Source organism: Neisseria montereyensis, assembly GCF_024834045.1.
Classification (GTDB): domain Bacteria; phylum Pseudomonadota; class Gammaproteobacteria; order Burkholderiales; family Neisseriaceae; genus Neisseria; species Neisseria montereyensis.
In genome coordinates, this window is sequence record NZ_JANUXW010000002.1 from 345,572 (window position 1) to 403,242 (window position 57,671).

53 protein-coding genes (1 of these 53 cut by a window edge) are annotated in these 57,671 nt (G+C 43.4%); 38 read left to right on the top strand and 15 right to left on the bottom strand.

Going from position 1 to position 57,671, the window contains the following annotated elements:
* Nucleotides 1–41 precede the first annotated feature (41 nt).
* From pilV to NXS09_RS10850, 5 genes are all read left to right on the top strand, one after another.
* Complete coding sequence (gene pilV / locus NXS09_RS03930) at nucleotides 42–761, top strand: type IV pilus modification protein PilV (protein WP_259291244.1); 720 nt, start codon at nucleotides 42–44, stop codon at nucleotides 759–761.
* A gap of 2 nt (nucleotides 762–763) precedes the next feature.
* Nucleotides 764–1,759, top strand: coding sequence for a PilW family protein (locus NXS09_RS03935; protein ID WP_259291245.1), 996 nt, complete (start codon nucleotides 764–766; stop codon nucleotides 1,757–1,759).
* Nucleotides 1,738–2,289 (top strand): pilus assembly PilX family protein, encoded by a 552-nt coding sequence (locus NXS09_RS03940; protein WP_259291246.1) that lies wholly within the window; start codon nucleotides 1,738–1,740, stop codon nucleotides 2,287–2,289. The genes NXS09_RS03935 and NXS09_RS03940 overlap by 22 nt, the downstream gene beginning before the upstream one ends.
* 12 nt (nucleotides 2,290–2,301) lie before the next feature.
* Nucleotides 2,302–2,760, top strand: coding sequence for a PilX family type IV pilin (locus tag NXS09_RS03950; protein WP_289623063.1), 459 nt, complete (start codon nucleotides 2,302–2,304; stop codon nucleotides 2,758–2,760).
* Nucleotides 2,761–2,906: 146 nt separating this feature from the next.
* Nucleotides 2,907–3,380, top strand: a complete 474-nt coding sequence (locus NXS09_RS10850) for an IS3 family transposase (RefSeq protein WP_434803003.1) — start codon at nucleotides 2,907–2,909, stop codon at nucleotides 3,378–3,380.
* Nucleotides 3,381–3,563: 183 nt separating this feature from the next.
* On the opposite strand, the gene NXS09_RS03965 is transcribed toward NXS09_RS10850, so the two are convergent.
* Both NXS09_RS03965 and NXS09_RS03970 read right to left on the bottom strand, forming a co-directional pair.
* Entirely contained in the window at nucleotides 3,564–4,220 is a 657-nt protein-coding gene (locus tag NXS09_RS03965; RefSeq protein ID WP_259291247.1) for a response regulator, read from the bottom strand.
* The gene (locus NXS09_RS03970) at nucleotides 4,217–6,040 is read right to left on the bottom strand and encodes a type IV pili methyl-accepting chemotaxis transducer N-terminal domain-containing protein (protein WP_259291248.1); all 1,824 of its coding nucleotides are present in this window, start codon (nucleotides 6,038–6,040) and stop codon (nucleotides 4,217–4,219) included. The genes NXS09_RS03965 and NXS09_RS03970 overlap by 4 nt, the downstream gene beginning before the upstream one ends.
* A 494-nt stretch (nucleotides 6,041–6,534) precedes the next feature.
* Between NXS09_RS03970 and queC the strand changes: the two genes are divergently transcribed.
* The 13 genes from queC (at nucleotide 6,535) to azu (ending at nucleotide 18,483) form a co-directional block, all read left to right on the top strand.
* A complete protein-coding gene (gene queC, locus NXS09_RS03975) occupies nucleotides 6,535–7,200 on the top strand; it encodes a 7-cyano-7-deazaguanine synthase QueC (RefSeq protein ID WP_259291249.1) in 666 nt (221 codons plus the stop codon).
* 136 nt (nucleotides 7,201–7,336) lie between these two features.
* Nucleotides 7,337–7,765, top strand: a complete 429-nt coding sequence (gene queD / locus NXS09_RS03980) for a 6-carboxytetrahydropterin synthase QueD (protein ID WP_259291250.1) — start codon at nucleotides 7,337–7,339, stop codon at nucleotides 7,763–7,765.
* Nucleotides 7,766–7,886: 121 nt separating this feature from the next.
* On the top strand, nucleotides 7,887–9,059 hold the full coding sequence (gene zapE, locus NXS09_RS03985; RefSeq protein WP_434803004.1) for a cell division protein ZapE: 1,173 nt from the start codon (nucleotides 7,887–7,889) through the stop codon (nucleotides 9,057–9,059).
* Nucleotides 9,060–9,134: 75 nt separating this feature from the next.
* On the top strand, nucleotides 9,135–9,560 hold the full coding sequence (ndk, locus tag NXS09_RS03990; RefSeq protein WP_259291251.1) for a nucleoside-diphosphate kinase: 426 nt from the start codon (nucleotides 9,135–9,137) through the stop codon (nucleotides 9,558–9,560).
* Between the two features lie 126 nt (nucleotides 9,561–9,686).
* The gene (rlmN, locus tag NXS09_RS03995; RefSeq protein ID WP_259291252.1) at nucleotides 9,687–10,787 is read left to right on the top strand and encodes a dual-specificity RNA methyltransferase RlmN; all 1,101 of its coding nucleotides are present in this window, start codon (nucleotides 9,687–9,689) and stop codon (nucleotides 10,785–10,787) included.
* Nucleotides 10,784–11,551 carry a type IV pilus biogenesis/stability protein PilW gene (gene pilW, locus NXS09_RS04000; RefSeq protein WP_259291253.1) on the top strand — a complete coding sequence of 256 codons (768 nt, stop codon included), beginning with the start codon at nucleotides 10,784–10,786 and terminating at the stop codon, nucleotides 11,549–11,551. Before rlmN ends, pilW begins: the two co-directional genes overlap by 4 nt.
* Nucleotides 11,551–12,444 (top strand): RodZ domain-containing protein, encoded by an 894-nt coding sequence (locus tag NXS09_RS04005; protein WP_259291254.1) that lies wholly within the window; start codon nucleotides 11,551–11,553, stop codon nucleotides 12,442–12,444. Before pilW ends, NXS09_RS04005 begins: the two co-directional genes overlap by 1 nt.
* The gene (ispG, locus tag NXS09_RS04010) at nucleotides 12,444–13,715 is read left to right on the top strand and encodes a flavodoxin-dependent (E)-4-hydroxy-3-methylbut-2-enyl-diphosphate synthase (protein ID WP_259291255.1); all 1,272 of its coding nucleotides are present in this window, start codon (nucleotides 12,444–12,446) and stop codon (nucleotides 13,713–13,715) included. The genes NXS09_RS04005 and ispG overlap by 1 nt, the downstream gene beginning before the upstream one ends.
* An 88-nt stretch (nucleotides 13,716–13,803) precedes the next feature.
* Nucleotides 13,804–14,205 carry a hypothetical protein gene (locus NXS09_RS04015; RefSeq protein WP_259291256.1) on the top strand — a complete coding sequence of 134 codons (402 nt, stop codon included), beginning with the start codon at nucleotides 13,804–13,806 and terminating at the stop codon, nucleotides 14,203–14,205.
* A 33-nt stretch (nucleotides 14,206–14,238) separates the two neighbouring features.
* Nucleotides 14,239–15,534, top strand: coding sequence for a histidine--tRNA ligase (hisS, locus tag NXS09_RS04020; protein WP_259291257.1), 1,296 nt, complete (start codon nucleotides 14,239–14,241; stop codon nucleotides 15,532–15,534).
* Nucleotides 15,535–16,161: a YfgM family protein gene (locus NXS09_RS04025; protein WP_259291258.1), complete on the top strand. Its 627-nt coding sequence runs from the start codon at nucleotides 15,535–15,537 to the stop codon at nucleotides 16,159–16,161.
* A 102-nt stretch (nucleotides 16,162–16,263) separates the two neighbouring features.
* Nucleotides 16,264–17,721 carry a ribosome biogenesis GTPase Der gene (gene der / locus NXS09_RS04030; protein ID WP_259291259.1) on the top strand — a complete coding sequence of 486 codons (1,458 nt, stop codon included), beginning with the start codon at nucleotides 16,264–16,266 and terminating at the stop codon, nucleotides 17,719–17,721.
* Nucleotides 17,722–17,922: 201 nt separating this feature from the next.
* Complete coding sequence (gene azu, locus NXS09_RS04035; RefSeq protein ID WP_259291260.1) at nucleotides 17,923–18,483, top strand: azurin; 561 nt, start codon at nucleotides 17,923–17,925, stop codon at nucleotides 18,481–18,483.
* Between the two features lie 73 nt (nucleotides 18,484–18,556).
* Here azu and NXS09_RS04040 read toward each other — a convergent pair whose 3' ends face one another.
* The 3 genes from NXS09_RS04040 to ppsR form a co-directional block, all read right to left on the bottom strand.
* Nucleotides 18,557–20,833 carry an NADP-dependent malic enzyme gene (locus NXS09_RS04040; protein WP_259291261.1) on the bottom strand — a complete coding sequence of 759 codons (2,277 nt, stop codon included), beginning with the start codon at nucleotides 20,831–20,833 and terminating at the stop codon, nucleotides 18,557–18,559.
* Between the two features lie 329 nt (nucleotides 20,834–21,162).
* Nucleotides 21,163–21,960: a basic amino acid ABC transporter substrate-binding protein gene (locus NXS09_RS04045; protein ID WP_259291262.1), complete on the bottom strand. Its 798-nt coding sequence runs from the start codon at nucleotides 21,958–21,960 to the stop codon at nucleotides 21,163–21,165.
* 152 nt (nucleotides 21,961–22,112) lie between these two features.
* Complete coding sequence (ppsR, locus tag NXS09_RS04050; RefSeq protein WP_259291263.1) at nucleotides 22,113–22,931, bottom strand: posphoenolpyruvate synthetase regulatory kinase/phosphorylase PpsR; 819 nt, start codon at nucleotides 22,929–22,931, stop codon at nucleotides 22,113–22,115.
* A gap of 620 nt (nucleotides 22,932–23,551) precedes the next feature.
* On the opposite strand from ppsR, the gene ppsA reads away from it, so the two are divergent.
* The gene (ppsA, locus tag NXS09_RS04055; protein ID WP_259291264.1) at nucleotides 23,552–25,939 is read left to right on the top strand and encodes a phosphoenolpyruvate synthase; all 2,388 of its coding nucleotides are present in this window, start codon (nucleotides 23,552–23,554) and stop codon (nucleotides 25,937–25,939) included.
* 194 nt (nucleotides 25,940–26,133) lie between these two features.
* Here the strand turns inward: ppsA and NXS09_RS04060 are convergent, their stop codons facing one another.
* From NXS09_RS04060 to NXS09_RS04075, 4 genes are all read right to left on the bottom strand, one after another.
* On the bottom strand, nucleotides 26,134–26,646 hold the full coding sequence (locus NXS09_RS04060) for a TPM domain-containing protein (RefSeq protein ID WP_259291265.1): 513 nt from the start codon (nucleotides 26,644–26,646) through the stop codon (nucleotides 26,134–26,136).
* A gap of 5 nt (nucleotides 26,647–26,651) precedes the next feature.
* Complete coding sequence (locus NXS09_RS04065; RefSeq protein WP_259291266.1) at nucleotides 26,652–27,527, bottom strand: TPM domain-containing protein; 876 nt, start codon at nucleotides 27,525–27,527, stop codon at nucleotides 26,652–26,654.
* A gap of 91 nt (nucleotides 27,528–27,618) precedes the next feature.
* On the bottom strand, nucleotides 27,619–27,942 hold the full coding sequence (locus tag NXS09_RS04070) for a YnfA family protein (RefSeq protein ID WP_259291267.1): 324 nt from the start codon (nucleotides 27,940–27,942) through the stop codon (nucleotides 27,619–27,621).
* A gap of 72 nt (nucleotides 27,943–28,014) precedes the next feature.
* The gene (locus NXS09_RS04075) at nucleotides 28,015–28,608 is read right to left on the bottom strand and encodes a LemA family protein (protein ID WP_259291268.1); all 594 of its coding nucleotides are present in this window, start codon (nucleotides 28,606–28,608) and stop codon (nucleotides 28,015–28,017) included.
* 333 nt (nucleotides 28,609–28,941) lie between these two features.
* Between NXS09_RS04075 and rfbD the strand changes: the two genes are divergently transcribed.
* The 5 genes from rfbD to leuD all read left to right on the top strand — a co-directional run bounded on the left by rfbD (nucleotide 28,942) and on the right by leuD (nucleotide 32,913).
* Nucleotides 28,942–29,811 (top strand): dTDP-4-dehydrorhamnose reductase, encoded by an 870-nt coding sequence (gene rfbD / locus NXS09_RS04080; RefSeq protein ID WP_259291269.1) that lies wholly within the window; start codon nucleotides 28,942–28,944, stop codon nucleotides 29,809–29,811.
* A 417-nt stretch (nucleotides 29,812–30,228) separates the two neighbouring features.
* Nucleotides 30,229–31,635 carry a 3-isopropylmalate dehydratase large subunit gene (gene leuC / locus NXS09_RS04085; protein WP_259291270.1) on the top strand — a complete coding sequence of 469 codons (1,407 nt, stop codon included), beginning with the start codon at nucleotides 30,229–30,231 and terminating at the stop codon, nucleotides 31,633–31,635.
* 130 nt (nucleotides 31,636–31,765) lie between these two features.
* The gene (locus tag NXS09_RS04090) at nucleotides 31,766–31,903 is read left to right on the top strand and encodes an entericidin A/B family lipoprotein (RefSeq protein ID WP_259291271.1); all 138 of its coding nucleotides are present in this window, start codon (nucleotides 31,766–31,768) and stop codon (nucleotides 31,901–31,903) included.
* A gap of 61 nt (nucleotides 31,904–31,964) precedes the next feature.
* Complete coding sequence (locus NXS09_RS04095; RefSeq protein ID WP_151051001.1) at nucleotides 31,965–32,102, top strand: entericidin A/B family lipoprotein; 138 nt, start codon at nucleotides 31,965–31,967, stop codon at nucleotides 32,100–32,102.
* Nucleotides 32,103–32,271: 169 nt separating this feature from the next.
* Complete coding sequence (leuD, locus tag NXS09_RS04100) at nucleotides 32,272–32,913, top strand: 3-isopropylmalate dehydratase small subunit (RefSeq protein WP_259291272.1); 642 nt, start codon at nucleotides 32,272–32,274, stop codon at nucleotides 32,911–32,913.
* A 71-nt stretch (nucleotides 32,914–32,984) separates the two neighbouring features.
* Here leuD and NXS09_RS04105 read toward each other — a convergent pair whose 3' ends face one another.
* Nucleotides 32,985–33,965 carry a tRNA dihydrouridine synthase gene (locus tag NXS09_RS04105; RefSeq protein ID WP_259291273.1) on the bottom strand — a complete coding sequence of 327 codons (981 nt, stop codon included), beginning with the start codon at nucleotides 33,963–33,965 and terminating at the stop codon, nucleotides 32,985–32,987.
* A 321-nt stretch (nucleotides 33,966–34,286) separates the two neighbouring features.
* Between NXS09_RS04105 and NXS09_RS04110 the strand changes: the two genes are divergently transcribed.
* From NXS09_RS04110 to NXS09_RS04170, 13 genes are all read left to right on the top strand, one after another.
* Entirely contained in the window at nucleotides 34,287–35,651 is a 1,365-nt protein-coding gene (locus NXS09_RS04110) for a cytochrome ubiquinol oxidase subunit I (protein WP_259291274.1), read from the top strand.
* Nucleotide 35,652: 1 nt separating this feature from the next.
* Entirely contained in the window at nucleotides 35,653–36,648 is a 996-nt protein-coding gene (locus NXS09_RS04115) for a cytochrome d ubiquinol oxidase subunit II (protein ID WP_259291275.1), read from the top strand.
* 312 nt (nucleotides 36,649–36,960) lie between these two features.
* Complete coding sequence (locus tag NXS09_RS04120; protein WP_259291276.1) at nucleotides 36,961–39,057, top strand: calcium-binding protein; 2,097 nt, start codon at nucleotides 36,961–36,963, stop codon at nucleotides 39,055–39,057.
* A 412-nt stretch (nucleotides 39,058–39,469) separates the two neighbouring features.
* Entirely contained in the window at nucleotides 39,470–40,084 is a 615-nt protein-coding gene (locus NXS09_RS04125) for a cupin domain-containing protein (RefSeq protein WP_259291277.1), read from the top strand.
* Nucleotides 40,085–40,105: 21 nt separating this feature from the next.
* A complete protein-coding gene (locus tag NXS09_RS04130) occupies nucleotides 40,106–41,110 on the top strand; it encodes a hypothetical protein (RefSeq protein ID WP_259291278.1) in 1,005 nt (334 codons plus the stop codon).
* 181 nt (nucleotides 41,111–41,291) lie between these two features.
* Nucleotides 41,292–42,758 carry an aldehyde dehydrogenase family protein gene (locus tag NXS09_RS04135; protein WP_259291279.1) on the top strand — a complete coding sequence of 489 codons (1,467 nt, stop codon included), beginning with the start codon at nucleotides 41,292–41,294 and terminating at the stop codon, nucleotides 42,756–42,758.
* 119 nt (nucleotides 42,759–42,877) lie between these two features.
* A complete protein-coding gene (locus tag NXS09_RS04140) occupies nucleotides 42,878–43,951 on the top strand; it encodes a maleylacetate reductase (RefSeq protein ID WP_259291280.1) in 1,074 nt (357 codons plus the stop codon).
* Between the two features lie 106 nt (nucleotides 43,952–44,057).
* Nucleotides 44,058–44,915 (top strand): dioxygenase family protein, encoded by an 858-nt coding sequence (locus tag NXS09_RS04145; RefSeq protein ID WP_259291281.1) that lies wholly within the window; start codon nucleotides 44,058–44,060, stop codon nucleotides 44,913–44,915.
* A complete protein-coding gene (locus tag NXS09_RS04150) occupies nucleotides 44,912–45,247 on the top strand; it encodes a Rieske (2Fe-2S) protein (RefSeq protein ID WP_259291282.1) in 336 nt (111 codons plus the stop codon). The genes NXS09_RS04145 and NXS09_RS04150 overlap by 4 nt, the downstream gene beginning before the upstream one ends.
* Nucleotides 45,248–45,312: 65 nt before the next feature.
* Nucleotides 45,313–47,052 carry an arylsulfatase gene (locus NXS09_RS04155; RefSeq protein WP_259291283.1) on the top strand — a complete coding sequence of 580 codons (1,740 nt, stop codon included), beginning with the start codon at nucleotides 45,313–45,315 and terminating at the stop codon, nucleotides 47,050–47,052.
* A 102-nt stretch (nucleotides 47,053–47,154) separates the two neighbouring features.
* Nucleotides 47,155–48,876, top strand: a complete 1,722-nt coding sequence (locus tag NXS09_RS04160; RefSeq protein WP_259291284.1) for an arylsulfatase — start codon at nucleotides 47,155–47,157, stop codon at nucleotides 48,874–48,876.
* Nucleotides 48,877–48,992: 116 nt separating this feature from the next.
* Entirely contained in the window at nucleotides 48,993–50,732 is a 1,740-nt protein-coding gene (locus NXS09_RS04165) for an arylsulfatase (RefSeq protein ID WP_259291285.1), read from the top strand.
* 109 nt (nucleotides 50,733–50,841) lie between these two features.
* A complete protein-coding gene (locus tag NXS09_RS04170; RefSeq protein WP_259291286.1) occupies nucleotides 50,842–51,891 on the top strand; it encodes a formylglycine-generating enzyme family protein in 1,050 nt (349 codons plus the stop codon).
* A 121-nt stretch (nucleotides 51,892–52,012) separates the two neighbouring features.
* On the opposite strand, the gene NXS09_RS04175 is transcribed toward NXS09_RS04170, so the two are convergent.
* The 5 genes from NXS09_RS04175 to NXS09_RS04195 all read right to left on the bottom strand — a co-directional run bounded on the left by NXS09_RS04175 (nucleotide 52,013) and on the right by NXS09_RS04195 (nucleotide 56,642).
* Nucleotides 52,013–52,645, bottom strand: coding sequence for a glutathione S-transferase family protein (locus NXS09_RS04175; RefSeq protein WP_259291287.1), 633 nt, complete (start codon nucleotides 52,643–52,645; stop codon nucleotides 52,013–52,015).
* 322 nt (nucleotides 52,646–52,967) lie between these two features.
* Nucleotides 52,968–54,581 (bottom strand): serine/threonine-protein kinase, encoded by a 1,614-nt coding sequence (locus NXS09_RS04180; protein ID WP_259291288.1) that lies wholly within the window; start codon nucleotides 54,579–54,581, stop codon nucleotides 52,968–52,970.
* Between the two features lie 197 nt (nucleotides 54,582–54,778).
* Entirely contained in the window at nucleotides 54,779–55,753 is a 975-nt protein-coding gene (gene lipA / locus NXS09_RS04185; RefSeq protein ID WP_259291289.1) for a lipoyl synthase, read from the bottom strand.
* Nucleotides 55,750–56,370, bottom strand: a complete 621-nt coding sequence (gene lipB, locus NXS09_RS04190) for a lipoyl(octanoyl) transferase LipB (RefSeq protein WP_259291290.1) — start codon at nucleotides 56,368–56,370, stop codon at nucleotides 55,750–55,752. Before lipB ends, lipA begins: the two co-directional genes overlap by 4 nt.
* A 2-nt stretch (nucleotides 56,371–56,372) precedes the next feature.
* Entirely contained in the window at nucleotides 56,373–56,642 is a 270-nt protein-coding gene (locus tag NXS09_RS04195) for an HP0495 family protein (protein ID WP_289623064.1), read from the bottom strand.
* Between the two features lie 200 nt (nucleotides 56,643–56,842).
* Between NXS09_RS04195 and lon the strand changes: the two genes are divergently transcribed.
* Nucleotides 56,843–57,671, top strand: partial view of an endopeptidase La gene (gene lon / locus NXS09_RS04200; protein ID WP_434803006.1) — the 5' end (the start) only. It continues 1,628 nt past the right edge of the window; 829 of the gene's 2,457 nt are visible here — the first part of the coding sequence; its start codon is at nucleotides 56,843–56,845; its stop codon lies off the right edge, out of view.

The following is a 57,671-nucleotide window of genomic DNA, read 5'->3' on the forward strand; positions in this document are numbered from 1 at the left end:
AACTTCTTGATTAACTAATAAAAAAGATTAAAGAAATGAAGATGTGTAACTATAAAATAATTCATAACAGTCGGGGCGGTTTGAAAATAAAACAAAGTGGTATGACTTTATTGGAAGTATTGGTCGCCATGTTTGTTTTGGCTGTAGGGGTGTTGGCTTTATTGGCAACACAACTCAGAACCGTATCTAGTGTTCGCGAAGCAGAAAGTCAAACCATTGTTGCTCAAGCAGTTCAGAATTTAACAGAGGGGATGATGATCAATCCGACTTTATGTAGCAAAGATGATAAAGACAGAAAAGAGTGTGCAGGTATAGTAAACGACGATACGCCCGAAGGATGGGTGATTAAAAGTTATGATAATAACAATATTATAGTGGATAAAGCCGTTAGCTATTTTTTTTCTAATCCCACAAAAGTAGGTAATGGTGGAATTAAAAATTGGTCAAGATCAGATAGTGATGGAACTATATTGAATAAACGGGATATATTGGAAGACCAATTAGGCAGATTTGAAAATACCTTATTGGCTGCATTGCCGAATACCGATATTTATTACATTATTTGTGTGGATAATACTGGGAATGATATGACAACTACTAATGGCAATTGTTCAGGTACTAGGGGAAAGGATCCGATGGTGATTAAAGTGATTTGGGAAACGGATGTTGAAAAAGCAGAAGAAAATACTTCTTCTTTACAAACCAATCAGCAAAATAACAAGAAAATTACCTATACCTATCAAGCGCAGTTGACGGAATAATAATGAAAACAAATAACAATAATTTTTACATTACGGCGGCATCAAAACCTAAAGGTTTCAGCCTGATAGAATTTGCAGTAGCCAGCCTGTTAAGTATGATTGTATTAATGGCAGTGAGTAAAGGTTATTTTACTGCACGACAATTGAATACGGCGGCGAGCGAGCGGCTTATTGTACAACAAGATTTGCGCAATGCTGCCAATATGATTGTTCGCGATGCCCGTATGGCTGGAAATTTTGGCTGCTTTAATATGATGGCCGAAACAGAGATAGTTCCAAAAACAGTCGGCGGGAAAAGTATGGCAACCGTCCAAGCCAAAGTAGGAGGGCGGAGGATTATAGATAATAATGCTACAACTGCCGCCTCAGATGCATTTAAGTTGATTAACGATAGTAATAATCTGCTTGCCATCCGTTCTATTTCCCGTAGCAATTTTAGTCCTTCAGGCTTCAATCCCGGATCTGATGCTTTGATTTTTATGTATGGTACGGGTAATGGGCGTATCGGTGGATTGGATAATGAAGTCGATGATGGTGCACCTTTGATTTTTAGTTCTTGCGATGCTTTGGTTCGGCCGGCTGATGACACAATGCCGACGGATAATACGGTTAGAAATGCTTTAGGTGCCTCTGCTGATGACAGTGAAATTACAGTAATGAATTATATTGTTAATGCTTATGTTACCGGCAACATCAACGGGCAGCAGGGTTTATATCGCTTTCAATTAACAAATGATAATAATTGGGGAAATCCCCAGCTTTTGGTAAAAGATATTACTGATGCGAGATTGAAGTATCTCTATATTGATAACTGTCCCGAAGAAGTGGTGCCAGAGAGTGCTGATAGCTTTGAGAAGTTCGAATATTCCGATAGTTTATCCAGAATGCCAGCATTAGTGCGTATGACTTTTAGCGGTGGTGTTCAAGATGCAAACCAAATTTATACTATTGATGCTGCTGTCAGGGGAGGCAATACATGCGCAAACCGTACCCTATAAATTTTATGCATAAATCATCTCAAAAAGGTTTCTCACTTTTTATCGTGTTGATGGTAATGATTGTGGTGGCTTTTTTTGTGGTGAGTGTTACACAATCTTATAATACCGAGCAGCGTATCAGTACCAATGACGCCGACCGTAAATTTGCTTCCGCGCTGGCTGAAGCGGCATTGCGTCAAGGTGAGCGTAGAATTGCTGGTTTTTACGGAAAAATCATTACGTTTAGCCAAAATTGCCAAGATGGGCTTTGCTCTTCGGCGGGGGATGAACCAAAGAATATTGGTGATATTCGTATAGAAGCAGACACTTCGGGAGAGGTTGCTTGGCAACGGTCTTGTGGTTCGCAAACCTGTTTGGAATTGAATGGTGGTGAGTTGAGTAATTCTGGGGTTAGAAGAAATCCTCGTTATATTATCGAATATATCAGTACGCAGGAAGATAGTTCGTTGATATACCGGGTAACAGCCAAGGCTTGGGGTAAAAACGCCAATACGACTGTAACACTTCAATCTTATGTGGCGGCAAACTGAGAGGGTACTTTAATGAAAATATCTTTAAAGCAAAGAGGCTTCTCTCTAATAGAAATGATGATTGTGGTGGCCATTATCGGTATTTTGGCAACTATTGCATATCCTTCTTATATGGATTACATCGAGCGAGGACGTTTAATGAATGCACATGCCGAACTGGTGGATATCAATAATGCAATAAAAGTAAAACGTATTAAAGAGCCTTCAAAATTACGAAATGAGACTGAATTAAAGGGGTTTCTTACAGCATTTTCCGTTGACCAGGATGTTTTATCAAAATATGATGTTTCCATCGCTATGCCGGATGCTAAAAGTAGTATCGGATATAATTTAGTCGCGGTACCTAAATCATCATCAGGTTATACAATGGCAGTCTGGATGGAAAGTACGGGTGATGCTTATAAATGTGAGGACGTCGCTTCTGCTAAAAGATTTAGCATTAATGGTAAATGTAAAAAAATCGGCACATAAAATTTACTGTTGAACTAACATAAATAGGTTTTATTTTTTTATATAAAAAAGATATTAATATTTTATCAAATTAAAAAGGCCGTTTGAATAATTGAATTGCACCCCAAAAGTTGGCCCCCTCCAACCCATTAAGGTGCAGTTTTCTTATGCGCAAATATACATTAGACTTTAAATACCAAGCCGTACAATATTACCGGCGCGTACGCAGCCAACAGCGTACTGCCGATCACTTTAATATTTCCCGTACCTATTTACGCTGCTGGATAGCCGCATACAACCAAGGCGGCATCCGCGCACTGGAACATCCGCAGGCCATTGTGACCGTCAAACGCAAAAATCCCTTTATCGTCGATAAACCCGACCACGAAAAAACACAAGCGGAACTGATCGAAGAGTTACGCTATATGCGGGCAGAGAACGACTATCTAAATACACCGATGAAAAGCTTCTTTGCGATACTGAAGACGGAATGCTTTTACCAAGAAGGCAGACTTTCGACAACAGAGCCGATGCAGACAATAGACGACTATATCCGGTACTACAATCATGATAGATGTAGTTTGAAATTGAAAAAGCTGAGTCCTGTGGCATACAGAACCCAGCTCGAAAAGGCAGCCTGAAAAGGCTTTTATGTTTGTCCAAGATTTGGGGGACAGTTCAAAATTCAGACGGCCTTTTTAATTTTATTGCAAGATATAAGGTTATTCTAAAAATATTTTTAATTATATGAAATAGCTATTTATATTTTAACAATAGTTATATAACATCACGAATTTCAATTTATAACAAATTTATATCAACTGTTATTGAGGTTGGGGTACATTGTGCTGTACTGCATACACGGCTGCTTGAACGCGGCTGGTTAGTTCAAGTTTCCTTAAGATGCTTTGTACATGAACTTTTATTGTAGATTCAGCCAAATCAAGTTTACGGGCAATAATTTTATTGCTATGTCCTGCTGCCAAATGTCCGAGAATTTCCATTTCACGAGGGGTAAGTGTGTCTAATGTATTTGTTACGGGTGGTTTGTTGGGATGGATTAATGATTGTACTAACCGGGCAGTCATTTCAGGCGAGAAAACATTATCACCGTTAGCCGCTTTTTTAATGGCATCTACTAAAAATTCGGCATTAATATTTTTTAGTAAGAAACCGCGCGCACCTAATCGCATACATTCGGTTAAATCTTCACCATCTTCGGATACGGTAAGCATAATGACAATCTGTTCGGGATTGCTGCTAAAAATCTGTTCTAATGCTTCGCGTCCATCCATCGTCGGCATATCCAAATCCAGAAGTACAACATTAGGATGTAATTGCTCAACTAGCTTTACGCCGCTCAGTCCGTCTGCAGCTTCGCCGATTACCTCAAATTCATTTTGACGTGCCAGAAGGGCTTTTATGCCGCTTCTGAATAAGGTGTGGTCATCTATCAATACGATACTGATTTTATCATTCATATTAAAATTCTCTCTTGTTTAGGAAGGATTAGGGATATTTTGGTGTATTGATTTGGTTGGGAATCTAATTTTAATTGTGCATGAATACGCCGTGCCCGCTCTTGCATAATCTGGAGTCCGACATGATTTTCGGGTAATGCTTTTAGTGAAATGGTATCAAATCCCTTGCCATTATCGGTAATGGCCATGATAAAGTCGTTTCGGTTGTCAAAAGTTAAGCAAACTTTGGTGGCCTGTGCATGTTTGCGGATGTTGGATAGGCTTTCTTGTAGGATAAAAATAAATTGAAGCTGCTGCTCACTGCTTAAGTTTGGACCGTCTCCATGCCATTCTATCTGCACGCTGGTTTGTGTTTGTTGCTCGAAACGTTCTACTAAAATATGTACCGCATCGGCAAATTCTTTTCGGCTGATTTTGGTGCGGAAGTTGAGTAGTAATTCTCTAACATCTTCATAACATTCTTGTACGCCGCTTTTAATAAATTGAAGGTTTTCGGATATCTGTTCCTGATTTTGGGTAGTTAATGCACTTTCCAGCATTTGAACCTGTAGATTTAAAAATGTGAGCGTTTGGGCGATACTGTCGTGTAGCCCTTGTGCGATAAGGTTACGCTCTTGTAAAACCGCTAGTTGGCGGCTTTCATCAGCCAGACGAATATTAGTCAGTACCAGACCTAATAAGTTGCATAAAGCGCTCATTAAACCGGTGGTGTTGGTTGTGAACGTATATTCCTGATTGAAATACAAAGTCATGACACCTAGATCTTGTTGGTTGTATCGTATTTTAAAGATTTCCAGATAATGAAAACCTGATTTTTCGCATTCGGTAACAGGGTGTGGCGGTTTACCTTCATTGCTGAGGTAAATCGGCTGCCAGTTGTTCTGTTTTACACGCTGGCCACAAAAACAATCTTCTAATTTTTGACAGGCCTCGGCATTTTGCAGGTTGTCCGGTAAACCGTGGTGGGCGATTAAATCTATACGGCGGCGTTTGGTGTCAATCAGGCGTATGCTGCCGGCTTGTGCCGGTATCAGCCGCATAATTCTTTCTAGAAACATATTGCCTGCTTCTGCTGCTGTTTGTGTTTGGTTCAGTAAGCGTGAAAAGGAATAAAGTGTTTTTAATGTATAGTTTTTTTCAGCTAAATCATGAGTTTTTTTAATAACTTCGTCTTCGAGATTGGAATAAAGTTGTTGTAAACGGCTGCTCATCTGGTTGAAACCGCGATCCAGTTGGGCAAATTCCGTTAATTTATTGATGGGCACCTGTATGCCGAGTTTACCGTCATGAATATTCTGTACCCCCTCTTGTAGTTCGTCTAAAGGGCGGATGATCCACAGATACAGTAAAACCACCATCACGCTGGCTCCGATGAGCACCATAGCGATCAGACCACTTTGGAAAAGGCGTAGCCAGTATGTGTAGCGGGTATTAACAGCCTCTATTGCTAAAACTAAACTATCAATCGATGTAACAAAATTTTGTAGGTGTGTTTCATCAAAAGTTGTTTGTTGTTGAAGGGATATTTGCAGTGCCGGTTTGATTTGTTGGTGCCAATGATATTTTAATTCGGCCATCTGCTGTAGTACTTCAGGGGTGCCGGGTAGAAATAAAGGTCTTGCAGGGTCACCTATTTCCAGGTTGTTTAATGTGGTATCGAATTCTTGGATTTTATGTGCTACTTCCTCTTCGGGGTAGTGCCTGCTCAATAATAGCCCCAGCCGGTAGCTTTGCATTCGCAAGCTGCCTGCATCATTGATAGCTGCGCCGCCACCTTCTAATCGCCATGACAATAATAGGGTAAAAATAATAGAAGCCATTGCTATCGTTACCCATAGTATGGTGAGAAATTTTAGTCGTGATGATAAGCTTTTAGGAAATAATTTAGGCAATAGAAATACTCCTTACCAAAATAGAGAATAAAGCACAATGGTCATACCTATTTATTACTATGAAACATTTTAATTGAATATGGAATAAACAAAGTGAATTATCTAACTAATACTTTATAAGTATAGATTTGATTTCATAATGATTTATAAGTTTAAAAAACATAGGGAATATCAAATTAAAAATATTAGGCCGTCTGAAAAATTCAGGCACTCTTTAATTTAACGATGAATAAATTATTCAAAAATAGAAAGGCAAAGCAAGGAAAATTTATTTCTAAGTGGACGTCTAATTCCGCATATTAAAATCAAAGGTGTTTCAACCGGAAACTTATTGTGTGTAGAAAATAAGTTATAATCCGTATCTTTATTTGTCATTCACCGCGGTTCGAAATCCTCCCGCGATATCAAAACTAGGAACATAAATGTTATCTCAAAAAGCACTGGTCATTTTTTCAGGTGGCCAAGATTCTACGACTTGCCTACTTCAGGCGATTCATACTTATGGGCGTGAAAACGTTCAAACTATTACATTCGAATACGGACAGCGTCATGCTATTGAATTAGAACGTGCACGTTGGATTGCGGCAGATTTGGGTGTGCCGCAAACAGTATTAAATTTGAATCTGATCCAACATATTACACACAATGCACTAATGGACAATGCTGCTGATATTCAGACGGCCGCAGACGGTATGCCGAATACTTTTGTAGACGGGCGTAATGCATTGTTTTTACTTTATGCGGCTATTTATGCCAGAAGCCAAAATATTAAAAATATTATTATTGGTGTTTGTGAAACCGATTTTTCAGGCTATCCCGATTGTCGGGATATCTTTATTAAATCGATGAATGTCACTTTGAATTTGGCGATGAACGATTCATTTCAAATCCATACGCCTTTGATGTATCTGACCAAAGCGCAAACATGGGCGCTTGCCGATGAGATGGGCTATTTAGACTATATCCGTGAAAAAACCCATACCTGTTACTATGGTGTTGAAGGCGGTTGTGGCGAATGCCCGAGCTGTATATTGCGGGAGCGTGGATTGGCTGAATATTTGGCAAGCAAAAACCATATTTCTGTCTAATGATGCCTTATCGGGTAATAAGCTGTTTTATGATATAAATCATTGTAATTTATGATTAAAATATTCAGACGGCCTTTGAAATATAGATGGTTGGTATCAAACCAATCAGAAGCACTTACACACTACTAAGAAAAATATGAAAATTACCAAAATATTCACATTTGATTCATCCCATATGCTTGACGGGCACGACGGAAAATGTAAAAACCTGCACGGGCATACTTATAAACTCGAAGTCACAGTTTCAGACGGCCTGATAAGCGGTGGGGCTAAAGATGGTATGGTGATGGATTTTTCTGATTTAAAAACCATTGTTAAACAAGAAATTATTGATCCGTTTGACCATGCGTTTATTTATCACGGCGGTAATGAACGTGAAAGTAAAATTGCCTCGTTGCTGGAAAGTTGGCAAATGAAAACCATGAGATTGGATATCCGTACGACAGCGGAAAATATGGCGATGTATATGTATGGCCGTCTGAAAGTAGCAGGATTGCCGGTATCCGGTATTAAATTATGGGAAACACCCACATCATGCGCCGAGTTTGAAATATCGGTATCATAGTGCACGAATGGTATCCTGATAAATCCATATGTGCTTGATTTATGTATACAGTATGATTAACTGGGCTGCGATTTGGTTCTTAAATTGATTAACGATATAATGGCAACCTTATTTTACTCAAATGGTTATGATGAATAATAATACAGAAAACCGGTTTGTTCCGCCTGATTTCAGCAATCACAGTCCGCTCACTTGGTATCAGGCAGCAGCAGAGCAGCCTGCATTTATCCGCGACCCGGCACAAGCCAAAGCTATTGAATACCTTGATAGGCTTTGGACCGAGTTGATGATGTTTAAGCGTAAACGTAACCGTTTTTTAGGCCGTAGTTTGCGTTCCCCCCAGTTGCCGAAAGGCTTGTATTTTTATGGCGGTGTCGGAAGGGGCAAAAGCTTTTTGATGGATGTTTTTTACGGTTGTTTGCCTTACCGACGCAAACGCCGTGTCCATTTCCATGCGTTTATGGCAGAAGTGCATCAGCGGATGAAAGCCTTGAAAAGCGAACCGAATCCTTTAAAAGCAGTAGCAGCCGAAATAGCACAAGAAACACGGGTTTTGTGTTTTGATGAGTTTCATGTGAGCGATATTGCCGATGCTATGATTTTAGGCCGTTTGTTGGAAAATCTGTTTGATGCCGGTGTGGTTTTGGTGGCAACGTCCAACTATGCACCTTCCGAATTGTATCCGCAGGGGCAAAATCGCAGCAGCTTTCTACCAACCATTGCTTTAATTGAGGAAAAGTTAACAGTCTTAAATGTAGATGGCGGTGAAGATTATCGGTTAAGAACCTTAAATCATGCCGAAGTTTTTTATGTGCCGAACGATGAGGCAAACGAGCAAAAGCTGGCTGCATTATTTGCCCGTGTCGCGCATGATAAAAAACGTAATCCGCAACCGATCACCATTAATGGGCGTGAGATATTGTGTAATGCCCACGATGATAAGGCTATTTGGTTTGATTTTCGTGCCTTATGCTTCGGGCCGCGTTCGCAGGCAGATTATCTTTATTTGGCCGAGCATTATCAGATGGTTTTTGTGTCGGGTATTGAGAAATTAAGCGAAGCGGAAAGGGCGGAGGCCCGTCGGTTAACTTGGCTGATAGATGTTCTTTATGATTATCGTGTGAAGTTTTGTGCGACTAGCCAGGTACCCGCCGAAGATATTTATTTGGAAGGTGATTTTGCCAATGAATTTGTCCGTACAGTTAGCCGTATGGTAGAAATGCAGTCGGAAGAATATTTGGCGCTACCACATCTTACCTTGGGTGAAAATAATAAAAAAAATGACGGTATTTAACAAAATATTCAGGGTTTTTGTTAGAATGTATGCCCCTGATTTTATAAATCAATAAAAAATTAAAGGAAACTATTTATGGCTATCGAACGCACTATTTCTATTATCAAACCCGATGCGGTTGCAAAAAATGTTATCGGTCAGATTTATACCCGTTTTGAAAATAACGGATTACGCATTATTGCTGCTAAAATGAAACATCTGACTACAGAAGAAGCGCAGGGTTTTTATGCTGTGCACAAAGAGCGTCCTTTCTTTGCCGATTTGGTTTCTTTTATGACCAGCGGACCGGTTATGATTCAAGTATTGGAAGGCGAGAATGCCGTAGCCAAAAACCGTGAGTTAATGGGTGCAACCAACCCGAAAGAAGCCGCTGCCGGTACAATTCGTGCCGACTTTGCAGATTCTATCGATGCCAATGCCGTACATGGTTCGGATAGTTTGGAAAATGCAGAAAAAGAAATTGCTTTCTTCTTTGATAACAGTGAAATTTGCGCCCGCTAATAAGCATATGGCATTGTTCTTCGGGCTGTCTGAACATTCAGACGGCCTGAAGGTTTTTAAATGACAGCTTTTGTTTAAAAGCTGAATAAATATATAAAGCTTTCATTTAAAAGCTTTCGAGAGAACATGAAAACGAATCTACTGAATTTTGATTTAAACGGTTTAACCGAACATTTTGCACAAATGGGCGAAAAGCCTTTCCGTGCCAAACAAGTGATGCGGTGGATGCATCAGTCGGGTGCGGCCGGTTTTGACGAAATGACCGACTTGGCCAAATCTTTGCGGGCAAAGTTAAATAACCAGGCCGTAGTAGCCGTGCCTGATTTATTGGTTTCGCAAGAGTCTTCGGACGGTACGCGTAAATGGTTGTTGGATGTCGGTACGGGTAATGGTGTGGAAACCGTGTTTATCCCTGAATCCGAACGGGGTACGTTGTGTATTTCTTCACAAGTGGGTTGTGCACTGGAATGCACGTTTTGCTCAACCGGCAGACAAGGGTTTAACCGCAACCTGACTGCGGCGGAAATTATCGGCCAGCTTTGGTGGGCCAATAAAGCTATGGGTGTGACGCCTAAAAACGAGCGGGTGATTTCCAATGTAGTGATGATGGGTATGGGTGAGCCGTTGGCTAACTTTGATAATGTGGTGACCGCATTAAGTATTATGTTGGATGATCATGGTTATGGGTTGTCGCGCCGTCGTGTAACGGTATCTACTTCAGGTATGGTTCCGCAAATGGATAGATTGAAAGAAGTGATGCCGGTGGCTTTGGCCGTATCGTTACACGCTTCAAATGATGCTGTGCGTGATCAAATTGTGCCGTTAAATAAAAAATATCCATTGAAAGAATTGATGGCGGCATGTCGTCGTTATTTGGAAAAAGCACCAAGGGATTTTGTTACATTTGAATATGTGATGCTTGATGGTGTTAATGATAAACTACAACATGCGCGGGAATTGGTAGAGTTGGTGCGTGATGTGCCGTGTAAGTTTAATTTAATTCCTTTTAATCCGTTTCCGAATTCCGGTTATAACCGTTCGCGTAATGAAAATATCCGTATATTCCGCGATGTTTTGCAACAGGCCGGCTTTGTCGTAACCGTTCGTAAAACCCGTGGTGATGATATCGATGCAGCTTGCGGTCAATTGGCCGGACAGGTTAAAGATAAAACACGCAGGCAGCAGAAATGGCAGCAAATTGTTTTGGAGCAAAGGGGGAATCTGTGAAATTAAAAACATTAGGTTTGGTATTGTCTTCAGCATTGGTGTTAAGTGCATGTGCCGGAGCGGGAGGAGCTCGCTCAAGTGCGCATGATAAAGCTGATCAGATTGCCAATATTAAAACGCAATTGGCTTTGGAATATATGAAAGCCAAAGATTACCGTCAGGCCGTCAATAGTATTGATGAAGCATTGGCGGCAAATTCAAAGAATGAAAATGCTTGGCTAATTCGTGCACAAATTTATCAATATCTGAAAGTTGCCGATAAAGCCGAGGAAAGTTTCCAAAGAGCATTGGCTATTCAGCCCGATAGTGCGGAAATCAATAATAATTACGGTTGGTTTTTGTGTAGCGTTCAGAATAGGCCGAATGAATCGATTCGGTATTTTGATAAGGCACTTTCCGACCCTACTTACCCTTCACCTTATATTGCTAATTTGAATAAAGGGATATGTAGTGCGAAGATGGGGCAGTATTCGCTATCCGAAGCATATTTTGAACGTGCATTGGCCGCGCAACCGCAGTTTTTCCCGGCATTAAAAGAAATGGCGCGAACAAAAATGTTGGCAGGCAATCTAAGTGATGCCGATTATTACTTCAGGCAGTATCAAAGTAAAATCGACTCATTGAGTGCCGATGATTTATTGTTGGGATGGCAGCTCTATAATGCTTTGGGTGATACGCAGGCTGCGTATGAGTATGAAGCTCAGCTGAGAGCTAATTATCCTTATTCCGAAGAATTGCAAACGATTACAACAGGACGCCTGTAATGACTGACAATCAAGCAACTGAACAACACACACAAAATAATGCTGCGATAGAGTTGGGAGAGAAATTAAGGAAAGAACGGGAGCGAAAAAAACATTCGATTGGCGAGGTGGCCGAGCGTTTGAAGCTTTCTGCACGCCAAATTGAAGGTTTGGAGAGTGGTAATTATGAAGATATGCCGGAATTAGTTTTTGTGCGTGGTTTTTTACGTACCTATGGCCGGTTTTTAGGTATAGACGATGAAGAAATGTCGTCCTATCTAGATAGAATAGTCCCTCAAAATCGTAGTAATGTTTATGCTGTCGATCGAAATGGCGGTTCATCATTTAATTATCAGCAAACCGAAGTCAAAAAATCATTTCCAAAGTGGATTTTCGGTGTATTAGTCTTGGTATTGATTGGCGGCGGCGTATATATTTGGCAAAGTAAATCTAATTTAGAATATGCCAAGCAAAATGATTCGACACCATCTGCCCAGTTAGAAAATGCATCGAATGCAGATTTGCAAGCAGGTAATATTTCCGTTGTGGCGATGAGTAGCGATGCCGTAGCGTCTGCCATTCTTAATCCTGATTCTACTCAAAATGCCTCAGGTGCTGCTTCGGCTGTGGCTCAAACTGCTTCGGCACCTGCCGAGGGTTCCGCGCCGGTTGCCGGCGAGTTGGTTGTTAAAGTTCGCTACCGTTCCAAATTGGTTATTAGAGATAAAGATGAGCAATTGGTGATTAATGAGATTGTTCCGGCTGGCAGCGAGCACCGCTTCCAAGGTGGAGCTCCTTATAATGTATGGATAGGTTACGCATTAGGTGCAACAGCTAATTATGGCGGGCAGGAAGTTGCCGTCCGGAAAAATATGGTGGGTAAAACCACTTCGTCATTTATTGTAGGTCAGTAATGAGTCATTCTACCCTGAAGCGCCGTCAAACCCATCAAGTACAGGTTGGCCATGTTATGGTCGGTTCCGAATCGCCCGTTGTGGTTCAATCTATGACCAATACCGATACGGCCGATGCCGTAGGTACGGCAGAACAAATCAAGGCGTTGAGTGATGCCGGTTCGGAAATTGTACGGATTACAGTCAACAGCCCCGAAGCGGCTTCTAAAGTTTCGGAAATCAGAAGTCGCTTAGATGATATGGGATGTTTGACGCCGCTTGTGGGCGATTTCCATTTTAATGGCGAAAAACTATTGAAAGAGTTTCCCGATTGTGCCAAAGCATTGGCAAAGTATCGTATTAATCCGGGTAATGTCGGTAAAGGTGTTAAGGGGGATGAAAAATTTGCCTATATGATTCGTACGGCGGCAGAGCATGATAAAGCAGTCCGTATCGGCGTGAACTGGGGATCTTTAGATCAAAGTTTGGCCAAGCGTATGATGGACGCCAATTTAACTTCCGCCAATCCTAAAGCGCCTGAAGAAGTGATGAAAGAGGCGTTGATTGTCTCGGCATTGGAGTCGGCTCAAAAAGCGGTAGACTTAGGATTGCCTGAAAATAAAATTATTTTGTCTTGTAAAGTGAGTTCGGTACAGGATTTGATTCAGGTATATCGTGATTTGGGCAGCCGTTGCCAATATCCCTTGCATCTTGGATTGACTGAGGCGGGTATGGGTAGTAAAGGCATTGTGGCTTCTACAGCGGCATTATCTGTTTTATTGCAAGAAGGTATCGGCGATACTATCCGTATTTCACTGACACCCGAACCGGGAAGCCCGAGAACTCAAGAAGTGGTGGTTGCCCAAGAAATTTTGCAGACTATGGGATTGCGTTCTTTTACGCCCTTAGTGACTGCATGTCCGGGCTGTGGTCGTACAACCAGCACGGTTTTTCAAGAATTGGCTAGAGATATTCAACATTATCTGCGCGATAAGATGATTGTATGGCGCACACAATATCCTGGTGTGGAATCTTTAAATGTGGCCGTGATGGGCTGTGTGGTGAATGGACCGGGTGAAAGTAAACTGGCCGATATCGGCATCAGCCTACCGGGTACGGGTGAGACGCCTGTCGCGCCGGTTTATGTGGATGGCGAGCGGAAAGTTACCCTGAAAGGGGATAATATGGCTACTGAATTCTTAGCTATTGTACAAGAGTATGTTGAAGCGAATTATGGTGCGGGTGGTAAGAAACGTAACGAGGCCAAAGTGATTCCGATTAGGTCTGCCTAACTGACTTTTTATCTACTGAAGTATTTCAGACGGCATAATGCCGATATATTGAGAAAAGACATTTTAAAGATAAAAGAAAAGGCAGAATATGGTTTCTGATTTGCGTGATTTATTGTTGCGTCTTTATCTGATAAATAATATTCAGGTGGAACATAAAGTCTTTATTTATACCTATCTGGGGGTGAGTGATATTGCGGCCAATCCGTTTCAGTTTGTTAGTGCGGATTTACTGGAACATGTTAAAAAAAGCGTGATTTTGCAAAATCTACCTTCGGGTGAAATGATTCAGGCTTTTATTTATCCGGTCGGACATTTGGGTCGTAAGCATGATTGGGCTGTTGAAAATATTATGCTGTATGGTAATAAAAACGGTGTATTGATATCAATTGATTTGGATAAAGAAAGTATCAGCCAGTCGGATAAATACAAACAATTTATCGGATTAACCACCAGCATGTTAAGACAGTTTATCAATGGCGGTATGATATAAACAGGCCGTCTGAAAAATTAAAGAACAATATATATGGGAACAAAAATCCAAGCCGTTAAAGGCATGAATGATTTGCTGCCGGTAGAGCAAAAAGATTTCAAATTAACAGCGTCTTTTTGGCAGGCATTTGAAGATACGGTCAGCCGTTGGGCGGGTCGCTTCGGTTATCAGCAAATTCGTACACCGATTGTCGAGCAAACCGGATTATTCGTGCGTTCAATTGGTGAAGAAACCGATGTGGTCGGCAAAGAAATGTATACCTTTGCCGATTCCAATGATAAGTTGAGTTTAAGTTTGCGCCCTGAAGGAACTGCATCTTGTTTGCGAGCGGTGGTCGAACATAATCTGCTTTATAACAATCCGCAAAAATTATGGTATATGGGGCCGATGTTCCGCCGTGAACGGCCGCAAAAAGGCCGTTATCGCCAATTTCATCAAGTCGGTATCGAAGCCTTAGGATTTGAAGGGCCGGATATTGATGCGGAAATTATTGCCATGTCGGCAGATTTATGGAAAGAATTGGGCATTCGTGATTATCTGACGCTCGAAATCAACAGCTTAGGTAACCGTGAGGAGCGTGCTGCACACCGTGCTGCATTGGTGGCTTATCTTAGCCGTTATGAGGATAAATTAGATGAAGACAGTAAACGCCGCCTTCATACCAACCCTTTGCGTGTATTAGACAGTAAAAACCCGGATTTGCAGGAAATTTGTAATGCCGCACCGCATTTAACTGATTATTTGGGTGAGGCATCCCGCGCACATTATCAGCAGTTCAAAGCCATGTTGGATGGCTTGAATATTGATTATATTGAGAACCCACGGTTGGTTCGCGGATTGGACTACTACAACCAAACCGTATTCGAATGGACGACAGATAAACTCGGCGCACAAGCAACGGTTTGCGGTGGCGGGCGGTATGACGGACTAATTGAAGAGCTAGGTGGAAAACCTGCACCATCAATCGGTTTTGCCATGGGTGTAGAGCGCTTGCTGTTGTTGGTGCGTGAGTACGGTAAATTGGCTTTTCAGACGGCCCCTGATATTTATGCCGTTCATCAGGGAGAGGGCGCGGCTTTGCAAGTGATGAAGTATGCGCAAGCACTCCGTTCAGATGGATGGCGGGTATTGCAACATTCGGGTTATCAAAGTTTGAAAACACAAATGAAAAAAGCCGATGCTAGTGGAGCACGCTTTGCATTAATTGTTGCACAAAGCGAGCTTTCAGACGGCACGGTTACATTAAAAGATATGTCGGGGCGGCATGCTCAGGTGACTGTTGATGCCGCTTTATTAAGTGATACTTTAGAACAATGGAAGAATAATTAAATGGCAGCACATATTGAAGAACAAGAAGAACTTGAGAACTTCAAATACTTTTGGAATAAATGGGGTCGTTGGCTGTTCGGTATATTGTTATTGGCGGCATTAGGCTATCTTGGTTATGTTTTCTACCAATCGCAACAGAATAAGCAAAATCAGGAAGCTGCTGGCGTATTGATTCAAATGGTAGAGAAAGAGCAGCAGTCAAAGAATGCCAATATCAATGCCGATTTACAAAATTTACAGCAAAACTATCCCGATAGTATTGCTGCAGCTCAGGCCACGTTAATGGCTGCTACCAAAGAATTTGATAATGGTAAATACGATATAGCGGCAGGCCATCTGAATTGGGTATTGAAAAATCAAAAATCCCCACCGGTTCAGGCTTTGGCCGTACAACGGTTGGCCGTTGTAAAACTGCAGCAAAATAAATTTGATGAAGCTTTAGCGGTTTTAGGAACCAAAGTTGATAAGGCATTCGAACCTTTATTGTTGGAAACCAAAGGTGATGTTTATGCTGCACAAGGTAAAAATAAAGAGGCCGTGCAAGCTTATGAGCAGGCTTTGGCACAAATGCCGGATGATGCTTTTAATCGGGAAAACATACAATTTAAAGCCGATCAATTGCAATAAGGCCGTCTGAATGATATCGAATACAGGCTTGCGGAAGAATCTTCTGCAAGCCCGTTGTATTTTAAGCGTACAATGCAGTAATTATATGAATAGAGTTATATTATGAAACCCACCATTGCCCTTGTTGGCCGTCCTAATGTCGGTAAGTCTACGTTATTTAACCGATTAACCCGTACCAAAGATGCTTTGGTTGCAGATTTACCCGGCTTGACTCGGGATCGCCATTACGGACAAGGTAAAGTCGGCAGTAAACCTTATTTGGTTGTAGATACAGGTGGTTTTGAGCCTGTTGTCGACAGCGGTATTCTACATGAGATGGCCAAGCATACTTTGCAGGCGATTGATGAAGCAGATGCCGTTGTGTTTTTAGTGGATGGTCGTAACGGTTTGACGCCGCAAGATAAAATTATTGCTGATAGACTTCGCCAAAGCCCAAGACCGGTTTATTTGGCTGTTAATAAAGGTGAGGGTGGCAATCGTGCGGTATTGGCAGCAGAATTTTATGAGTTGGCTTTGGGTGAGCCCCATGTGATTTCAGGTGCGCATGGCGATGGTGTATATTATCTTATTGAAGAAGTCTTAGAGAATTTTCCCAATGCTGAAGACGATGAAGAACAACCCAAACATCCGGTTTTTTCCGTTATCGGGCGGCCGAATGTAGGGAAATCCACTCTGGTTAACGCTATTCTCGGAGAAGACCGTGTGATTGCCTTTGATATGGCCGGAACTACTCGAGATAGTATTCATATTGATTTCGAGCGTGATGGCAAGCCGTTTACGATCATTGATACTGCGGGGGTACGCCGTCGCGGTAAAGTGGAAGAAGCAGTAGAAAAGTTTTCGGTGATTAAAGCCATGCAAGCAGTTGAAGCATCTAATGTGGCTGTTTTGGTGTTGGATGCACAACAAGATATTGCAGATCAAGATGCGACTATTGCAGGTTTTGCGCTTGAAGCCGGTCGAGCTTTGGTGATTGCTGTCAATAAATGGGACGGTATCAGCGAAGAAAGACGTGAGCAAGTAAAACAGGATATTGCCCGTAAGTTGTATTTCCTTGATTTTGCTAAGTTCCATTATATTTCTGCGTTAAAAGAAAAAGGTATTGACGGTCTATTTGACAGTATTCAGGCCGCTTATGATGCAGCTATGATTAAAATGCCTACGCCTAAAATCACTCGTGTTTTACAGTCTGCAATAGAACGTCAGGCACCACCGCGCTCCGGATTGGTTAGGCCTAAAATGCGTTATGCCCATCAGGGTGGAATGAATCCGCCGGTGATTGTGATACATGGTAATTCATTGGGTGCAATTTCAGACAGTTATACCCGATATCTGACACAAACATTCCGTAAAGCATTTCATCTTCAAGGTACACCTTTGCGTATTCAATATAATGTTTCGGAAAATCCTTATGAGAAATCAACAGATAAACCGACTAAAAAACCGTTGCGTCGGGTGGCATTGAGCAATCGTATTGAAAAGCGGGAAGGAAGAAAAGAAGAAAAAAGCCGTTTTAAAAAGAAAACCAAGGTTAGTGTAAAAAAAATGCACAATAAATAGTGTTAATGTTTAGCTTAGCATAGATTTTACTGGCTGAATTACTAGTAGATAAAAACATCATGGCTATCTAAAATAGTCAAGATTGACATAATACAAATCTTTGTTCTAAAAAATACCTAATAGTGTATGGTGGCTTTAAAATATTACATTACTAAAGTATTTGGTTAAAAATTTTAAACAACCTGTATTCAGGAGTTATATATGAAAACTTATTTAGCCTTACTTTCTGCTGCTGTTTTAAGCTTGTCTGCATGCTCCCAAGAGTCTCCGGCGCCTTCTGAACAGCCTGCTGAAACTGCTGTTGAAGCATCTGCTGCTGTTGAAACAGATGATGTATCTTCTGCGCCGACACCTTCTGCGGATGCTCAAGATGTTGTATGTAATATGGTTGTTGAATCTGATGATGCAATGAGGTTTAATACCGATGAAATCAATATCAGTAAAGCATGTCAAGAGTATACGATTACTTTAAAACATGTTGGTAAAATACCCAAGGCCGCAATGGGGCACAATCTTGTAATTGCCAAAACCGAAGATGTTGATGGTATTGTGAAAGATGGTGCTGCCGCACAAATTGATAATGGTTATTTAAAAGTGGGAGATGAGCGTATTATTGCGGCAACTGAATTAATTGGTGGTGGTGAAGAAACAACTGTTACCGTTGATACCAGTAAATTAGCAAATGGTGAGAAATATGAATTTTTCTGTTCATTTCCAGGCCATATTGGCTTAATGCGTGGTACGGTTAATTTGGTAGATTAAAGATTTTAAAAGTGTGGATATAAAGAAGCGGATACACCAAGTGATGTATCCGCTTTATTATTGCTGCTGTTTATTAGCGTTGGGCATCAACTGCAGCCAAAGCAATCATATTCACAATACGGCGTACAGTAGAAATCGGCGTCACAATGTGTACAGGTTTGTTCATACCCATGAGGATAGGGCCGACAGTAATACCGTTAGTGGCGTTTACACGCAATAGGTTATAGCTGATATTGGCAGCTTCTACATTAGGCATTACCAATAAGTTAGCCGAACCTGTAAGCGTCGTTTCCGGATAAATGCTTTTACGCATTGTTTCATCCATGGCCACATCAGCTTGCATTTCACCATCAATTTCTAATGTCGGATCCAATTCACGGATGAGTTCCAATGCCTTTTGCATTTTTAACGCATCTTTGTCATCACGGGAACCATAGGTTGAGTTGGATATCAATGCGGCTTTCGGTTTGATACCGAAGCGTTTAATCTCTTTGGCGCACATTAAAGTACCTTTAGCCAGTTGCTCGGCGTTAGGATCTTCATTGATATAAGTATCTGCGATAAAGAAATTACCTTTATTGGAAATTAAGGCATTCATAGCGAAAGCATGGTTTTCGGGGTTGTTGTAACCAATGACTTCTTCAAAAATATTAAAGTGATCATAGAACCGTCCCATAGTTCCGCAAAGCATACCGTCTGCGTGGCCGAGTCGAACCATTAATGCACCAATCAATGTGCTGTTGGCACGAACGCGACGGCGCGCCATTTCTTCAGTTACACCTTTACGTTTGCGCAATTGATAATATTCTTTCCAGCTTTCTTCAAAATGCGGATTGTTGTCGATGTCGATTAACTCAAAGTCTTTACCTTGTTGAATGGTTAAACCTTGTGCGTGTAGCCGCTCTTCAATTACTTTACGTTGGCCGACTAAAATCGGGAAGGCCAATTTATGAGTGGCTACATGTTGTGCAGCATGTAATACACGTTCGTCTTCACCTTCGGTTAATACGATACGTTTTATTTGTTTGCGTGCCTGATTGAAAACAGGGCGCATAAACAGGCTGGTTTTGTAAACGAACTCATTCAGTTTTTCGACATAAGCGCCCATGTCTGTAATCGGGCGTGTTGCAACACCGGAATCCATAGCAGCTTTTGCAACGGCTGGAGCGATGGTGGCGCTTAAGCGTGGATCAAATGGTTTCGGAATCAGGTATTCAGGGCCGAAAATCAGTTCTGCATCTTCATAAGCACCCGCTACTTCGGCACTGGATTCAGCCATGGCCAAATCGGCAATCGCACGCACACAAGCCAGTTTCATCTCTTCGTTGATAGTGGTCGCACCAACGTCCAATGCACCACGGAAGATGAATGGGAAGCACAATACATTATTGATTTGATTTGGGAAATCTGAGCGTCCTGTGCCGATAATCACATCAGGACGGGCTTCTTTGGCTTCAGGCGGCCAGATTTCGGGAGCAGGGTTTGCCAAAGCAAAAACAATAGGTGATTCATTCATGGTTTTGAGCATTTCAGGGCTCAAAACATTAGGGCCTGATAAACCTAAGAAAATATCTTTACCTTTGACCGCATCGCCTAGAGTGCGTTGTCCATTATCTTGAATGGCATAATGAACTTTAGATTCATCCATGCGTTCGCGGTCTTCCCTTGTAGTATAGATAACGCCTTTTGAGTCGCAAACGGTAATGTTTTCACGTTTCATACCCAATGCAACCAGTAAGTTTAGGCAGGAAATCGCAGCAGCACCGGCACCGGAACATACTAATGTGACATCTTCAATATTTTTTCCGGTAATGCGTAAGGCGTTTAGAGCGGCGGCGGCAGTAATAATGGCTGTGCCGTGTTGGTCGTCATGGAAAACAGGGATATTGCAGCGTTCGCGTAATTTTTTTTCAATATAAAAACATTCCGGTGCTTTGATATCTTCAAGATTGATACCACCGAAACTTGGTTCGAGAGACGCAATAATATCAACAAGTTTGGCCGGATCGGTTTCATTGATTTCAATATCGAATACATCAATACCGGCAAATTTTTTGAATAGAACCCCTTTGCCCTCCATAACGGGTTTACTAGCTAAAGCACCGATATTGCCTAAACCTAATACGGCGGTACCATTGGAAATAACGGCAACCAGATTGCCACGGGCAGTATATTTGTATGCTGCCAGCGGATCATTGTAGATTTCCATACATGGTGCGGCTACACCGGGGGAATAGGCCAATGATAAATCGTATTGTGTTGCGAGAGGTTTTGTGGGAGCAACTTGAATTTTACCCGGAGTCGGGTATTCGTGAAAATTAAGAGCAGCTTCTTTAATTAATTCATCCATAGTGTCATCCTGACTGTTGGCGTTTTAGGCCGTCTGAAAGAATTAAACCGCGTTTCAGACGGCCTGTTGGAAGAAATCGGAAGCTATATGTTATCATGTGTAATAGGCGGTGCATACCGATACAGGCGGTTGGCCGACACAATTATGCTAAATAAACCCAATATATCATTTGTGTGATGTGTGATCTGATTTGGGATTTTTTAAAATATGTATATTTGATGTGTTTCAGTGCATTGATTTGTATATGATAATTTTTTATTTATATAATGTGGAACAGCCAAAGAAAAAGCCCGATATTTTATCGGGCTTTTCGTGTAAAGGTGATTTGATTATTTACTAAAATATTGGTCGGAAATTTGATCGTATTCACCGTTTTCATGTACTTTTTTCAAAGCGTCGTTCAGCATATTGAGCAGTTCGGTATTGTTTTTAGCGACTGCCATGCCGTAATGCTCCACTTCGAAATCAGGAACGGCAACCATAGTAAAGCCTTTATCGCTATTGTTTTTAATATAGTTTCCAACAACAGCACTATCGGATACAACAGCATCTAAACCGCCGTTTTCAAGCTCTTTGATAACAAGCGGCAGGCTTTTGAAGCGCGCGATTTTAGGGCTATCGTTACCTAAAATTTTAGAAGCGGCAAAGTCGCCGGTTTGTCCGGTTACCACGCCGACTTTTTCAGCTTGTTTTAGATCTTCCACCGATTTAATACTTTTACCTTTTTGTACCAAGATAACTTGCGAAATTTCAAAGTACGGATCAGTAAAATCCATCGTTTGTTTACGTTCGTCGGTAATGGTAATCGCAGAAAGCAGGATATCGGCATCGCCGTTGGTGAGAGCAGGGAAAATACTGTCCCACGGCTGGTGTTTGTATTCCACTTTAAAATTGCCGGCTTTAGCCATGGCATTTAACAAATCAATATCAAAACCGTTAATTTTATTTTCGGCATCCATAGATTCGAAAGGGGCGAATTCGGCATTAGTGGCGACACGGTAAACTTTTTCCGTAGCGGTTCCGTTAGAGGCAGTAGCCTCCTGATTGTCTGTACTTTGGCCGCCGCAAGCGCTCAATGCTAATACCGAGCAGGCAATAGCGGTAGACATCCATTTTTTGATATTCATTGAATACATTCCTGATAAGGTTAAAAAATATTTAAGATTTAGGTGTGAATTAACAAAAATACACTTATTTTATCCCTTTGGTCAAGGATGCCGTCTGAAAAAATATCGAATGAATGGGTTTCAGACGGCCATGTTTATGGTGGGCATGAATATTAGAAACGCCGTTTTAAGTGGCATGCCTGCATAATATTGACTGCCAACTCTTCCACGGATTTGTCGGTGGTATTGGTAAATGGCACACCATGTGCACGGAACATGGTTTGTGCATCGGAAACTTCACGGCGGCAGGTGGCGAGTTGTGAATAATTTGAATTCGGGCGGCGCTCATGACGAATGGCTTGTAAGCGCTCCGGCATAATGGTTAGACCGAACAGTTTATGTTTATAAGGTTTGACCATGCGCGGTAAATCCGTACTTTCCAAGTCTTCCGGGGTTAGTGGGTAGTTTGCTGCGCGGATGCCGTATTGTAGGGCGAGATAAAGACAAGTTGGCGTTTTACCTGAGCGGGATACCCCCATTAGAATCACATCGGCATCTTTAAGGTCTTTACCGCTAATGCCGTCATCATGGTTGAGCGTAAAATTAACGGCTTCCATTCGTGCATCATAGCGTTCGGTATCGCCGATGCCGTGGGTGCGTCCTACCGCATGCCGTGCCGTTAAGCCGAGTTCGCGTTCGATTTTATTCAAAAACGCATCAAAAAAGCTCAAATGCAGACCTTCACAATTTTTAATAATATCGCGAATTTCATCATTGATAATACTGGTAAAAACCAAAGGGCGTAACCCGCTGTCTGCTGCCGCTGCATTAATAATCTGTACCATGGCACGGGCTTTTTCAGGTGTGTCGACAAAGGGATAGGTGGCACGCTTGAAATGAACCCCTTCGAATTGGTCGAGCAAAGCTTCACCCATGCTCTCGGAAGTAATACCGGTGCGGTCGGAGATAAAGAAAGCGGAACGGCGTGCCATAGTGATTCCTTTTAGTTAGTTGGGTTATGTTGGTTGTGGGTAATGAAGCAGATCATAAAATCCCGATATGATACAAGAGTGTCGTGATAGCGTCACCATCGTTAATTTATTTTATATCTGATGAGAACCGATAACTTATGGGAGCAGGGAGCCTTATGATTACATAGTTAGTATGAGTGCTGAAAATTTGCGGGTTATGGCTGCAACCATTTTTAAAATCTTTGGTCTATGATGCAGCCTATAACGATATGCATAAAAAGCTTGACTCATCACAAAATATCCTTTGTTACACGGTGCTACAATAAAATACAAATTTTTAAAATAGGCAATATTATTTTAAGTTAAAAAGCAAATATGATATTTTATTTTAATATAGGTTGTTATTGGATGCCGAGTAAAAGTTTTGATTATATTGCAAACTCTATATTTAACAATGGCTAATAAAAAATATAAAAAATCTTGCCATATTATTTCATCAGATTACATATTGCTTTTGCCGCAATTTTCAGACGGCTTAAGACGTTTACAGGCAATAAAAATACATGACACTACCGAATTGAATGGTTAGAATACCCGCCGAGATTTATTTCTTTTTTTAACTTGCTTAATGGATTGAGAACATGGCTGCAAATTATGTGATTTGGTTTGAAAACTTACGCATGACTGATGTTGACAGCGTAGGCGGTAAAAATGCTTCTTTGGGTGAGATGATTAGTCAGCTTACCGAAAAAGGTGTACGAGTACCGGGTGGTTTTGCAACAACTGCTGAAGCTTATCGTGCATTTTTGGCGCATAACGGCTTAAACGAACGTATTTCCGCAGCACTGGCTGCTTTAGATGTGGAAGATGTCACCGAATTAGCTCGCGTTGGTAAAGAAATCCGCCAATGGATTTTAGAAACCCCGTTCCCCGAGCAGCTTGATGCAGATATTAAAACGGCATGGGATAAAATGGTTGCCGATGCCGGAACCGATCAGATTGCCGTAGCTGTCCGTTCATCCGCTACCGCAGAAGATTTGCCTGATGCGTCTTTTGCCGGTCAGCAAGAAACTTTTCTGAATATCAATGGTTTGGATAATGTAAAAGAAGCAATGAAACATGTTTTTGCTTCTCTTTATAACGACCGTGCCATTTCTTATCGTGTGCATAAAGGCTTTGCGCACGATATCGTTGCGTTATCTGCCGGTGTTCAACGCATGGTACGTTCCGATAGCGGCGCGTCTGGCGTGATGTTCTCAATCGATACCGAATCCGGTTTTGAAGATGTGGTATTCGTGACCGCTTCTTACGGCTTGGGTGAAACCGTAGTACAAGGTGCGGTGAACCCTGATGAGTTTTATGTACATAAGCCGACTTTGAAAGCAGGTAAACCCGCTATTTTGCGTAAAACAATGGGTTCCAAACTTATTAAAATGTTGTTTACCGATCAGGCACAGGCCGGTAAATCTGTCAAAGTAGTAGATGTACCCGAGGAAGATCGCAAAGTATTCTCGATTACCGATGAAGAAATCACCGAGTTGGCACGTTATGCTCTGACGATTGAAGAACACTACGGCTGCCCGATGGATATCGAATGGGGTCGCGATGGTTTGGATGGCAAACTTTATATCCTTCAAGCCCGTCCTGAAACGGTGAAGTCTCAAGAAGATAAAACCCGCAGCCTGCGTCGCTACAGTATTCGCGGCGACAAAAAAGTATTGTGCGAAGGCCGTGCTATCGGCCAAAAAGTCGGACAAGGTAAAGTGCGTTTGGTAACAGACGCTTCTCAAATGGACACTGTTCAAGCGGGTGACGTATTGGTAACCGACATGACCGACCCGGATTGGGAACCGGTTATGAAACGTGCCGCAGCCATTGTGACCAACCGTGGCGGGCGTACTTGCCATGCTGCGATTATTGCCCGTGAATTGGGTATTCCGGCTGTTGTCGGCTGTGGTGATGCGACTACTGTACTTTCAGAAGGTCAAGAAGTCACCGTATCTTGTGCAGAAGGTGATACCGGCTTGATTTATGAAGGCTTGTTGGATGTGGAAGTAACCGATGTGGCTTTGGATAATATGCCTAAATCACCGGTTAAAATCATGATGAACGTGGGTAACCCGGAGTTGGCATTTAGTTTCTCAAGCTTGCCGAACGAAGGTATTGGTTTGGCTCGTATGGAATTCATTATTAACCGTCAAATCGGTATCCACCCGAAAGCCTTACTTGAATTCGACCAATTAGATTCTGATTTGAAAGCGGAAATTTCCGAGCGTATCGCCGGTTATGCTTCACCGGTTTCATTCTACGTTGATAAAATTGCCGAAGGCGTGGCAACGCTGGCCGCATCGGTTTATCCGCGCAAAGTGATTGTGCGTATGTCCGACTTCAAATCTAACGAATATGCCAACTTGCTCGGCGGTAATGTATACGAACCGCATGAAGAAAACCCGATGTTAGGTTTCCGTGGCGCTGCACGTTATGTTTCTGAAGACTTTAAAGACTGCTTCGCACTGGAATGTCAGGCTTTGAAACGCGTTCGTGATGAAATGGGCTTGACCAATGTGGAAATCATGATTCCGTTTGTCCGTACGCTTTCTGAGGCTGAGGCTGTAATTAAGGCATTGAAAGAAAATGGTTTGGAACGCGGTAAAAACGGCTTGCGTTTGATTATGATGTGCGAATTGCCAAGCAATGCTTTGTTGGCTGAACAATTCTTGCAATACTTCGATGGCTTCTCTATCGGTTCGAACGATATGACCCAATTAACCTTGGGTGTCGACCGTGATAGTGGCGGCCCGATTGCCGGTACTTTCGACGAACGCAATCCTGCTGTTAAAGTAATGTTGCACCTGGCGATTTCTGCATGTCGTAAACACAATAAATACGTTGGTATTTGCGGACAAGGTCCGTCAGATCATCCGGACTTCGCTAAATGGTTGGTAGAAGAGGGTATTGAAACCGTATCCTTGAATCCCGATACCGTGATTGAAACTTGGTTATATTTGGCTAAAGAATTGAACCAATAAGTTTAGCCGTCAGAAAGTTTGAAATCAGAAACGCCGCATTGTATATGCGGCGTTTTATTATTTCAGACGGCCTAAAGCCTATCTTGATTGAGTATGGCGTTATTTAAAGGAACAATCATTGGTTTAATCGGAATAAGCACGGTAAATTATCCGTGCTTATTCTGATGGTGATCACCATGATGATGGGGTGACATTTAACTCAAAATAACTTCATCCGATAGTTCATTTTCCGAATGGCTGTTATCAGTATTCGGTAAATAAGTCGTTAGAATTTGATTAACTTCTTTTAAACCGTTTTCCAAACCGGAAACAAAGGCACCTTGCTTAAACGATTCAAGCATCACTTGGCAGGTGTGTTGCCAGTTTTCAGGGCTGACTTTAGCCGCAATGCCACGGTCGGCGACAATTTCAACCACTCGGTCGGCAAAAGAAATATAGATAAGTACGCCGCTGTTCATTTCGGTATCCCATACGCCTAATTCACCAAACCACTGCCAGGCACGGGTACGCGGTTCCAAGTCTTGAATAACGGCATGGCTCGGATAGCGCGATTCGATGACAAAACGTATCTGCCCTTGGTGATTTTGTTCCGACAGGCTGATATCACGGCTGATACGTTGCAGATCGCTTGTGGGAAAGTAGCGTTCTACTCGGAATTTAGGGTGTAGCCAGTGTTGCCATAAACGTTTGAATTTATTTTGTTCCATTTTTACTACCATCCTCCCGATGCACCGCCGCCGCCGAAGCCGCCACCGCCGCCACTAAAACCGCCGCCACTGGAGCTACCACCCCCACCGCCGAATCCACCGCCTCCACGCCAACCGCCTGAACCTCTGCGACCGGACGTAAATGCGTTATCGCTTATTCTGGGGGTTAGGATTGTGGCAATAAAAGCAAAAAGTAGGGCGGTTATCAAGCCAAATCCGAAGATAATCGCAATCAGGAACATGGAACCGCCGGCAAAAAAACTACCCATTTTGCGGCCGAAAATTTTTTTAAATAGATTGCCTAAAAAGATGGTTGCGAATAGTAAGAATATCCAGCCGTTGCCATCATTACGTTCATGGGTGTCTGTGGCTTGGACTTCGGGCAATTGTTCGCCGGCAATCAGTTTTTCCAATTGTATGACAACGGCGTTAACGCCTTCGTCGGTTCTGCCTTCGCGTAAATAAGGGCGCAATATATCTTCAAGAATCCTTTTGGCATAGACATCGGGAATGGCGCCTTCTAATCCTCGGCCGACAGCCAAATGGGTTTTGCGCTCATCGCGCACGAGCAGCAACAAGACACCGTCACTAATGCCTTTCCGCCCCGGTTGCCATGTTTGCATAACACGGGTGGCATAGCCAAATGTGGTTTCCGGGGCGATAGCCGGAACCGTCAGTATCATAATTTGACTGCCTTTTTCACGACTGTATTGCAAGAGATGGGCATTCAGATCTTGACGTGTTTGGGCTGAAAGCATGCTTGCCGTATCCATTACTGGTGCCGTAAGTGTTGGTACTGGTGTGAGATCGGCGGCAAATAGCTGTAAACACGCCAGCAGCATGGTAAAAAAGATGCTTAAGCGTTGTATGGCTGATTGCATGTTTTTCCTTATTTTGAGTATTTGTTGGTTATTTTCAGACGGCTTTTAGGTATTAAGCGGTGGGGCCGGTATGTGCGCTCTCGACAAGTATTTAATGTCGTGCACCAATCATAATAACGGCCATACCGCTCAAACATAAACCGATGCCTATCCAATCGGTGAGTTGAGGCTTGATGCCCTCAACTACCCATAACCACAATAGTGCGGTGCCGATATAGACACCGCCGTATGCTGCATAAACCCGCCCGCTGGCAGTAGGGTGTAGTGTCAGAAGCCAAACAAATACCGTCAGGCTTAATATGGCGGGTAATAGCAACCACGGCGAACCGTTTTGCCTAAGCCATAAATAGGGCAGATAGCAGCCGGTGATTTCAGCCAGAGCAGTTGCGGTAAACAATAACAATGTTTTCAACATAAATATTGGAATATATTTTCAGACGGCCATATTACATATAGCCATCATGATGTTAAGGCCGTCTGAAATAAATTAAAACTCTACTTTAGGTGCTGTTGAAATAGCTTTTTCATTTTCTACGGTGAATTGAGGGCGCACCTTCATACCAAATGTTTTTGCTATAAGGTTTTGCGGGAATTGGCGCAGTGTTGTGTTATATACCTTCACTGCTTCAATATAGTTGTTGCGGGCTAAGGTCACGCGGTTTTCCGTGCCTTCCAATTGTGCTTGTAGATCGCGGAAGCTTTGGTCGGCTTTTAATTCCGGATAGTTTTCTGAAACGACCAATAAACGGGAAAGCGCACTGCTTAGCTCACTTTGTGCTTGCGAATATTGCTTCATTTTTTCTTCGTTTGTTGCATCTTCGGCGGTCATTTGAATGCTGCCTACTTTGCTGCGTGCTTGGGTAACGGCCGTGAGTGTTTGTTCTTCATGGGAAGCATAACCTTTAACCGTATTTACGAGGTTGGGAATCAGGTCGGCTCGACGCTGATATTGGTTGATTACTTCCGACCAAGCAGCATTGGCAGCTTCGTCTTGTACTTGCATGGTGTTGTAGTCTTCGCAGCCGCTTAAAGCAAAAAGGGATGTGAATACGGCTAAAATTGTCAGCCATTTTTTCAACATAAAATTACTCCATTATTAAAAATCGGTTAAGGGTTCGGCAAAGGCCGTCTGAAAATACTTTCTAGTATAACCAAAATCAGATAGGGTTTAGCGGATTAATGATAAACGGTGGCTATATTTTTTCATTTATTTCAATTATTACAATTTATTACATTTTTATTGATGCGAAATCATGAGTGTTGACAATATTTTCTTTGCGATAGGGCAAAATTCGGGGCATTTCAATTCTGCTTTATCATGGTATGATAACCACTAAAGGAAAGGTTGCTGTTATAGAGCAGCCTGAAATGATTGTGCCAATTCATAAAAAGAACTTGTAAGGAATGATTGAACATGAGAATTTTGCTTACCGGCTCCAAAGGTCAGCTTGGCCGTTGTTTTAAAGACCGTCTGCCTGAAGATTGGGAGCTTATCGCCGCCGATTCAGCCACACTCAATATCACCGATGCAGCGGCTGTTATGAATATGGCGAAGAATTTCCAGCCTGATGTGATTGTGAATACGGCCGCTTATACCGATGTAGATAAAGCGGAAAAAGAGCTGGAGGTGGCATTCGCAGTGAATAGTAAAGCTGTTCATAATCTAGCTACTGCAGCCAGTGAGGTTAAGGCTCGCTTTGTACATGTTTCGACCGATTATGTATTTGGCGGCCTGCACAGAACCCCTTATACAGAGGTTTCACCGGTGAATCCCAGTAGTATTTATGGAAAATCCAAACTGTCGGGTGAGCTGTTGGCATTGGCTGCGAATCCCCAGAGTCTGATTATCCGTACGGCATGGGTATTCAGTGAGTATGGCAATAATTTTGTCAAAAAAATCTTGGCAGCTGCGGATACGAAAAAAGAATTACCAGTTGTTGATGACCAATACGGTTGTCCGACTTATGCAGGTGATTTGGCGCAAACGATTATTGAGTTATTGGAAAAACCGAATTTTTCACGCGGGTTATACCATTATTGCGGTGCGAAACCGGTTAGTTGGTATGAATTTGCTAAAGTGATTATTCAAGAAGCTGCTGTTTATCAACCGGTTTTAAATGAAACGGTTGTTAAAGCGGTGAATAGTGACGAATTGTCTATTGGGGCGCCACGTCCGGCATATAGTGTGTTGGATTGCAGCAAAATTTTGATGGATTACAATATTGAGAAACCTGATTGGCAAAAAGGCCTGAAGGAAGTGATTCAAAAATTGAATGCCCAATAAGCACTGAGTCTTGTGTGAATCATTGGATTATTATGATTGAGGCCGTCTGAAATATTTCAGACGGCCATATTTTATAAGGTATTTGAATAAGGCAGATGATGAGACTGTTTCTATATTTATATCTTTGTAGGTAAAGTAAGGTAGCCTTACCCTTACTGTTTGAGTAAGCCTTTAATATGGTGAAATTGCCACCATCTATTTACAACACAATAAAATATTTAAAGTCGTTTTTTAGACAATTTGTATAATTTTTTTGTATTTAAAACCAATTCTTCAAAAAATATAAAAAAATTGGACAAAAAGGGTTGCATAGGCCGTCTGAAAAGCCTATATTACAGCCTGCCCCAACCACAAAATAGATGGTACGGGTTGCTAAACTACCTGATAAACAATCTGATTTCTTAAAAGAACAAAACCATGAGTGCACAAACCCTTTACGACAAACTTTGGAACAGTCATATCGTTCGCGAAGAAGAAGACGGTACCGTTTTGCTTTATATCGACCGCCATCTGGTTCATGAAGTCACCAGCCCGCAAGCTTTTGAAGGCTTGAAAATGGCAGGGCGCAAACTGTGGCGTATCGACAGCGTGGTATCGACAGCCGATCACAACACCCCGACCGATCATTGGGATCAGGGTATTCAAGACCCCATTTCTAAATTACAAGTCGATACATTAGACAGCAATATCAAAGAATTTGGCGCTTTGGCTTATTTCCCTTTCCAAGATAAAGGGCAGGGTATTGTGCATGTGATGGGGCCGGAGCAGGGTGCAACACTGCCGGGTATGACCGTGGTTTGCGGCGATTCGCATACTTCCACACATGGTGCATTTGGTGCATTGGCACACGGTATCGGTACTTCCGAAGTCGAACACACCATGGCGACTCAGTGTATTACCGCCAAAAAGTCCAAATCCATGCTGATAAAAGTCAATGGCAAGTTGAAACCGGGCGTAACCGCTAAAGATGTGGCTTTGTATATTATCGGCCAAATCGGTACTGCGGGCGGTACGGGCTATGCGATTGAATTTGGTGGTGAGGCTATCCGTTCATTGAGCATGGAAGGCCGGATGACATTATGCAATATGGCGATTGAAGCCGGAGCCCGCAGCGGATTGGTTGCCGTTGACCAAACCACCATTGATTATGTACGCGGCAGACCGTTGGCTCCCAAAGGTGAAGATTGGGATAAAGCCGTTGCCTACTGGCGCACGCTGGTGTCTGATGAAGGCGCTCAATTTGATAAAGTGATTGAGTTCGATGCGGCCAATATCGAACCGCAAATCACTTGGGGCACTTCCCCCGAAATGGTACTTGACGTAAGCGGTAAAGTGCCGAATCCGGCCGATGAACAAGACCCGGTAAAACGCAAAGGTATGGAACGGGCTTTGGAATATATGGGACTGGACGCTGGCACGCCGTTGAATAAAATTCCCGTGGATGTTGTATTTATCGGTTCGTGCACCAACAGCCGCATTGAAGATTTAAGAGAAGCTGCCGCAGTCGCCAAAGGCCGTCTGAAAGCCGGAAACGTGAAACGTGTATTGGTGGTGCCCGGTTCTGGGTTGGTTAAAGAGCAAGCCGAAAAAGAAGGTTTAGACAAAATCTTTACCGAGGCAGGTTTTGAATGGCGCGAACCCGGCTGTTCGATGTGTTTGGCGATGAATGCCGACCGCCTGACACCTAAAGAGCGTTGCGCTTCTACATCAAACCGCAACTTCGAAGGCCGCCAGGGCAATGGGGGGCGCACCCATCTGGTAAGCCCTGCAATGGCGGCGGCAGCGGCGGTGGCAGGCCATTTTACCGATGTCCGCAGTTTGTAAAAGTATGTGTGCCGTCCGAAAAATATTCATGTAGTCCGTTTTGTTAAATTGTTTTTTTTGAGAAATTTTGGCATGATAAGAAAGTACAGTGATATCAAACTGTGCTTTCGAATAACAAGGAGTATTTTGAATGAAAAAGATGGCATTAATTGCATTGACTGCGGCGACTTTACTGGCTGCCTGCAATACGATTTCAGGTGTAGGCAAAGATGTGGGTGCGGCAGGTAATGCGGTTAGTAATGGCGCTGAATCGGTAAAACCGTATTAATTTACTGTTGAACCCGATTTCAATTTTTATGACTATACATTTAATATAAGGAATTAAACCGATGAAAAAATTTGTATTAATCGCTTTAACTGCAATGACTATGTTATCTGCCTGCAACACTATTTCCGGTATGGGCAAAGATGTGAAAGCAGCCGGTGGCGCCGTATCTAATACTGCCGAAGACGTGAAATCATATTAATTAAGCGTCTGAAAAAATGCCCCGCTTGCCGGGGCATTTATCAATAAGCTGCCGGATTTTTCAGACGGCCTGATGTGGCGCAAGAATATCTTTACATATTCTGAAACGTTCGCCATCAAAGGATAAACCAAGTATTTATCCGAAAATTTAAAAATCGAAAGTACAGAACATGAAAGCATTTACAACCATTACCGCTCTGGTAGCACCGCTCGATCGCGCCAATGTCGATACTGATGCTATTATTCCCAAACAGTTTCTAAAATCCATTAAACGCAGCGGCTTCGGCCCGAATTGTTTTGACGAATGGCGTTATTTGGATCATGGCGAACCGGGCATGGATAACAGCAAACGCCCGTTGAATCCTGAGTTTCCCTTAAACTTCCCGCGTTATCAGGGCGCACAAGTATTGTTGACCCGTAAAAATTTTGGTTGCGGCTCTTCACGCGAGCATGCGCCTTGGGCCTTGGATGACTACGGTTTCCGTGCCGTGATTGCGCCGAGTTTTGCCGATATTTTCTTCAATAACTGCTATAAAAACGGTTTGCTACCGATTGTGTTGTCGGAAGAGGAGGTTGATTTGTTGTTCCAAGAAGTAGAGGCAACCGAAGGCTATTGCTTGTCTATTGACTTGGAAAAGCAAACCGTTACCACGCCGAGCGGCCGTTCTTTCCATTTTGATATTACCGAACACCGCAAACACTGTCTGCTCAACGGTTTGGATGAAATCGGTTTAACCTTGCAGCATGAAGATGAAATTAAAGCGTTTGAAAACAAACGCAAACAAAGCCAACCGTGGTTATTCCATTCATAAAAGTGAAATAGGAAAACCACATTAAATATACTAAGAGGCCGTCTGAATTGTTTTCAGACGGCCTCTCGATTTTATACCAAGCAAGCCAGTTCTTGTTGCCGGCGTTCAAAAGCCTGTAATACCGGTCGCACATCATCTGCTTCTTTTAGCGTGCGGATGGATTCAAATAATTCCCCTGCTTGCGGATATACTTTTTTCATCATACCCAACCATTGTTTCAAACGGGCAACAGGGTATTTATTATTGGCTTCTTTGGCAAGGCAGAGATCAAAAAACAAATTAATCCAGCCGGCAATTTCGGCAAAATTTGCTTCGATAACCGCTTGGTTTTGTTCAAACTGTTTAATTTGTCTGGCTAAATCTGGCCGCATCACGGCACCACGCCCCAGCATCACACTATCGCAACCGCTAACCTTTTTAATATCGATATAATCCTGCAAGGTAAAAACATCACCGTTGGCAATAACCGGAATCACAACCGCCTTGCGGATACGGCCTAGCCATTCCCAATGCGCCGGCGGTTCATAACCTTCTACTTTGGTACGCGCATGCACGGTGAGCGCACATGCACCGCCATCGGCAATGGCTGCGGCACATTCTAAAGCAAGGGTTTTGTCTTCATAGCCTAAGCGCATTTTGCCGGTAAGCGGAATTTCAGGCGGCAGACTTTGGCGGAGGGTGCGGACAATATGGTAAATCAGTTCCGGCTCTTTCAAGAGCACTGCGCCGCCCTTGTGTTTGTTGACAGTAGGGGCGGGGCAGCCGAAATTGAGGTCGATTTTATCGGCACCGAAGCGGATAGCTTCAAGTGCATTTACAGCCATATTGTCGGCATCGCTGCCTAAAAGCTGGACGGTACAGTGAGTGCCGGCAAAGGTTCGGTTGCCGTTGGCGATTTCGGGCACATACTTCAGCCATGTTTGGCGGGAATGTACGGTATGGGTGATGCGTACAAATTCGCTGACACATTCGTCGAATCCGCCGATTCTAGTGAGCAAATCACGCATCACATCGTCTACTAAACCCTGCATCGGCGCTAAAAGAAGTTGCATATGATAAAGAGGCCGTCTGAAAAAAAGATAATTTTACCTTTGTTGCGGCTTGATGCCGATTTATTTTTATAGGGTTTATATTCCACACATAAAACAGATAGTGGGCTGGGTGTGTGCGGCTGATTAATTGAAAAGGCCGTCTGAAAATGCTTATAGCTATGTTGAGAATTTGAAAAAATAGCAGTTTTATTAAATTTATTGTGGTATGTGTAAAGGCTTTTAGAGGTTTCGCAAGTTGTGTTGACAGCTTATTTTTTCAGGCGTTTAATAAATAATTCGGATTAAATTTTTCATCATTGTTCTCAAGAGGAAAGTCGACGAATGGATGCTTTAATGCTGAGCCGTATTCAATTTGCGGTCAATATCAGCTTTCATATCCTGTTCCCCGTTATCAGTATTGCTTTATCATGGTTTGTGGTGTATTTCCGCTATAAGGCCGGAAAAACCGATCATGAGGGGTGGTTGGCGGCCTACCGTTTCTGGACCAAGATTTTTGCAGTAACTTTTGCTGTGGGTGTGGTTTCAGGTGTAACCATGAGTTTCCAATTCGGCACCAACTGGCCGGGCTTTATGGAACGGGCCGGTAATGTGGCCGGGCCGCTTTTGGGCTATGAAGTGCTCACGGCATTCTTTTTGGAAGCAGGGTTTTTGGGCATTATGCTGTTCGGACGGGAACGTGTCAGCCAGCGTATGCACATGGCGGCTTCCGTGATTGTGGCGATTGGTACGTCGATTTCGGCCTTTTGGATTTTGGCCTTGGATTCGTGGATGCAGACGCCGCAAGGCCATTGGGTGGATGCGGATGGAGTTCTTCATGTAGCCAATTGGTTGCAAGTCATCTTTAACCCTTCTTTCCCGTATCGTTTTTTCCATATGTTATTGGCATCGGCTTTAACAGTTTCGTTTTTGCTTGCCGGCCTTTCTGCTTGGCAGATTCTGAAAAATACCGCCCATTCGGCCACACCGAATGTGATGAAAAGCGGATTAACGGTTGCGGCGATTGCGATTGTTTTACAAATTTTTGTCGGCGATGCGCACGGTTTGAATACGAAAGAACACCAGCCGGCTAAGTTAGCGGCCATCGAAGCGGTTTGGCATACTGAAAAAAATGTACCGCTGACTTTATTCGGTTGGCCGAATGAGAAAACCCAAACTACGGATTACGGCGTGGAAGTGCCTTATTTGGGTTCGTTGATTTTGACCCATAGCCTAGACGGTGAAATTCAAGGGTTGAGTGAGTTTGAGGATAAGCCGCCTGTGGCACCGGTATTTTTTGCGTTCCGTATTATGGTCGGCATGGGGGCATTGATGTTGTTGGTGAGTTGGTTCGGTTGGTATCGGTTGCGTAAAAGCCGCTGGCAGCCGCAACGCCTGCCCCGTTGGTTGCTTTATACGTTTGCGGGCATGACTTTTTCCGGTTGGGTGGCTACGTTAGCCGGATGGTATGTGACCGAAATCGGCCGCCAACCGTTTTTGGTGTACGGTATTTTGCCAACTGCGGAGGCAGTTACTAAAGTGGTGCCTTCGGGTGATGTCGGGTTAACGTTGGTGATGTATCTGATTCTCTATGCGGTAATGTTGCTTTCTTATTTAATGGTATTGAAATATATGGCTGAACATCCCGAACATGAAACCCATACAGGCCGTCTGAATCCGGCGGCTGGCTTGAATGCGGAGGAACAATAACATGGATTGGAATTACTGGTTGCCTTTGGTATTTCTCGGCCTGCTCGGTTTTGTGATGACGGTTTATGTTGTGTTGGATGGGTTTGATTTGGGCGTGGGTATGTTGATGCCGCGTGCTGCTGCAGATGAGCAGAATGTGATGGTCGGTTCTATCGGGCCGTTTTGGGATGCCAATGAAACTTGGTTGGTGTTGGGGGCAGGTGTATTGTTTATTGCCTTTCCCAAAGCCAATACGATTGTTTTGGGTAATCTTTATCTGCCTGCTACTTTTATGTTGTTTGCACTGATTGTACGCGGTGCTGCATTTGACTTCCGTGTTAAGGCCGATGATAACCATAAGCCATTGTGGAATATCGGTTTTATGCTTGGTTCGGCAGCAATGGCGCTGACTCAGGGCTGGATGTTGGGGCGTTATGTTACCGCATTCGGTACCCGTATGACCGATTATTTATTTGCGCTCGGTATTATGGCAACCGTTCCGGCTGTTTATGTGTTGCTGGCGGCCTGTTGGTTGATTGCCAAAACTGAAGGCTCTTTGCAACACAAAGCAAGACATTGGGCCAATCAGGCGTGGTGGCCGGTTGTCGGTTGTTTGTTGCTGATTTCTTTGGCAACGCCTTATATCAGTCATAGTATTTTCCAACGTTGGTTCACTTGGCCTAATCTGCTTTGGTTGGCGCCGATTCCTCTGTTAAGTGTTTTTTGCCTGTTGCGTGCTAAATTATTGTTGGGTAAAGAAGAGATTTTAAGCGGCCGTTTTTGGCAGCCGTTTGTGTTGGTGATTACTGCTTTGATTTTGTGCGCGATTGGTCTCGGTATCAGTGTTTTCCCTTATGCGGTAATTGGTGAGTTAACAGCTTGGGAAGCGGCAGCCAGTACGCCGACTTTGGTGGTGACGCTTATCGGTGTGTGTATTACCGTGCCGTTTATTATCGGATACAGTATTTTTGCCTATTGGGCATTTAGAGGTAAAGCAAGTAATCTGACTTATGGTTGATATTTGATTAGTGATATGCCGTCTGAAGGCGAGATGGTTTATTTTGGGTTAAAAGCCGGGTTCTGGTAATACAGAAACCGGTTTTTGTATTATGGTGACACTCGGCAGCTATATTTGGTTTGGAGTGGAAAATATTTAATTTTAAATGAATAGAGTGCTTTAAAAATATTTTTACATTGTTAATTTTTTTAATATAATATTTTGTATATTAACGTAATTAATTTTTTATCATAAAAGTATTTCATATAACAATAGGGATAAATGTCTTATTTTTTATTATTATTCATATATGATTTTTTATGAGGAACAATGATGGATACAAAGCAAACAAGAGAGTTAGTACTTCAATCTATTAATTCTAATGTGTCTGTATCGAATATTAGTGCTGGTGTAAGCCCTAGAGTATTTTATGGAGAAAGGAGTAATAATACTATTCATTCATCAGATCATATCGTTGAGCAATTGAATAATGGAATAGATACTGCTTTTGAGGCTAAAAATGATCCCTTATCACAAAACGTAGAAAATCTCATGCCTACAAGTATTGGAGGAGATAGTCGAGGTAATGATTCGGATAATATCCTAATCGGAGATGAAGGTCGTAACCGGTTGTGGGGTAATGGTGGGGACGATACGCTTTATGGTAATGGTAATAATGACTTTTTAGATGGCGGTATTGGTAAAGATACCATGTTCGGTGGTAGAGGCAATGATATTTTTATTGTCGACAATGTAGATGATAAGGTAATCGAGCTCGAAAATCAGGGCATGGATACGGTTTTTAGCAGTATTGATTATACTTTGCCGCAATATGTTGAAAATCTAACTTTGACCGGAACCGAAGCCTTAAATGGCGAGGGTAATGATGATAATAATAGATTGATTGGCAATGGCAATAATAACCAGCTCATGGGATGGAAAGGCAACGATATTATTTATGGGCTGAGTGGTCACGATACAATCTATGGTGGAGATGGAGCAGATCGGCTTTTTGGCGGATCGGGTAATGATGTATTGATTGGCGGTAAAGATATGGAGCCGCTTGGAAATCTTGCCGGAGAAAAAAGATGGCTCGATTTTGGCGATGGTAATGATTATTTAGATGGTGGTGCGGGTGATGACCTATTAATTGGCGGCAGGGGCGATGATACGTTCTATTTTGCCAGAGGATACGGACATGACACGATTATGGATTACCGTATGCCGGAAATAGAAACTCTAGCTGACCCTGAAGGTGTTAATACACTCCGGTTCGGCCCGGGTATAAACCCGGAGGATTTAGATATTCATGTGGATATACTACCCAACGGCAGTTTGGATGATACTTGGAAAATCAATATTAAAGGTACGGATGATATGGTGTTTATCCGTAATCAGAGTAGTGATTATGCACCGGCGATTCTTCGGTTTGAATTTGATTCGGGATTAGTCATGAATCCTAGTGAGTTTACGGTTCAAGGTAGTTTCAAAGAGCTGACTATTGATAATGACCAAGGCCATCGTATAAATTATCAAGATTTTAATGTTATTGGTAGTATGATGTTTGTGAATATTGAAGAGATTACAGGTGGGCGGATAGCTCAGTTGAGTACGATGGGAGATGGCCAGATATCTGAATGGATAGATGTAGCAAATCAGAAAAATAATACTCTTTATGTGTTTTCTAATGATATCGACAATTTGGTTTTTGTACCTGACCAAGGTGCAACAGAAGCAGATATCAAGTTTACCATTACCACCTCATGGCCAGATTTTACGAGAGATGATGATGCATTACATACCATCCATTTTAATTTAAAAGATTTACCTGATAATGGTAATGAAAAATTGCTGTTTGGTGGTGTCGGTGATAGCCATATAGTTGGTACAGATGGTAATGATAAGATTTATGGCGGTGATGGTAATGACATACTGGATGGTAAAGCCGGGCAAGATATGTTATATGGTGGAAGAGGAGATGATACTTATCTCTTTGGTGTAGATTATGGCCATAATACCATTATCGATCATGAAGGTAGTAATAGTGTTCGTTTCTCTAAAGGAATCACATGGTCGGATGTAACTCTAGAAACCCAAGAAGGTGGTGGTGGCCCATATGCTAGAGAACCGGTTTGGATTGTTGGAATTAAAGGTGATGAGAGCGTTTTAACTATTGAAAATCAACATTCGGGTAAAGATGCTGCTGTTACTTCTTTTATCTTCGATAATGAAATTCTGACGCACAATATGCTGGAAGAAAGACTCAATAGCGGTATTACTGAGAATACGCTTAACTATGCGGATAATGCCGAGCCGGTACAAACGGCTGCTGTTTCGGCACCGGTAGAAGGCAGTTACAGCTATACTGATGCTTCATCAAGCATGGCAATGATCAGAGCGGATGATTATTCGGCTGCTCCGCTGATTTAAAACAGTAGGTTGCTAATAACCATTAGCTATTTCATATATCAAGGCCGTCTGAAATATTCAATTTTTCCTATTATAGGAAGTACTGAATATTTCAGACGGCCTTTTTTCTAAAGTTATTTTCTTCGATATTTATCTATTTAATCTATTTATTTCAATTTTCCGGTTTGTTTTTCTGGTACGGTTTAAAACTTTTCAGACGGCTTATCATCAAATATGAATAAAATTAGTGTAAATAATCTAATTATGGTGGGTTTGTACGCTATTCAGGAGTCGGATGGCGCATCTATTGAAAATATAAAATAATTATCTGTTTTTAATGTATTTTCCTATTCATTAGGTAGTTGGTTTTGTAATGAATAAAAGTATTATTATTCTGTTTATTTATTTAATTGTTCGGAATTTAAAAACATTGATGTCGGTAAATATAGAATTGTGCAGTGCCTGGTTTAACGGTATTTTGATTGATAAGGGCTGTATTGTTCCCAATACAGATGTGGTAACACTACCTAACTGGAGAAAAACAATGGAGAAAAATAAAGTCAAAGCAACCAAATTCGGAAGCTTAAATGATTATGAGAAAGGCTCTATCCAAATCATCAGTGGGAAAGCCAGCAATTATGCTTTTTCCAATATCTTTGAAGTAGCTGCACAATCGGCACCTTATGAGAAAAGTGTTGTCGGCATGAATTTGAAATTTGTGATTGAGTCGTTAAAGGCTGAAGGCGTATCACCATGGTTTACCGCCTCACATGATGAGTTTGTAGTGGTGATGGATGGTGAGGTAAGGGTAGATTATTTGAAACCCGATCAACCTTTGATTAGTGAAGATAAAGAAGGTACACATTTGGCTGGTGATAATCCGCAAGGTAAAAAAATGGGCTATGCCGTTTTAAAACAAGGACATCAAGCCATTCTTCCGGCCGGTAGTATTTATCGCTTTGATGCAGTGACGCCCGGTGTAATGCTGATTCAGACCATTAAAGGGCCGCTTTCCGTTGAGAAATGGCAAAGTATCTGTATTCAGTAACCAGTAGTGAGGAGAAAGAAAATGGACAAAAAATTTGAAGAATATCTGGCTGCCGGCGTACAAGCCGGAGAACCTGATACATTAACCGGTTACCGCACTTTCCGTTTAGGGCAATTTCAGTTTGAACGTGATGAATATTTTGCCAAAATTACTTGGCATGCCAAAGGTGAAGAGCGTTCGCATCTGATGTCGGCAGACGCTTTCCTGCGTGCATTGATGCGCGATGTGGCATGGGGCTTTTTCTATGGCTGGGTGAATTTTGACGATGTTATCGGTACACGCAACCATTATGGCAATGTCGATCTGTATGCAGGCACGTTTAACGGTGTGCTTAAAGAAGCCGGTGTGGACTATACTGAAAACTTTGAAACCCCGTTGATTATGGCCACTTTTAAAGCCATTCTGCATGATTGGGTGAATGAAGGTTTCGACCCGTTTGCCGCGCCGGAAGAAACCGGCAGTGCATTTGGTAACAAAGACGGTAATAACGAGGAAGCGATTGATCGTTACCGTATTGCCACTAAGCGTATGCCGAGTATGCCGGATGATTCGCCACTGCGTAATGATTTGCCGGTTAACCGTCATTTTGAAGATGTGCCACAAGACGAACCGGAAATACATTGCGAGCCCGGATTTGAAGGGCAGTTGGGCGGGTTCAATCTATTCAAATATCTATCACGCTCTGATGTGACTTGGAATCCTTCGGTAACGTCGGTATGTAAGGAAAGTTTATTCTGCCCGACCACGGAAGAATACATTTTGCCGATTTTCCACGGTAACGACCGGGTAGAGTGGTTTTTACAGCTTTCCGACGAAATCACTTGGGATGTGGCCGATAAATCCGACGGTCGGCCGATTGCACGGGTGATTATGAAAGCGGGCGATATTGCCGCTATGCCTGCCGATATCCGCCATCAGGGCTATTCGACCAAACGTTCTATGTTGTTGGTTTGGGAAAATGCCACGCCAAATCTGCCGGAAAGATATGAATCGGGTGAATTATCACCTTATCCGGTGGCGTTCTAAATTAAGTTTTCAGACGGCCTGATTCATATTTGGATGAGTAGAAACATCCATTTCATGCCGCCTTATGCTTCAACGCCGGCGTTGGACAGCATCGGGCGGCATTTTTAAAACAGGGCCGTTTCCACCGAAACTTTTGAAGTTAAATTTAAAAATAAGATAAAACCAAGAAAGGTTGAATTGAATGAATACCGAATTGTTTATTAATGGTCAGTTTGTTCCTGCTAAAAAAGGCGGAACGATTGACGTACTCAACCCTGCCAATGGCGAATTGATTACCAAAATTGCCGCTGCGGAAGCGGAAGATGTGGATATTGCCGTTGAAGCGGCTACCAAAGCTTTTCCCGCATGGTCGGAAACGCCTGCTGCCGAACGGGGTAGGCTGTTGCTGAAACTGGCAGACCTGATTGAAGAACATGCCGAAGAGTTGGCGCAGTTGGAATCTTTGGATACGGGGCATCCCATCCGCGATTCGCGCCGTTTGGATGTACCGCGTACAGCAGCCTGTTTCCGTTATTTTGGTGGGATGGCCGATAAAATCCAAGGTTCGGTAATTCCGGTTGAGAAAGGTTTTTTGAACTATGTGGTGCGCGAACCTGTCGGCGTGGTCGGTCAAATCGTACCGTGGAATTTCCCGTTGATGTTTACTTCATGGAAGTTAGGCCCCGCTTTGGCAGCCGGTAATACCGTGGTGATGAAGCCTTCCGAGCTAACCCCGCTTTCTACTTTGAAAATTGCCGAATTGATTAAAAAAGCAGGTTTCCCCGATGGTGTCGTGAATGTTGTTGCCGGTTACGGTAATACCGCCGGTCAGCGCATTTCCGAACATGAAGGAATCGCCAAAGTTGCTTTTACCGGTTCCACTTTAACCGGTCAGAATATTGTCCGTGCGTCGGCCGGTAATTTGAAACGGGTGCAGTTGGAGTTGGGTGGTAAAGGTGCCAATATTGTTTTTGAAGATGCGGATATTGATGCGGCGGTGAATGGAGCGGCATGGGCGATTTTCCACAATCAGGGGCAAGCCTGTATTGCCGGTTCGCGCCTGATGCTACATGAAAGCATTGCCGATGAGTTCTTGAAAAAATTTATTGCTTTGGCCGAATCGATTCGCTTAGGCGATCCGCTAGACCCCAATACAGAGATGGGGCCGCTGACTTCGGAGGCACACCGCAATAAAGTATTGTCTTATGCCGAAATAGCCGAACAACAAGGCGGCAAAATCCTAACCGGCGGTAAAGCACCGCAAGATGCCGCTTTGCAAAAAGGTTACTATGTGCTGCCGACGATTGTGGAAGCCAAACCGAACGACCGTGTGGCACAAGAAGAAGTGTTCGGTCCGTTTGTAACCGTTTTGCGTTTTAAAAACGACGAAGAAGCCCTGCAAATTGCCAATAGTACCGAATATGGTTTGGGTAGCGGTTTATGGACGAAAAACTTGCAACGCGCTCATCTTTTTGCCCGCAAAATCCGTGCCGGTATGTGTTGGATTAACAGCTATAAACGCGTGAATCCGGGTAGTCCTTTCGGTGGTGTGGGCAAATCCGGTTATGGCCGCGAAATGGGTTTTGAAGCCATTCATGATTACACTGAAGCCAAATCGGTTTGGGTGAATGTGGATGCGCAGATTCCGCCTCATTTCGACCGTAAATAAGTCGTTACGGCATGGGTATCGGGCTGTCCGATCAGTCGGGCTCATGCCGTTTTTCCATATTTCAATCAGCATATAAAAACCGCTTCTAAAAGTGGATAGATGAAACAAAGGAGTGATTGATGAAGCCTTTCCATTATCAAGCTTTACCATTGGATGTGTATTTCGGTAAGGGGCGGGTCGGCGACCTATCTGAAATTCTAAATGAGCATGGGTATCACCGTGTGTTGGTGATGACGACACCCGAGCAGGAAGAGTCGGGTCAAAAACTGGCGGCTGCGCTGGGTAGTATTGTCGTCGGTGTTTATCCCCATGCGGTCATGCATGTGCCTATCGATGTTGCCGAAAAAGCGACTGCTTATGTGCGTGAGCATCAGGTTGATTGTTGCTTGGCTTTAGGCGGTGGTTCGACCATCGGGTTGGCCAAAGCAGTCGCCCTCACTTCAGGCACGCCGATAGCTGCCGTTCCTACTACTTATGCGGGCAGTGAAATGACGTCGGTTTATGGTCTGACCGACACCGATAAAGGGCGCAAAACCACCGGCAAAGATCCGCGTGTACAGCCAAAGGTAGTCGTGTACGACCCTGAATTAACATTCACCTTGCCGCCGCAAATTTCCGCCGCTTCGGGTATGAACGCAATGGCGCATGCGGTTGAAGCGCTTTATGCGGAAAATAAAAACCCGATTATCAGCATGATGGCAACCGAATCGATTCGTGCTTTGAAAAACGCATTACCCGAAATTGTCCGCAACCCCAAAGATGAAGCGGCACGCGAACAGGCTTTTTATGGTTCGTGGCTGGCCGGCATCTGTTTGGGTTCGGTCGGTATGGCGGTGCATCACAAAATCTGCCATACCCTCGGCGGTACGTTCAACCTACCGCATGCGCAAGCTCATGCGATTACCCTGCCTTATTCGGTACAGTACAACCGCAATGCCGATGAGGAGGCGATGAAACGTTTGGCTGATGCTTTAGATGTTGATAATCCGCAAGAATGTGGATTGGCTTTATATCGGTTAAATCAATCGTTAGGTATTCCGATGTCGCTGAAAGAAATCGGATTGCCGGAGCATGGTGCGGCAGAAGTAGCCAAAATCGTTTGCGACAGCCCGTATTACAATCCGCGCCCTTATGTGTACGAAGAACTCTTCGGATTATTACAAAAAGCCTATCTAGGCCAACCGCCGGCCTGATTCGGTTTTCATTTCGGCTGCTGTAATACTTCAATAGCTGTGGGCAGCTTGCGGCTACATTATATTAATAACAAATATAACAAGATACAAATAAGGAGAAATACACATGAACCTAACCGAACAAGTTGTTCGTAGTTTTCAAAACATTGAAAACGAGCGCCATCGTTTTTTAATCACTACATTTATCCGTAAGTTGCATGAATATGTAAATGAGGTTAAGCCGAGCGAGGAGGAGTGGATTCAGGCAATACGTTTCCTAACCGATACCGGAAAGTTGTGTGACGAACAACGTCAGGAATATATTCTGCTCTCCGACGTGTTGGGTGTATCGATGTTGGTCGATCAAATTTTGCACGAAAAAAATGAAATACAAACTCCTTCCACCGTATTCGGCCCGTTTTTTATTGAGAATATGCCGGTAAGGCCATACGGCGGCAGTATTGTGCGCGATGGCGGCGATAAGATAAAACCTTTGCTGGTGCGCGGCCGTATTATGGATACGGATGGTCGAGCCATTGCCGGAGCGCGTATCGATGTTTGGCAAACCGCCGAAAACGGTATGTATTCCGGCCAAGATACCAAACAAAGCCACGATAACCTACGCGGTACGTTTCTCAGCAGGGAGGATGGCAGCTATGCCTTCCAAACCCATCTGCCCGTGAGCTATCCGATTCCTGACGACGGTACGGTCGGTCAGTTGTTGGGTTATGCCAAACGCAGCGTATGGCGGCCGGCACATATCCATTTCAAAATCGAAGCGGAAGGTTTTCAAACACTGGTGACCCATTTGTTTTTAGAGGGTGACGAATATCTGGCCAATGATGCCGTTTTCGGTGTGAAAGAACGCCTGATTGTACGTTTCAGCGAGCAAAAAGCCGATAAAAACAGCCGTGAAGAGTATGGTTTAACGCAAGATTACCACCTGATTGAATATGATTTTGTATTAACGGGGGTGTCGCCGTGACAGAAAAAATTTTTTTATGCAGTCAGGAAGAATTGGATGAAGCCGGTGTGATTAAAGTGCCGCATCCCACCCAATCAGGCATAACCATCATGCTGATTAAGAAAGACGACCATTGCTTTGCCTACCGTAATATCTGTCCACATTACTCTATCCAGCTTGATAATGCCAAAGGCCGATTTTTTACCTATCAAAACCGATACATTATGTGCGCACATCATTCCGCCATGTTTGAGATTGAAACAGGTTTATGTGTGGACGGGCCATGCAAAAACCATTCTTTGGTTCCGGAAAATGTTGTTCAAGAAAATCATAAATGGTATTTGTGCATCTAGGCTGAAACAGGCTACAATGTAAAACACTGTTTTTAACAGTGAAATTTTACAAAGGAGTAATTTGGATGAAAATAAAGAAAATCATGTGGGCTTTATTCGTACCTGCTATGCTTTCGGCATGCTCGACGACCGACGCCCAAAAGCGGGCAGAATCACCGAATATATTGGTGATTGTGGCCGATGATTTGGGTTTTTCCGATACCCAGCCGTTTGGCGGTGAAATTCCAACGCCGAATATTAATAGTTTGGCCGAAGATGGTGCGGTATTGAGTAATTTCTATACCGGCCCGACCTGTTCGGTTACCCGATCCATGTTGTTGACGGGTAACGACAACCATCAGGCCGGCTTGGGCACCATGTCGGTTTATACGCAACCGGAGCAAAAAGGCAAAGTCGGTTATGAAGGTTATTTGAACAGCCATGTGATGACTATTCCCGAAGTCTTGAAAGAGAAAGGCTATGCTTCGTTTGTTACCGGCAAATGGCATTTGGGTGCAAACGAAAGCAGTAATCCGAAAGCACGCGGCTTCGACCGTTCGTTTACCCTAATGCCCGGAGGTGCAGCGCATTTGGATGACAGCCGTCTATTACCCGGCAAATATAGAAGCTTTTATTTTGAAGACGGTAAAGAAACCAAACTGCCGGCGGATTTCAAATTCTCCAGCGATTTTTATACCGATAAATTCCTCTCTTATCTGAAAAACGACCGCAAAAAAGGCCAGCCTTTCTTCGGTTATCTCGCCTTTACCGCCCCGCACTGGCCATTGCAGGCACCGGACGAATATTTGGAAAAATACCGCGGCCATTATCAAGATGGTTACGAACCTGTTCGCAGACAACGTTTGGCGCGCATGATTGAAAAAGGCATTATGCCGGCGGGTACGGAACCCAATAATCCGTTGGTAGGCGTATTCGACGGCTGGGATAAACTGACGCCGCAGCAAAAACAAGAACAAACCAAAGCCATGCAGATTTATGCGGCGATGATTGATAATCTCGACCACAATATCGGCAGGGTGATTCAATATTTGAAAGATACCGGCGAGTTAGATAATACCCTGATTCTATTTATGTCCGACAACGGAGCCGAAGCTTCGACCCCCGAATCTTTAGGTACCACCGAAGACAAAAACGGTATCCGCGAATGGGTAGATGCCGAGCATGACAACAGTTTGGAAAATATGGGTAGAAAAGGTTCGTATGTGACTTTAGGCCCGCAATGGGCACAGGTTGCTTCCACACCGCTGCCTTATTTCAAAAGCTTGCTGGCCGAAGGCGGTATCCATGTACCGGCGATTGTCCGTTATCCTTCTAAAATCAAAGCAGGTCAGATTGAACGCGATACGATACATGTAATTGACTTTATGCCTACCGTGCTGGAGCTGACAGGTACCCAACGCCCCGCCTCTTATAAAGGCACACAGTTGTTGCCATTGGAAGGCCGTTCGATGATGCCTTTGTTTGCCGGGCAAAAACTACCAGATCGCTCATTAGGTTGGGAATTCAATACCCGCCGCGCACTTTACCAAGGCGATTGGGCGGCATTGCATCAAACCCCGCCGTACGGAACAGGTTCTTGGGAGTTGTATAACCACCGTACCGACCCCGCACACCGCAACAACCTTGCCGCCCGCTATCCGCAGCAAACACAGGCATTAGCGGCAGAATGGGATCGTTATGCCCGCCGTGTCGGTGTTGTCGAAGCACCGGTGCGTTACCGTTACGGCCAAATGAGCTGCTTCTATTCACAATGTATTCAATCTGAAGCATTGAAAAAGCTTACTGAGCAAGCTGCCAATAAGTAAAAAAGCATCTGAGGCCGTCTGAAAGGTTTCAGACGGCCTATCAAATTAATGGAGTTAATTTAATAAAAGGGAGTCGTAATGCAATAACAAAGGAGAAATAAAATGAAGCTGAGAAAAATGATCATGGTATTGTTTATACCGGTTATGCTTTCCGCGTGTTCGGCTACCGATGCCCAACGTCAGGCAGCGGCTCCGAATATTTTGGTGATTGTGGCCGATGATTTAGGTTTTTCCGATATCCAACCGTTTGGCGGTGAAATTCCAACGCCCAATCTTAACCAACTGGCAGAAGAAGGAGCCGTATTGAGCAACTTCTATGCAGGCCCGACTTGTTCGGTTACCCGATCCATGTTATTGACCGGTAACGACAATCATCAGGCCGGTTTGGGTACCATGTCGGTTTATACGCAACCGGAGCAAAAAGGCAAAGTCGGTTATGAAGGCTATTTAAACAGCCATGTGATGACCATTCCCGAAGTCTTGAAAGAGAAAGGCTATGCTTCGTTTGTTACCGGCAAATGGCATTTGGGTGCAAACGAAAGCAGTAATCCGAAAGCACGCGGCTTCGACCGTTCGTTTACCCTGATTCCGGGCGGTGCGGCACATATGGATGACAGCGCCTTATTTCCTGATGATACAATCGTCTATTTTGAAGACGGCAAAGAAACCAAACTGCCGGCTGATTTCAAATTCTCCAGTGATTTTTATACCGATAAATTCCTTTCTTATCTGAAAAACGACCGCAAAAAAGGCCAGCCTTTCTTCGGTTATCTCGCGTTTACCGCGCCGCACTGGCCATTACAGGCACCGGACGAATATTTGGAAAAATACCGCGGCCATTATCAAGATGGTTACGAACCTGTTCGCAAGCAACGTTTGGCACGCATGATTGAAAAAGGCATTATGCCTGCCGAAACGGAAATCAATAACCCATTAGTCGGCGTATTCGACGGCTGGGACAAACTGACTCCGCAGCAAAAACAAGAACAAACTAAAACCATGCAGATTTATGCCGCGATGATTGACAATCTCGACCATAATATCGGCAGGGTGATTCAATATTTGAAAGACACCGGCGAGTTAGATAATACCCTGATTCTATTTATGTCCGACAACGGAGCCGAAGCTTCCACCCCCGAATCTTTGGGTTCAATGGAAAACAAAGACGAAGTCCGCAAATGGGTAGATGCCACTTTCGACAATAGTTTGGAAAATATGGGTAGAAAAGGCTCGTATGTGACTTTAGGCCCGCAATGGGCGCAGGTTGCTTCCACACCGCTGCCTTATTTCAAAAGCCTGTTAGCCGAAGGTGGTATCCATGTACCGGCAATTATCCGCTATCCTTCTAAAATCAAAGCAGGCCAGATCGACCGTGATACCATACATGTGATGGACCTTATGCCGACCGTGTTGGAGCTGACGGGTGCCCAACGTCCCGTCTCTTATAAAGGTACGCCGCTGCTGCCGTTGGAAGGCCGCTCTATGATGCCTTTGTTTGCCGGACAAAATTTACCCGATCGTTCATTAGGTTGGGAATTCAATACCCGCCGCGCACTTTATCAAGGCGATTGGGCTTTATTGTATCAAACGCCGCCTTACGGTACGGGATCATGGGAGTTGTATAACCACCGTACCGACCCGTCTCACCGCAACAACCTTGCCGCCCACTATCCGCAGCAGACGCAGGCATTGGCATCGGAATGGGATCGTTATGCAAACCGTGTCGGTGTTGTCGAAGCACCGGTACGTTACCGCTACGGCCAGATGACTTGCTTCTATTCTCAATGTATTGAGTCTGAAGCATTAAAAAAGCTGACTGAATAAACTGCCAATGGGTAAAGAAATCGAAGGCCGTCTGAAAGGTTTTCAGACGGCTTTAATTATTATATTAAGGAGGTTAATAAAGGGGAGCAATAACGCAATAACAAAGGAGAAATAAAATGAAGTTGAAAAAAATCATGATGGTATTGTTTATACCGGCTATGCTTTCCGCGTGTTCGGCTACCGATGCGCAACGACAGGCGGCAGCCCCGAATATTTTGGTGATTGTGGCCGATGATTTGGGTTTTTCCGATACCCAACCGTTTGGCGGTGAAATTTCAACACCGAATATTAACCAATTGGCAGAAGAAGGGGCTGTATTGAGCAATTTCTATGCCGGCCCGACCTGTTCGGTTACCCGATCCATGCTGCTGACAGGAAACGACAACCATCAGGCAGGCTTGGGAACCATGGCCGAATATCTTCAGCCCGAACAAAAAGGTAAAGTCGGTTATGAAGGCCGTCTGAACAGCCAAGTTATGACTGTTGCCGAAATCTTAAAAAATAAAGGTTATTTTTCGTTTGTTACCGGAAAATGGCATTTGGGCATGACGGATGACAGCACCCCGAAAGCGCGTGGCTTCGACCGTTCGTTTACTTTAATGCCCGGTGGCGCGGCGCACATGGATGCCAGTCAGATGTTTCCCGGTAATTACAAAGCACGCTATTTTGAAGACGGTAAAGAAACCACGCTACCGGCAGACTTCACTTTTTCCAGCGATTTCTATACCGATAAATTCCTTTCTTATCTGAAAAACGACCGCAAAAAAGGCCAGCCTTTCTTCGGTTATCTCGCCTTTACCGCACCGCACTGGCCGTTACAGGCGCCCGACGAATACTTGGAAAAATACCGCGGCCATTATCAAGATGGTTACGAACCTGTTCGCAGACAACGTTTGGCGCGCATGATTGAACAAGGCATTATGCCTGCCGGAACAGAAGTGAATAACCCGCTGGCCGGTGTATTCGACGGCTGGGACAAACTGACGCCGCAGCAAAAACAAGAGCAAACCAAAGCCATGCAAATTTATGCGGCGATGATTGATAATCTTGACTACAATGTCGGTAGGGTGATTCAATACTTGAAAGATACCGGTGAGTTGGATAATACCCTGATTCTGTTTATGTCGGATAACGGCGCCGAATCGGCAACACCCGAATCCTTAGGTACCACCGAAGACAAAAACGGTATTCGCGACTGGGTAGATGCCACATTCGACAATAGCTTGGAAAATATGGGCAGAAAAGGTTCGTATGTTACCTTAGGCCCGCAATGGGCGCAGGTAGCCTCCACACCATTGCCATATTTCAAAAGTATTTTGTCGGAGGGCGGCATCCACGTTCCTGCCGTTATCCGTTATCCGGCTAAAGTGAAAGCAGGGCAGATTCAACGCGATACGATACATGTGATGGATTTTGTACCGACTGTTTTAGAGTTAACCGGAGCACAGCGCCCCGCTAGCTATAAAGGCAACCGGTTGCAACCGCTTGAAGGCCGTTCATTCCTGCCTGTATTTGCAGGGGGTAAACTGCCCGAACGTACTTTAGGCTGGGAATTCAACAGCCGCCGTGCACTTTATCAAGGTGATTGGGTAGGCGTACGCCAAACCCCGCCCTATGGAACAGGTTCGTGGGAGCTGTATAATCACCGTACCGACCCGTCACACCGCAATAACCTTGCCGACCGCTATCCGCAGCAGGCGCAGGCATTGGCGGCAGAGTGGGATCGTTATGCCCGTCACGTCGGTGTGGTCGAAGCGCCGGTACGCTATAAATACGGCCAAATGAACTGTTTTTACAGCCAATGTATCCAACCTGATTTTCTGAAAAAACTCAGTGAACAAGCTTCAGGCAGTTAAGTCAATAGATAAAATAGGAAAAGGCCGCCTGAATGATTTCAGACGGCCTATAATTTTAACACTTCGGTGATAACATATCGTTTCACCATATCTACAAAGGAAACCGCAAATGAAAGCGAATAAGCGATTTCATTACATTCTTTATTTAACAGGAGCAAGCTTTGCTTTAACCGCCTGCTCCCCCGATCAACAACTTTCCGATGCCCGCGCCACAGCGCCGGCGGCCGCATCGGCAGCCACCATTGCGCCCACTGCCGCACCCGCCATGCTGGGAAGTGAAAATGCCTGCCATAATTATTCGGGCTTGCCTGCCAATTGGCAGAAAGACCCTTACGCCGGCATGATAAAAATTAAAGGCGGCAGCTTTGATATCGGCCGCGAAGATGCCTATCCCGAAGAGTTCGCCCTAAAAAGCCGCCACCGTACCGTAGGTGATTTTTGGATAGATGAAACCGAAGTGACCAATGCCCAGTTCCAAAGCTTTGTCGATGCTACCGGTTATGTTACCGAAGCCGAGCAACAAGGCGAAGGGGCTGTTTTTATTTCACCCGACGGGCCGGTACGCGAGCTGGCATGGTGGCATTTGGTGAAAGGCGCCGATTGGAAACACCCTTGGGGGCCGGATGATAAACGCACCATCCAACCCAACGAACCCGTGCGCATGGTGACCCTTAAAGATGCCGAAACATACGCCGCATGGGCAGGCCGCGAACTGCCTACCGAAGAACAATGGGAATATGCCGCCAAAGGCTTCACCAAAGAGCGCGACGTGATTGCCGACCGCGAACACATCAATGCCAATACATGGCACGGTGAATTTCCTTATGAAAATACCAATCAAGACGGCTATGTCGATGTTGCTCCTGTCGGCTGTTATCCCGCCAACGGCTTCGGTCTGTTCGATACCATCGGTAATGTTTGGGAATACACTCAAACCCCGTTTACCGGTAGCCACGATGACCACATGGGTATGGCGCAGGTTGCACGCACCAACCATAACGAACACTCATTCAACCACTACACCATTAAAGGCGGATCATTCCTTTGCGCCGAAAATTATTGCATGCGCTATCGTGCATCCGCCCGCCAGCCTCAGGAAAAAGACTTAGGCATCAGCCATGTCGGTTTCCGTACGGTGAAAAACATCATGCCGCAATAAAGCAGTTTTAATGCAGTAGATATCGTAGTGATTTAAAAATAGGCCGTCTGAAAACTTTTCAGACGGCCTCATTATCGTGTATGACTAAATATAATTATTTTTTCAAACTATATTTATTGCATTATAAAGATACGATTTTTTCCAAACCTTCTTGGCGCAAAGCTTCTTGAACACCCTCATTGGCTTCAATGCGGCTGATAAACGGATTAAAGCTTTTATAGGCAGACAAATCCAATGATAAGTTTTTAGACCAGCGCAGAATAATATACAGATACAAATCGGCAGTACTGATTTGGCCGGTGAGAAAATCCTGTTTGCTTAATTGATCATCGGCATGTTTTAACATTTTCACAATATTATTGCGGGCATTTTCTGTTAATTCCGCTATCGCTTTCTCATCGGAAACCAATTTATCCGGTGCAAATACCAAGCCGAATGCTTTATGTACATCGGAATTTAAAAAGGCCAACCAGTGCATAATTTCACCGATGTGCTTGGGCGAATTGTCACCACCGAAAATATTGGCTTTCGGATAAAGCGCATTAATATACATTTGCACGGCGATATTTTGAGAAACCACCGTATCACCATCCACAATAGCAGGCACCGAACCTTGGGGGTTGATACTTAAATAAGCTTCGGATTTCAATTCATCGCGAGGCACAATATTCAGTTCATAATCGGCTTTCGCCCATTCCAGCGCAGTATGGGGAACAAAAGAGCAGGCACCGGGAAGAATATAGAGTTTAATCATAATATTACCTTTGTTTTGTGGTTAATCGGTATGCCGTTGGTCGGCGGAATTGAATTATTAAGATGTTTATGGGGGTGTTTAGGGGGAAATACAAGGGTAGAGTTTTGTTAAAAATAATACTTATTTTTGATTGCTAGTGATGAAATATAAGGCTGTTGTCTATGGTTAAATAGTTTTCAGACGGCTTTGAGAATAATAAGTGGCTGTACTTGCATGGGTTGCGACACGTAAGGGGCTATTAATTTAAAGGAATAGAACAGGTAGTAATAAGAAGAAAAAGCCGTCTGAAAAGCTTTCAGACGGCCTTAAATATAAGATTTTTCTAATCTAGATATGTAAAGTCTGGACTATGTTCAGAATCAGTTTGCTCTAAATAATTGTTCAAGTCTTCGTATAACAAACCTTGATGAGTAATAATGGAATTTAGCAATTTTTTAGCAGGTTCTCTATCACTCCTTCTACTTGACGCGTGTCCATTTAACACTATTAAAATTGCGGATTGCTTTAAATTTCTTACTCTAGTAGGAAAGTTTTCAAAATTTACTTTGATAGAATCTCCGTTAATATCAAAATAATATCCAGATTCAATTTCATTTTCACTATTAATATAATAATTATTTTCAATGCTAAATCTTGCAGTATCTTTTATTTTTTGATTATCAGATAAGTTTTTATTAGGTAATAACTCACCTTTCATATTATGAAGCTCAAATGGCTTATTTGCATTAAGTAATAAAACAGCAAAATTTTTATATAATTTTGAAAAATTTCTATAAATAATTAATTTTGAAATATCTAATTCGTAATAGTTTAATAGCCATTCTTTTTTATTATTAGGATTGATATTTTCTAAATTCTCTAAATATAAATCACCTCCACCCTCCAAAACTATCCAATATTTATTCTCAGCTAGATTCTGTTGTAGTTTTGTCATAAAGTTAAAAATAATTTTTTCATCTGTTGTAGATGAACACGCATCATCATTAACATTGAGAAGGCTTGCAAATGAACTTCTAAAAATCTCATCAAAATCATACATGTATTGAGAATAGTCTGGTGTATGTTTTTTATTTTTATTATTGAAATCCTTCTTAAATTGTTCTATTTCCTCAATTGTTTGGAATCGTTCTTCAGGCGATTGTTTTAATGCTTTTATGAGGAATTGAATGAGGAAAGTAATCTGATTATCTTGATCAGCTTCTTGAGAGGTATTTTTTTCTTTAATGACTCTTCTTATATCTTCATGTCCTTGCAATGTGCTTCCCGTTAATATCCAATAAATTACTTGGCCAACTGAAAAGATATCAGATGAATAAGAGACTTCTCTTGCATCTCCAGTTTGCTGTTCGGGTGCTGAAAAAAATCGGTTCGCTAATCTAGCAGCTTTAGTGGTTTCATTAGATTGCTTGGGGAAAGTTTCACTATCAAAATGAGCAATCCCAAAGTCACTTAACACAAATAAATGATTATTTTCATCATATAAAATATTTTCGGGTTTAATATCTCTATGTATTACACCGTTGTTATGAAGATGTTTCAATGCTTCAATTAATGAATTAAAAACATGAGTAGCAAGCTTGGTGTTATTGATTCGTCCACTATCATTATTTTTTATTTCCTTTAAACTTTTATCATATAATTTCATTATAATAATAGAATATATTTCTTCTTCAATTTCAACTTCATCATAATGATACATGCGGGCAAGATTAGGATGAGGAATCTGAATAGTGCAAAAATATTCATCTTTAAACCTATTAAGTTTTTCTTTTTGATTTTCGATAGTTTTCTTTAATAGTTTGATAGCATATTTTGTTTCGTTATATTGAAATAAATATACATAACTATTGCCACCTTCTCCTAATTGTCGAATATAATCAAATTTGCATAAATTTGTTTCTAATCCATTGTCTTTTAAATATTGAACTAAACTCATAGTATTTTCTTTTCTTGGCTTATTATTTATATGTAATATAGATTTTGGATGTTCTCAAGTAATACATTATGTTTATCATTTAGTTTGTTTATTATTTATCAATCCATAATCATAGCAAATATATTTATAAAGTAAATAGGCCGTCTGAAAACTTTTTCAGACGGCCTATGCATTTTAAATAATTGATAATAGATAATTTATCCGTTTAAAACATTTTCCTGCAAGGCATGAGTGGCCTGTTCGTCGGCATGGTAGCTGCTGCGTACCATCGCGCCGATGGCGGCATTGGTAAAGCCCATGGCATATGCTTCTTGTTCGAATGCTTTGAACTGGGTCGGTGTCACATAACGCAATACGGGCAGGTGGCCGTCTGAAGGTTGCAGATATTGGCCGACGGTAATCATTTCGATATTATGCGCGCGCATATCCCGCATGATTTCGCGTATTTCTTCGTCGGTTTCACCTAAGCCGACCATAATGCCGGATTTGGTGGGGATATCGGGCTGCATTTCTTTATAGCGGCGCAGGAGTTCGAGCGAGTGTTTGTAGTCGGAACCGGGGCGGGCCTGTTTGTATAGGCGCGGGTGGGTTTCGAGATTGTGGTTCATTACATCGGGCGGTGTTTTGGCCAAAATATCTAAGGCGATATCCAATCGGCCGCGAAAATCGGGTACGAGGATTTCGATTTTGGTTTGCGGGCTGCGTTCGCGGATGGCGGTAATGCAGTCGGCAAAGTGTTGGGCGCCGCCGTCGCGCAAGTCGTCGCGGTCAACGGAGGTAATCACGACATAACGCAAATTCATGGCGGCGACGGAGTCGGCCAGATGTTTAGGTTCGTCGGGGTCGAGCGGGTTGGGGCGGCCGTGGCCTACGTCGCAAAACGGGCAGCGGCGGGTACAGATGTCGCCCATAATCATAAAGGTGGCCGTACCTTTGCTGAAGCATTCGCCGATATTGGGGCAGGAGGCTTCTTCGCATACGGTATGCATTTTTTGATCGCGCAGAATATTTTTGATTTCAAAAAATTTCTTGCCGCTGGGCAGTTTGGCGCGAATCCATTCGGGCTTTTTCAGCTTTTCTTCGAGTGGGACGACTTTAATGGGAATACGGGCGGTTTTGGCTGCGCCTTTGTGTTTTACGCCTTGTGCATTGTCTAATTTTATTTCACTCATGATGCGCTGTCTTTCTGAGCAAGTTGTTTGGTAAGGTGTGCGGTTAGTTTTTCGGCTACTTCGGCTAGGGTGGGGCAGGGGTCGAGAAAGTCGGCCATCTGAACCATTTCCATGCCGGCATAGCCGCAGGGGTTAATATGGGTAAATGGGCTTAAATCCATATTGATATTGAGTGCAAGGCCATGATAGACCGAGCCGTTTTTAATGCGTAAACCGAGTGAGGCGATTTTACGGCCTTCAACATAAACGCCGGGGCGGGCGGGATCGGCCGCCGCTTCGATGCCGTATTCGGCCAAAGTGGCGATAATGCTGTCTTCTAGTGCGCTCACAATCCGGCGCACGCTGGTTTTGCGTCTTTTAAAGTCGATAAGGGTATAAACCACCAGCTGGCCAGGGCCGTGGTAGGTAATCTGCCCGCCGCGGTCGATTTGCACAACGGGAATATCGTCTTTAATCAGCAAGTGTTCGGGTTTGCCTGCCAGCCCCTGAGTGAATACGGGGTGATGCTCGACAACCCATAGTTCGTCTTCGGTATTATCGGTTCGGGCGGCATTGAATGCTTTCATGGCTTCAAAAACCGGTTCGTATTCGGTTAGCCCCAGTTGTACGGTTTTCATGATTAAAACACAACTTTAACTAATTCATGGTTGGTTAGGGCACGGTAAATATTATCAAGTTGTTCTTGATCATTCACATGAACTTTTACCGTAGCACCGATATAGTTGCCCTTGCTGCTGGGGCGGATGGTAATGTGATGCGCCCGGGTATCGGGTGCGTGTGTTTGAACGGCCTTTAAAATGGCGCTTTCAAATTCGGGATGTTGTGCGCCCATCACTTTCAAGGGGAAGTGGCAGGGGAACTCAATCAGTGTTTTTTTTTCTTCAGACATAAGAATTTCTTTCTCGAACGAGACCGTCTGAAAGGTGTTCAGACGGCCTTCGGCCTGTTAATATAGACGCTATTTTAACGCAAACGCAATCTTGTTGCACCTGAGCCGAAAGTTGTGCTCTGTAAAGCAGTTATCAAGGCTTGAAATAAAATATTTTAGCCCAACTTAGCCCGCAAGATGACTAAAACAGTAGAGATGAAATAATGGCAACAGATAAAATTTTAAAAGAACATTTCGTATTGGCTACTTTGCCGTTGCGTGATGTTGTGGTTTATCCGCATATGGTACTGCCTTTGTTTGTCGGCAGACCGAAATCTATTGCCGCACTGGATATGGCAATGGAGAGAGACGAGCGTGTGTTTTTGCTTGCCCAGCATGATCCGAACGATGAAGATCCGGCACCGGAAGATTTACACACTATGGGCACGGTGGCACAGGTTTTACAAGTATTGAAACTGCCGGACGGTACGGTGAAAGTGTTGGTTGAAGGTATCAGCCGTGCGCAGGCGTTAAAAGTTGAAGATACCGGCGAGTTTTTCCTTGCCCATGTTGAAATGGCCGAAGATATTGATTCGGACAGCAACGACATGGAAGCATTGCGCCGCACCCTGCTTTCGCAATTTGATCAGTTTGCCAAACTGAATAAGAAAATTCCTGCCGAGGTGGTCAGCACCATCCATGCGATTAATGATAATAGCCGCTTGGTGGATACCGTGGCTGCCCATTTGCAATTGAAATTGGAGCAACGTCAGGAAATTCTGGATACCGTCAGCATTGCCGAGCGTATGGAATACCTGTTGGGCCAGCTGGAAGCCGAGCTGGATATTATGCAGGTGGAAAAACGTATCCGCGGCCGTGTGAAACGTCAGATGGAAAAATCGCAACGCGAATACTATCTAAACGAGCAGGTTAAGGCCATTCAAAAAGAATTGGGCGAAGAAGACGAGCGCGGCGAGTTAGAAGCTTTGGAAAAGCAAATTCTCGATGCCGGCATGAGCAAAGAGGCGGAAGAGAAATGCCTTTCAGAAT

Bases quoted from the DNA above. Each gene is read 5' to 3' on its own strand.
- NXS09_RS04105 (WP_259291273.1), bottom strand. From the start codon at position 33,965: ATGCAACTTCTTTTAGCGCCGATGCAGGGTTTAGTAGACGATGTGATG.
- ppsR (WP_259291263.1), bottom strand. From the start codon at position 22,931: ATGGCACGCCGTTCCGCTTTCTTTATCTCCGACCGCACCGGTATTACT.
- NXS09_RS04165 (WP_259291285.1), top strand. From the start codon at position 48,993: ATGAAGTTGAAAAAAATCATGATGGTATTGTTTATACCGGCTATGCTT.
- NXS09_RS03940 (WP_259291246.1), top strand. From the start codon at position 1,738: ATGCGCAAACCGTACCCTATAAATTTTATGCATAAATCATCTCAAAAA.
- NXS09_RS04060 (WP_259291265.1), bottom strand. From the start codon at position 26,646: ATGGAACAAAATAAATTCAAACGTTTATGGCAACACTGGCTACACCCT.
- NXS09_RS04040 (WP_259291261.1), bottom strand. From the start codon at position 20,833: ATGGATGAATTAATTAAAGAAGCTGCTCTTAATTTTCACGAATACCCG.
- hisS (WP_259291257.1), top strand. From the start codon at position 14,239: ATGGGAACAAAAATCCAAGCCGTTAAAGGCATGAATGATTTGCTGCCG.
- ispG (WP_259291255.1), top strand. From the start codon at position 12,444: ATGAGTCATTCTACCCTGAAGCGCCGTCAAACCCATCAAGTACAGGTT.
- leuD (WP_259291272.1), top strand. From the start codon at position 32,272: ATGAAAGCATTTACAACCATTACCGCTCTGGTAGCACCGCTCGATCGC.
- NXS09_RS03970 (WP_259291248.1), bottom strand. From the start codon at position 6,040: ATGGCTTCTATTATTTTTACCCTATTATTGTCATGGCGATTAGAAGGT.
- zapE (WP_434803004.1), top strand. From the start codon at position 7,887: ATGGTTATGATGAATAATAATACAGAAAACCGGTTTGTTCCGCCTGAT.
- NXS09_RS04130 (WP_259291278.1), top strand. From the start codon at position 40,106: ATGGACAAAAAATTTGAAGAATATCTGGCTGCCGGCGTACAAGCCGGA.
- NXS09_RS04175 (WP_259291287.1), bottom strand. From the start codon at position 52,645: ATGATTAAACTCTATATTCTTCCCGGTGCCTGCTCTTTTGTTCCCCAT.
- NXS09_RS04095 (WP_151051001.1), top strand. From the start codon at position 31,965: ATGAAAAAATTTGTATTAATCGCTTTAACTGCAATGACTATGTTATCT.
- NXS09_RS04075 (WP_259291268.1), bottom strand. From the start codon at position 28,608: ATGTTGAAAAAATGGCTGACAATTTTAGCCGTATTCACATCCCTTTTT.
- NXS09_RS04195 (WP_289623064.1), bottom strand. From the start codon at position 56,642: ATGTCTGAAGAAAAAAAAACACTGATTGAGTTCCCCTGCCACTTCCCC.
- queC (WP_259291249.1), top strand. From the start codon at position 6,535: ATGTTATCTCAAAAAGCACTGGTCATTTTTTCAGGTGGCCAAGATTCT.
- NXS09_RS04005 (WP_259291254.1), top strand. From the start codon at position 11,551: ATGACTGACAATCAAGCAACTGAACAACACACACAAAATAATGCTGCG.
- pilV (WP_259291244.1), top strand. From the start codon at position 42: ATGTGTAACTATAAAATAATTCATAACAGTCGGGGCGGTTTGAAAATA.
- NXS09_RS04015 (WP_259291256.1), top strand. From the start codon at position 13,804: ATGGTTTCTGATTTGCGTGATTTATTGTTGCGTCTTTATCTGATAAAT.
- rlmN (WP_259291252.1), top strand. From the start codon at position 9,687: ATGAAAACGAATCTACTGAATTTTGATTTAAACGGTTTAACCGAACAT.
- rfbD (WP_259291269.1), top strand. From the start codon at position 28,942: ATGAGAATTTTGCTTACCGGCTCCAAAGGTCAGCTTGGCCGTTGTTTT.
- NXS09_RS04110 (WP_259291274.1), top strand. From the start codon at position 34,287: ATGGATGCTTTAATGCTGAGCCGTATTCAATTTGCGGTCAATATCAGC.
- NXS09_RS04125 (WP_259291277.1), top strand. From the start codon at position 39,470: ATGTCGGTAAATATAGAATTGTGCAGTGCCTGGTTTAACGGTATTTTG.
- NXS09_RS04065 (WP_259291266.1), bottom strand. From the start codon at position 27,527: ATGCAATCAGCCATACAACGCTTAAGCATCTTTTTTACCATGCTGCTG.
- NXS09_RS04070 (WP_259291267.1), bottom strand. From the start codon at position 27,942: ATGTTGAAAACATTGTTATTGTTTACCGCAACTGCTCTGGCTGAAATC.
- NXS09_RS04115 (WP_259291275.1), top strand. From the start codon at position 35,653: ATGGATTGGAATTACTGGTTGCCTTTGGTATTTCTCGGCCTGCTCGGT.
- queD (WP_259291250.1), top strand. From the start codon at position 7,337: ATGAAAATTACCAAAATATTCACATTTGATTCATCCCATATGCTTGAC.
- NXS09_RS04135 (WP_259291279.1), top strand. From the start codon at position 41,292: ATGAATACCGAATTGTTTATTAATGGTCAGTTTGTTCCTGCTAAAAAA.
- NXS09_RS04025 (WP_259291258.1), top strand. From the start codon at position 15,535: ATGGCAGCACATATTGAAGAACAAGAAGAACTTGAGAACTTCAAATAC.
- NXS09_RS04145 (WP_259291281.1), top strand. From the start codon at position 44,058: ATGAACCTAACCGAACAAGTTGTTCGTAGTTTTCAAAACATTGAAAAC.
- NXS09_RS10850 (WP_434803003.1), top strand. From the start codon at position 2,907: ATGCGCAAATATACATTAGACTTTAAATACCAAGCCGTACAATATTAC.
- NXS09_RS04180 (WP_259291288.1), bottom strand. From the start codon at position 54,581: ATGAGTTTAGTTCAATATTTAAAAGACAATGGATTAGAAACAAATTTA.
- lipA (WP_259291289.1), bottom strand. From the start codon at position 55,753: ATGAGTGAAATAAAATTAGACAATGCACAAGGCGTAAAACACAAAGGC.
- NXS09_RS03965 (WP_259291247.1), bottom strand. From the start codon at position 4,220: ATGAATGATAAAATCAGTATCGTATTGATAGATGACCACACCTTATTC.
- NXS09_RS04090 (WP_259291271.1), top strand. From the start codon at position 31,766: ATGAAAAAGATGGCATTAATTGCATTGACTGCGGCGACTTTACTGGCT.
- NXS09_RS03950 (WP_289623063.1), top strand. From the start codon at position 2,302: ATGAAAATATCTTTAAAGCAAAGAGGCTTCTCTCTAATAGAAATGATG.
- NXS09_RS04160 (WP_259291284.1), top strand. From the start codon at position 47,155: ATGAAGCTGAGAAAAATGATCATGGTATTGTTTATACCGGTTATGCTT.
- der (WP_259291259.1), top strand. From the start codon at position 16,264: ATGAAACCCACCATTGCCCTTGTTGGCCGTCCTAATGTCGGTAAGTCT.
- NXS09_RS04140 (WP_259291280.1), top strand. From the start codon at position 42,878: ATGAAGCCTTTCCATTATCAAGCTTTACCATTGGATGTGTATTTCGGT.
- azu (WP_259291260.1), top strand. From the start codon at position 17,923: ATGAAAACTTATTTAGCCTTACTTTCTGCTGCTGTTTTAAGCTTGTCT.
- NXS09_RS04045 (WP_259291262.1), bottom strand. From the start codon at position 21,960: ATGAATATCAAAAAATGGATGTCTACCGCTATTGCCTGCTCGGTATTA.
- NXS09_RS04120 (WP_259291276.1), top strand. From the start codon at position 36,961: ATGGATACAAAGCAAACAAGAGAGTTAGTACTTCAATCTATTAATTCT.
- lipB (WP_259291290.1), bottom strand. From the start codon at position 56,370: ATGAAAACCGTACAACTGGGGCTAACCGAATACGAACCGGTTTTTGAA.
- leuC (WP_259291270.1), top strand. From the start codon at position 30,229: ATGAGTGCACAAACCCTTTACGACAAACTTTGGAACAGTCATATCGTT.
- NXS09_RS03935 (WP_259291245.1), top strand. From the start codon at position 764: ATGAAAACAAATAACAATAATTTTTACATTACGGCGGCATCAAAACCT.
- NXS09_RS04170 (WP_259291286.1), top strand. From the start codon at position 50,842: ATGAAAGCGAATAAGCGATTTCATTACATTCTTTATTTAACAGGAGCA.
- ndk (WP_259291251.1), top strand. From the start codon at position 9,135: ATGGCTATCGAACGCACTATTTCTATTATCAAACCCGATGCGGTTGCA.
- NXS09_RS04155 (WP_259291283.1), top strand. From the start codon at position 45,313: ATGAAAATAAAGAAAATCATGTGGGCTTTATTCGTACCTGCTATGCTT.
- ppsA (WP_259291264.1), top strand. From the start codon at position 23,552: ATGGCTGCAAATTATGTGATTTGGTTTGAAAACTTACGCATGACTGAT.